The 57,671-nt window shown below is 71.6% G+C and carries 47 protein-coding genes and 3 pseudogenes; 22 read left to right on the plus strand and 28 right to left on the minus strand.

Annotated features, from left to right (window positions below; all coding sequences use genetic code 11):
* Positions 1-181 (plus strand): annotated as a pseudogene (locus J1M64_RS04265) (hypothetical protein); the annotation flags it as partial.
* A 27-nt stretch (positions 182-208) separates the two neighbouring features.
* Here the strand turns inward: J1M64_RS04265 and J1M64_RS04270 are convergent.
* The 5 genes from J1M64_RS04270 to trmB all read right to left on the minus strand — a co-directional run bounded on the left by J1M64_RS04270 (position 209) and on the right by trmB (position 6,016).
* Entirely contained in the window at positions 209-580 is a 372-nt protein-coding gene (locus tag J1M64_RS04270) for a DUF3054 domain-containing protein (protein ID WP_082923893.1), read from the minus strand.
* 5 nt (positions 581-585) lie between these two features.
* Positions 586-1,911, minus strand: a complete 1,326-nt coding sequence (locus J1M64_RS04275) for a YbhN family protein (RefSeq protein WP_096906652.1) — start codon at positions 1,909-1,911, stop codon at positions 586-588.
* 64 nt (positions 1,912-1,975) lie between these two features.
* Positions 1,976-4,525: an MMPL family transporter gene (locus J1M64_RS04280; RefSeq protein WP_163376240.1), complete on the minus strand. Its 2,550-nt coding sequence runs from the start codon at positions 4,523-4,525 to the stop codon at positions 1,976-1,978.
* 10 nt (positions 4,526-4,535) lie between these two features.
* Complete coding sequence (locus J1M64_RS04285) at positions 4,536-5,210, minus strand: NYN domain-containing protein (protein ID WP_096906650.1); 675 nt, start codon at positions 5,208-5,210, stop codon at positions 4,536-4,538.
* A gap of 47 nt (positions 5,211-5,257) precedes the next feature.
* The gene (gene trmB / locus J1M64_RS04290) at positions 5,258-6,016 is read right to left on the minus strand and encodes a tRNA (guanosine(46)-N7)-methyltransferase TrmB (protein WP_163376239.1); all 759 of its coding nucleotides are present in this window, start codon (positions 6,014-6,016) and stop codon (positions 5,258-5,260) included.
* A 147-nt stretch (positions 6,017-6,163) separates the two neighbouring features.
* Here trmB and J1M64_RS04295 point away from each other — a divergent pair, with 147 nt between their 5' ends.
* The 7 genes from J1M64_RS04295 (at position 6,164) to J1M64_RS04325 (ending at position 13,883) form a co-directional block, all read left to right on the plus strand.
* The gene (locus J1M64_RS04295; protein WP_163376238.1) at positions 6,164-6,889 is read left to right on the plus strand and encodes a hypothetical protein; all 726 of its coding nucleotides are present in this window, start codon (positions 6,164-6,166) and stop codon (positions 6,887-6,889) included.
* Positions 6,886-8,184, plus strand: coding sequence for a hypothetical protein (locus J1M64_RS04300; RefSeq protein WP_240341368.1), 1,299 nt, complete (start codon positions 6,886-6,888; stop codon positions 8,182-8,184). Before J1M64_RS04295 ends, J1M64_RS04300 begins: the two co-directional genes overlap by 4 nt.
* Complete coding sequence (locus J1M64_RS04305; RefSeq protein ID WP_069389409.1) at positions 8,181-8,594, plus strand: DUF6802 family protein; 414 nt, start codon at positions 8,181-8,183, stop codon at positions 8,592-8,594. The genes J1M64_RS04300 and J1M64_RS04305 overlap by 4 nt, the downstream gene beginning before the upstream one ends.
* Before the next feature lie 117 nt (positions 8,595-8,711).
* Positions 8,712-10,538, plus strand: coding sequence for a phosphoenolpyruvate carboxykinase (GTP) (locus J1M64_RS04310; RefSeq protein WP_096906647.1), 1,827 nt, complete (start codon positions 8,712-8,714; stop codon positions 10,536-10,538).
* 161 nt (positions 10,539-10,699) lie between these two features.
* Complete coding sequence (locus tag J1M64_RS04315) at positions 10,700-11,542, plus strand: hypothetical protein (protein ID WP_206473047.1); 843 nt, start codon at positions 10,700-10,702, stop codon at positions 11,540-11,542.
* On the plus strand, positions 11,539-13,122 hold the full coding sequence (locus tag J1M64_RS20315) for an ATP-binding protein (protein WP_206473049.1): 1,584 nt from the start codon (positions 11,539-11,541) through the stop codon (positions 13,120-13,122). Before J1M64_RS04315 ends, J1M64_RS20315 begins: the two co-directional genes overlap by 4 nt.
* A gap of 98 nt (positions 13,123-13,220) precedes the next feature.
* Positions 13,221-13,883 (plus strand): response regulator transcription factor, encoded by a 663-nt coding sequence (locus tag J1M64_RS04325; protein WP_067715955.1) that lies wholly within the window; start codon positions 13,221-13,223, stop codon positions 13,881-13,883.
* 85 nt (positions 13,884-13,968) lie between these two features.
* Here J1M64_RS04325 and J1M64_RS04330 read toward each other — a convergent pair whose 3' ends face one another.
* Both J1M64_RS04330 and J1M64_RS04335 read right to left on the minus strand, forming a co-directional pair.
* On the minus strand, positions 13,969-15,480 hold the full coding sequence (locus tag J1M64_RS04330; RefSeq protein WP_307872367.1) for an aldehyde dehydrogenase: 1,512 nt from the start codon (positions 15,478-15,480) through the stop codon (positions 13,969-13,971).
* 36 nt (positions 15,481-15,516) lie between these two features.
* Entirely contained in the window at positions 15,517-16,335 is an 819-nt protein-coding gene (locus J1M64_RS04335) for a class I SAM-dependent methyltransferase (RefSeq protein ID WP_206473051.1), read from the minus strand.
* 70 nt (positions 16,336-16,405) lie between these two features.
* On the opposite strand from J1M64_RS04335, the gene J1M64_RS04340 reads away from it, so the two are divergent.
* Positions 16,406-17,626 (plus strand): glycosyltransferase family 4 protein, encoded by a 1,221-nt coding sequence (locus tag J1M64_RS04340; RefSeq protein WP_206473053.1) that lies wholly within the window; start codon positions 16,406-16,408, stop codon positions 17,624-17,626.
* Here the strand turns inward: J1M64_RS04340 and J1M64_RS04345 are convergent.
* On the minus strand, positions 17,607-19,580 hold the full coding sequence (locus tag J1M64_RS04345; protein WP_163376234.1) for a hypothetical protein: 1,974 nt from the start codon (positions 19,578-19,580) through the stop codon (positions 17,607-17,609). The genes J1M64_RS04340 and J1M64_RS04345 overlap by 20 nt on opposite strands.
* A 105-nt stretch (positions 19,581-19,685) precedes the next feature.
* Here J1M64_RS04345 and J1M64_RS04350 point away from each other — a divergent pair, with 105 nt between their 5' ends.
* Positions 19,686-20,906 (plus strand): polysaccharide biosynthesis protein, encoded by a 1,221-nt coding sequence (locus J1M64_RS04350; RefSeq protein WP_206473055.1) that lies wholly within the window; start codon positions 19,686-19,688, stop codon positions 20,904-20,906.
* Positions 20,907-21,284: 378 nt separating this feature from the next.
* Here the strand turns inward: J1M64_RS04350 and J1M64_RS04355 are convergent, their stop codons facing one another.
* On the minus strand, positions 21,285-22,616 hold the full coding sequence (locus J1M64_RS04355; protein WP_206473057.1) for a DUF3068 domain-containing protein: 1,332 nt from the start codon (positions 22,614-22,616) through the stop codon (positions 21,285-21,287).
* A gap of 103 nt (positions 22,617-22,719) precedes the next feature.
* On the opposite strand from J1M64_RS04355, the gene J1M64_RS04360 reads away from it, so the two are divergent.
* The gene (locus J1M64_RS04360) at positions 22,720-23,982 is read left to right on the plus strand and encodes an acyltransferase (RefSeq protein WP_206473059.1); all 1,263 of its coding nucleotides are present in this window, start codon (positions 22,720-22,722) and stop codon (positions 23,980-23,982) included.
* 2,168 nt (positions 23,983-26,150) lie between these two features.
* Here J1M64_RS04360 and J1M64_RS19715 read toward each other — a convergent pair.
* Positions 26,151-28,463, minus strand: a pseudogene (locus tag J1M64_RS19715) (DUF3367 domain-containing protein); the annotation flags it as partial.
* Between the two features lie 35 nt (positions 28,464-28,498).
* Positions 28,499-28,666 carry a DUF2613 domain-containing protein gene (locus J1M64_RS04370; RefSeq protein WP_082923887.1) on the minus strand — a complete coding sequence of 56 codons (168 nt, stop codon included), beginning with the start codon at positions 28,664-28,666 and terminating at the stop codon, positions 28,499-28,501.
* A gap of 219 nt (positions 28,667-28,885) precedes the next feature.
* On the opposite strand from J1M64_RS04370, the gene J1M64_RS04375 reads away from it, so the two are divergent.
* From J1M64_RS04375 to J1M64_RS04385, 3 genes are read left to right on the plus strand one after another with little or no spacing between them, the layout of a single operon-like run.
* Entirely contained in the window at positions 28,886-29,512 is a 627-nt protein-coding gene (locus J1M64_RS04375) for a TetR/AcrR family transcriptional regulator (protein ID WP_082923886.1), read from the plus strand.
* Positions 29,509-31,386 (plus strand): long-chain-acyl-CoA synthetase, encoded by a 1,878-nt coding sequence (locus J1M64_RS04380; protein ID WP_206473060.1) that lies wholly within the window; start codon positions 29,509-29,511, stop codon positions 31,384-31,386. Before J1M64_RS04375 ends, J1M64_RS04380 begins: the two co-directional genes overlap by 4 nt.
* Positions 31,387-31,432: 46 nt before the next feature.
* Positions 31,433-32,446: an alpha/beta hydrolase gene (locus J1M64_RS04385; protein ID WP_241261075.1), complete on the plus strand. Its 1,014-nt coding sequence runs from the start codon at positions 31,433-31,435 to the stop codon at positions 32,444-32,446.
* Here the strand turns inward: J1M64_RS04385 and J1M64_RS04390 are convergent.
* Together J1M64_RS04390 and argJ are read right to left on the minus strand one after the other, a co-directional pair.
* Complete coding sequence (locus J1M64_RS04390) at positions 32,443-32,916, minus strand: nuclear transport factor 2 family protein (RefSeq protein WP_206473062.1); 474 nt, start codon at positions 32,914-32,916, stop codon at positions 32,443-32,445. The genes J1M64_RS04385 and J1M64_RS04390 overlap by 4 nt on opposite strands.
* On the minus strand, positions 32,913-34,133 hold the full coding sequence (gene argJ, locus J1M64_RS04395; RefSeq protein ID WP_206473063.1) for a bifunctional glutamate N-acetyltransferase/amino-acid acetyltransferase ArgJ: 1,221 nt from the start codon (positions 34,131-34,133) through the stop codon (positions 32,913-32,915). The genes J1M64_RS04390 and argJ overlap by 4 nt, the downstream gene beginning before the upstream one ends.
* A gap of 315 nt (positions 34,134-34,448) precedes the next feature.
* On the opposite strand from argJ, the gene J1M64_RS04400 reads away from it, so the two are divergent.
* From J1M64_RS04400 to J1M64_RS04410, 3 genes are all read left to right on the plus strand, one after another.
* Positions 34,449-34,610 carry a hypothetical protein gene (locus tag J1M64_RS04400; RefSeq protein ID WP_206473064.1) on the plus strand — a complete coding sequence of 54 codons (162 nt, stop codon included), beginning with the start codon at positions 34,449-34,451 and terminating at the stop codon, positions 34,608-34,610.
* Positions 34,611-34,977: 367 nt separating this feature from the next.
* On the plus strand, positions 34,978-35,136 hold the full coding sequence (locus J1M64_RS04405) for a hypothetical protein (protein ID WP_182616812.1): 159 nt from the start codon (positions 34,978-34,980) through the stop codon (positions 35,134-35,136).
* 171 nt (positions 35,137-35,307) lie between these two features.
* The gene (locus J1M64_RS04410) at positions 35,308-35,769 is read left to right on the plus strand and encodes an SRPBCC family protein (RefSeq protein ID WP_096906637.1); all 462 of its coding nucleotides are present in this window, start codon (positions 35,308-35,310) and stop codon (positions 35,767-35,769) included.
* Between the two features lie 22 nt (positions 35,770-35,791).
* On the opposite strand, the gene J1M64_RS04415 is transcribed toward J1M64_RS04410, so the two are convergent.
* The gene (locus J1M64_RS04415; RefSeq protein ID WP_206473072.1) at positions 35,792-36,898 is read right to left on the minus strand and encodes a nitronate monooxygenase family protein; all 1,107 of its coding nucleotides are present in this window, start codon (positions 36,896-36,898) and stop codon (positions 35,792-35,794) included.
* Positions 36,895-38,223 (minus strand): APC family permease, encoded by a 1,329-nt coding sequence (locus J1M64_RS04420; protein ID WP_307872368.1) that lies wholly within the window; start codon positions 38,221-38,223, stop codon positions 36,895-36,897. Before J1M64_RS04420 ends, J1M64_RS04415 begins: the two co-directional genes overlap by 4 nt.
* Positions 38,224-38,322: 99 nt before the next feature.
* On the opposite strand from J1M64_RS04420, the gene J1M64_RS04425 reads away from it, so the two are divergent.
* Positions 38,323-39,615 (plus strand): glycoside hydrolase family 3 N-terminal domain-containing protein, encoded by a 1,293-nt coding sequence (locus tag J1M64_RS04425; protein WP_206473075.1) that lies wholly within the window; start codon positions 38,323-38,325, stop codon positions 39,613-39,615.
* 4 nt (positions 39,616-39,619) lie between these two features.
* Here the strand turns inward: J1M64_RS04425 and J1M64_RS04430 are convergent, their stop codons facing one another.
* Genes J1M64_RS04430 through J1M64_RS04450 form a run of 5 tightly spaced genes read right to left on the minus strand, consistent with a single transcriptional unit; the run spans position 39,620 to position 43,575 of the window.
* Complete coding sequence (locus J1M64_RS04430) at positions 39,620-40,300, minus strand: DNA-3-methyladenine glycosylase I (protein ID WP_067715923.1); 681 nt, start codon at positions 40,298-40,300, stop codon at positions 39,620-39,622.
* Between the two features lie 60 nt (positions 40,301-40,360).
* On the minus strand, positions 40,361-41,056 hold the full coding sequence (locus J1M64_RS04435) for a hypothetical protein (RefSeq protein WP_067715919.1): 696 nt from the start codon (positions 41,054-41,056) through the stop codon (positions 40,361-40,363).
* Positions 41,057-41,065: 9 nt separating this feature from the next.
* Positions 41,066-41,881, minus strand: coding sequence for a trimeric intracellular cation channel family protein (locus J1M64_RS04440; RefSeq protein ID WP_067715918.1), 816 nt, complete (start codon positions 41,879-41,881; stop codon positions 41,066-41,068).
* An 8-nt stretch (positions 41,882-41,889) separates the two neighbouring features.
* Positions 41,890-42,474 carry a GtrA family protein gene (locus J1M64_RS04445; RefSeq protein WP_082923884.1) on the minus strand — a complete coding sequence of 195 codons (585 nt, stop codon included), beginning with the start codon at positions 42,472-42,474 and terminating at the stop codon, positions 41,890-41,892.
* Between the two features lie 30 nt (positions 42,475-42,504).
* The gene (locus tag J1M64_RS04450; protein ID WP_206473077.1) at positions 42,505-43,575 is read right to left on the minus strand and encodes a glutathione S-transferase family protein; all 1,071 of its coding nucleotides are present in this window, start codon (positions 43,573-43,575) and stop codon (positions 42,505-42,507) included.
* Positions 43,576-43,684: 109 nt separating this feature from the next.
* Here J1M64_RS04450 and J1M64_RS04455 point away from each other — a divergent pair, with 109 nt between their 5' ends.
* Complete coding sequence (locus tag J1M64_RS04455; protein ID WP_206473080.1) at positions 43,685-44,698, plus strand: DUF2332 domain-containing protein; 1,014 nt, start codon at positions 43,685-43,687, stop codon at positions 44,696-44,698.
* A 1-nt stretch (position 44,699) separates the two neighbouring features.
* On the opposite strand, the gene J1M64_RS04460 is transcribed toward J1M64_RS04455, so the two are convergent.
* The 7 genes and pseudogenes from J1M64_RS04460 to ectA form a co-directional block, all read right to left on the minus strand.
* The gene (locus J1M64_RS04460) at positions 44,700-45,548 is read right to left on the minus strand and encodes a PIG-L family deacetylase (RefSeq protein ID WP_206473082.1); all 849 of its coding nucleotides are present in this window, start codon (positions 45,546-45,548) and stop codon (positions 44,700-44,702) included.
* Positions 45,549-45,586: 38 nt separating this feature from the next.
* Entirely contained in the window at positions 45,587-46,528 is a 942-nt protein-coding gene (locus J1M64_RS04465; protein ID WP_206473084.1) for an NAD-dependent epimerase/dehydratase family protein, read from the minus strand.
* On the minus strand, positions 46,525-47,448 hold the full coding sequence (locus J1M64_RS04470) for a bile acid:sodium symporter family protein (RefSeq protein ID WP_206473086.1): 924 nt from the start codon (positions 47,446-47,448) through the stop codon (positions 46,525-46,527). Before J1M64_RS04470 ends, J1M64_RS04465 begins: the two co-directional genes overlap by 4 nt.
* A pseudogene (locus tag J1M64_RS04475) lies at positions 47,445-48,767 on the minus strand (flavin-containing monooxygenase). Before J1M64_RS04475 ends, J1M64_RS04470 begins: the two are co-directional and overlap by 4 nt.
* Positions 48,768-48,957: 190 nt before the next feature.
* A complete protein-coding gene (locus J1M64_RS04480) occupies positions 48,958-49,380 on the minus strand; it encodes an ectoine synthase (RefSeq protein WP_067715905.1) in 423 nt (140 codons plus the stop codon).
* Between the two features lie 51 nt (positions 49,381-49,431).
* On the minus strand, positions 49,432-50,727 hold the full coding sequence (gene ectB / locus J1M64_RS04485; protein WP_206473088.1) for a diaminobutyrate--2-oxoglutarate transaminase: 1,296 nt from the start codon (positions 50,725-50,727) through the stop codon (positions 49,432-49,434).
* Positions 50,728-50,797: 70 nt separating this feature from the next.
* Positions 50,798-51,310 (minus strand): diaminobutyrate acetyltransferase, encoded by a 513-nt coding sequence (gene ectA / locus J1M64_RS04490; protein ID WP_206473090.1) that lies wholly within the window; start codon positions 51,308-51,310, stop codon positions 50,798-50,800.
* Between the two features lie 167 nt (positions 51,311-51,477).
* On the opposite strand from ectA, the gene J1M64_RS04495 reads away from it, so the two are divergent.
* On the plus strand, positions 51,478-51,906 hold the full coding sequence (locus tag J1M64_RS04495) for a pyridoxamine 5'-phosphate oxidase family protein (RefSeq protein ID WP_067715897.1): 429 nt from the start codon (positions 51,478-51,480) through the stop codon (positions 51,904-51,906).
* A 42-nt stretch (positions 51,907-51,948) separates the two neighbouring features.
* On the opposite strand, the gene J1M64_RS04500 is transcribed toward J1M64_RS04495, so the two are convergent.
* Positions 51,949-53,835 carry an HNH endonuclease signature motif containing protein gene (locus J1M64_RS04500; RefSeq protein WP_206473092.1) on the minus strand — a complete coding sequence of 629 codons (1,887 nt, stop codon included), beginning with the start codon at positions 53,833-53,835 and terminating at the stop codon, positions 51,949-51,951.
* A gap of 335 nt (positions 53,836-54,170) precedes the next feature.
* Here J1M64_RS04500 and J1M64_RS04505 point away from each other — a divergent pair, with 335 nt between their 5' ends.
* Both J1M64_RS04505 and J1M64_RS04510 read left to right on the plus strand, forming a co-directional pair.
* A complete protein-coding gene (locus J1M64_RS04505; protein ID WP_206473094.1) occupies positions 54,171-54,374 on the plus strand; it encodes a hypothetical protein in 204 nt (67 codons plus the stop codon).
* A 280-nt stretch (positions 54,375-54,654) separates the two neighbouring features.
* Positions 54,655-57,465: an aconitate hydratase gene (locus tag J1M64_RS04510; RefSeq protein WP_206473096.1), complete on the plus strand. Its 2,811-nt coding sequence runs from the start codon at positions 54,655-54,657 to the stop codon at positions 57,463-57,465.
* Positions 57,466-57,671: the final 206 nt, after the last annotated feature.

Below are 57,671 nucleotides of genomic sequence, written 5' to 3' on the forward strand. Positions count from 1 at the left end.
CGTGTCGGACCGCGAGATCGTCGAGGCGCCCGCCGGGATCCCGCCGGAGGCACCCGTCCCGGTCGAGCCGTTCACGATCCCCGTACCGCGCGACCTGCCGGCCCCGGACGGGGTGCGCCTGCCGGAGACCATCGAGATCCCCCGCGAGGTCGTGGCCCAGCTGCCGCCCGGAATGCGCTGACCCGGAACGCGCCGGCCTCCGGCGATGTCAGCGCGGTGCGGGTTCGCGGCGCCGCACCACGGCGGCGCGGATCGCACGCCATCCGATGAGGAGGACGGCGGTGACGACGCCCGCCACCACCATGAAGCTCCAGTGCGGCACACGCCCGTCGCCGAGACCGCGGATCACCATGCCCACCACCAGCGTGGCCAGCCACAGCAGTACGCCCGACCCGACGGCGGCGGGCGCGCGGCGGGTCGCCAGCAGGATCAGCCACCCCACTGCCAGCCCGATGAGGAACGGCCACGCCGTGCCCCAGACCTGCGTCACGCCGAGCCCCTCGGAGTGCGCGCCCCGGCCGAAGGTGGAGAACACCACCACCAGCGCCGCGTCGAGCGCGATCATCACCGGCACCGCCACTCGACTCACCGTCTCTTCCCCTCCCGCCGCTCGCTCGCGCTGACCGAGCAGGACGCGTCGCCGGCCTCGTCCACGACCCCGTCCTCACGGACGCGCAGCAGCGGGATGGGACCCGAGTCGTGATGCACATGGGGGCGCCACGGTGTGCCCTTGAGCGGCCACATCGCCGAGAGCCCGGCCGGCGGGGCCGCCGCGACGGTCTGCTTCGACGCGGCGGGATACGCCGACGCGGGGGACCGAGAGGGGGACGACGAGGTGTTCTCCCCCGGGTCGTCGGCGTCGTCCGGGTCGGCGTCGGGGTCGAGGTCCACGGCACCCCGGTAGAAGAGGAAGAAGACCACCCATCCGGCCAGGGCGACCAGCACGAAGCTGACGATGCGGTAGACGAACACCGTCGCGAACGCCTGATGCGCACCGAGCCCGCCCGCGGTCAGGGTCGTGATGAGCGCGAACTCCACGGTCCCCAGCCCGCCGGGCGTGATGGGCGCGCTGGCCACGATCTTGCCGGTCACGTAAGCGATGCACAGGCCGCCGATGCTGTGCTGGGCACCGACCGCGTTGGCCGCCGCCCACAGGCAGCCGATGTCGGCGACCCAGTTGAGGAGGGAGAACGCGAAGGCCTTGGACAACTGCGTCTTGGTCAGTTCGACGGCCTCGGCCTGCTCGACGACCTTGCGCACCGCGGCGGCACCGTGGTCGGCGGGTTTGCGACGCCGCGCGTTGATCCACTCGAGGAGGGCCAGGAGCGCCCCCTCGATCCTGTCGGGGTTCCGGGCGGCCCACTGGACCACCACCACGATCCCCACCAGGCCCATGGCAGAAAGCGCCAGCAGGAACGGGTTGGACACCGTCCCCACCAGGAAGAAGCCGAGCAGCGCCAGCAGGACGATGCCGACGGTCGACAGCACGCCGGAGATGACGAGCTGCCACGAGGCGACGACGCGGGTGGCTCCCCACTGCCGGGTCTTGCGGTAGGTCAGGGTGGTGCCGAAGACCTGCCCGCCGGGGATGCTCGTGGAGAACGCGTTGGCGGAGAACACCAGGCCGACGCTGCCCCAGTAGCCCACCCTGACACCGGCGGACTGCAGGAGCAGTTTCTGCACCGAGCCGTAGCTCGACATCGACAGGTAGGAGAACACCAGCGCGGCCGCGACCCAACCCCAGTGCGGGCGGGTGACGGCCTCGAATCCCTCGGCGAAGAACGGCATCTGGCCACGGAGCCAGTAGAGGATGAAGGCCAGGACAGTCAGGGTCGCGATGGCCTTGAACCACGGATTGCCCAGGACCACCCGGATGCGACGCCGCGCCTCGGCGCCCCGCGTGCCCATCATCGATCCACCATATCCAAAGGATCCGACCCGGCCCAGGACCCACACCGCAGGGCCCTGGCGAGCGTCACGCGTCGCGCCCCTGCTGACGTTCCCGCATCAGACGGGCGATCAGGTCGGAGGCGGGGATCTTCCCGTCCTCGGTGATGTCGGGTTCCTCGTCGTACTCGGGGTCACGGACCGGCTCGAACTCCGCCTCCGGCTCGAGCTCTGACTCGGACTGCCACTCCGGCTCCGGCTCGGTTTCCGGTTCGAACTCCGCCTCCGGCTCGAGCTCCTGCTCGAACTCCGCCTCCGGCTCGAGCTCCGGCTCGGCCCCGGGCTCGCGGTCGAGCACGGCCACGGCGGTGGCGGGTCCGGCGACCTCTGTCCGTCCGGCGCCCGCGGAATCCGCGGAGACCCCGGAGTCCGCGGCGGGGACCGGCTCGGCCGCGCCGGTGGTGGCGGGTCGGCCGGTGAGCAGCTCGGGCTCGTCGTCGATCTCCGCCTCGCCGAGGCCGATCCGTTCCTGGACGCGCTTCATCCACCCGGGCGCCCACCAGTTGTCGGTGCCGAGCATCTGCATGACCGCCGGCACGAGCAGCATGCGGATCACGGTGGCGTCGATGATGAGCGCGGCGATCATGCCGAACGCGATGTACTTCATCATCACGATCTCGGAGAACGCGAACGCGCCGGTCACCACGATGAGGATGAGCGCGGCCGAGGTGATGATCCGGCCGGTGTTCGCCACTCCGCTGCGGATGGCCTCCGTCGTCCGAGCGCCCCGCGAGCGTGCTTCGACCATCCGCGAGACCAGGAACACCTCGTAGTCCGTGGACAGCCCGTAGATGATCGCCATGAGCAGCACCACGACCGGCGAGGTGAGCGGGCCGGCCGTGAACCCGAGCAACCCGGACAGGTGCCCGTCGACGAAGATCCAGGTGAGGATGCCGAGGGTGGCACCGAGGCCGAGCAGGTTCATGATCGCGGCCTTGATCGGCAGCACCAGCGACCCGAACGCGAGGAGCATGAGGAGCGTGGTGGCGAGCAGGACGTACAGCACGAACCACGGCAGACCGTCGACCAGGGCCTCGACCGAATCGCGCTCCATGGCGGGGTTGCCGCCGACGTACACCTCGGTGTCGGCGGGGATCGGGAACGACTGCAGATATTCGACGGTGTCGGCGGCGTCGTTCCGGTCGACCACGCCGGTCTGCAACACCACCACGTCGCGGCCCTGCGCGTCCTGCTCGCCCGAACGGGCGAACTGGAACGGACCGGTCAGACCCGGCGCCTCGTTGGCCGCCGAGCGGATCTGCGACAGGGTGCCGCCGTCGGAGCCGATCACCACGAGCTTGACCGGGTCGGTCCGGGTGCCGGGGAAGTTCTCGTCGTACTGCTCCTGCGCGACGCGCGTGGTGTTGTCCGGCGGGAGGTAGGTCTCGTTGATGCCACCGAACTTCACGCCGGAGAACGGGATGATGAGCGCGACCAGCACCACGACGACGGGGATGGCCACGGCCACCGGACGCTTCATGGAGAAGTCGGCGATGCGACCGAACAGGCCGTTCTCCACCTGCTCGCGCGAGCGGTGACGCTGCAGCCGCTTGATGCCCAGCATGTCGATGCGGTGACCGAGCAGCATCAGCACGGCCGGCAGGAGCGTCACCGACAGTGCGGCGGCGAGGATGACGGCGGCGATCGCGCCGTAGGCGACGGACTTGAGGAACGCCTGCGGGAAGATGAGCAGCCCGGACAGGGTCACGCCCACCATGACCGCGGAGAACACCACGGTCCGTCCGGCGGTGGCGACCGCCCGGCGCACCGCCGCGTCCGGTGGGTAGCCCTCGGCCATCTCCTCCCGGAACCGGCTCACCACGAACAGGCCGTAGTCGATCGCCAGGCCGAGGCCGATCAGCGTCACCACGTTCTGGGCAAAGGAGTTCACCGGGGTGACCAGCGACAGCAGGTGCAGCGCCCCGAGCGAACCGAGGATCGTGAGCACGCCCACCGCGACCGGCATGAACGCGGCCACGACACCGCCGAACACCACGATCAGCAGCAGGAACACCAGCGGCAGCGCGATGAGTTCGGCGCGGACCAGGTCGGCGTCCATCCCGTCCTGCAGCGCACCGGCGACCGCCTGCACACCCGCGACGTCGGTCTGGATTCCGTCGAGGGCGATCTCGTCCTCGATCACCCGGAAGTTCTCGAGGATCTCCTCGTCCTCGCCGGCGATCTGGATGGAGGCCACGACGATGCCCTCGTCCCTGTTGACCAGGGCCGGGGACTGGTTGAACACGAAGCTGGTGACGCCGGTGACCTCGTCGGGGTGCTCGGTGCGGATCGACTCGAGCGAGGCGCGGATCGGGTCCTGGAAGGCGGGATCGTCGACCGAGGTGCCCTCGGGTGCGTGGTACGACACCACGACGTCGCCGAGCGCGTCGCGTCCGTACGCCTCCTGCTCGAGCTGTTCGGCGGTCGCCCACCCGCTGTCGGGGTCCTCGAACCCGCCCTGACCGAACGGGTTGCCGAACGCGGTTCCGGCGAGGCTGATGAACGCCATGACGAGAACCGAGCACACCAGGACCAGCACGCGGCGGTGGGCGACGAACCGCCCGAGTGAGTTGAACACCGGGGAACTCCTAGCGCGAGGTGAGCAGGGCCGTGAGCGGCCGCAGCGGCTGCAGCCAGGCACCCTCGTCGGGCAGGTTCTCGAGGCTGACCCGGGGCAGCGGCTCGCGGAACACACCGGGGATGTCCTCGAGGTCGAGGAACGTGATGGTGTCGTGCTGGACGGCCCAGGTGGCGTGCTCGCGGAACCCGATCACCGTGACCGGGATGTCGTGGGCGAGGTCCTCCAGCGGTTCGCGGAACGCCTGACCGTCGGCCGACGCCACCACCACGCCCGCGAGGCGGCCGGAGCCGGCCCGCAGGTCGATGTGCTGGAGCATGTCCTCGTCGACGTCGGAGTCGTCGCTGGTCTTGGGCTTTGCGAACACGGCGAAGCCGACGTTGCGCAGCGCCTCGACCCACGGCCGGACGTTGTCCGAGGTGCCCTGGACGATGTTGGTGAAGACCGTCGCCTCGGCCTCGAGGGTGTCCTCGGTCTGCAGGGACAGGTCGGCGGTGTACCCGAGCAGCCAGCGGCCGAGCGCGTCGAAGCGCGGCCGGTAGATCGCGGTGGGGCGGCCGCCCAGGATGGACCCCAGCCCCATGTCGACGTTGGGCGCGTCCCACACCAGGAGCACCACTCCCGGGGCGTCGGGCGTGACCACGTCCGTCGTGTCGTGGTTGCGCATCTCGTCAGGTGGGGTCATCGCGTCCGCCTCGGTCGTCGTGGTTCGGGGGCTGTGGAGAAGGGGCGTCAGTTCGTACGACGCCAGAGGAATTCGTTGATCACTCGTTCCTCCTGCAGCCCCTTGCCCTCGAACTTCGTCACGGGTCTGTCAAGACTGAACGGTACGTGCCCGAGGTCGGTCGCGGGGTCCAGCCGTCTCAGCGCGGGCTCGGCGTCGCCGGTCTCGCCGATCCACTCGGCGTAGTCGGCGTGGTCCGTGGCCACGTGCAACACGCCGCCGGGCGCCAGGCGTGAGGCGATGAGCTCGAAGGTGCCGGACTGCAGCAGCCGCCGCTTGTGGTGGCGGGCCTTGGGCCAGGGGTCGGGGAAGAACACGCGGACGCCGGTCAGGCTCGCCGGCGCGATCATGTTGGTGAGCACGTCCACGCCGTCGCCGCGGATCATGCGCACGTTCTCGAGCCCCTCGCGCAGGATCATGCCCAGCAGCTGTGCCAGTCCGGGCTGGTAGACCTCCACGGCGATCACGTCGACGTCCGGCTCGGCGGCGGCCATCGCGGCGGTCGAGGTCCCGGTCCCGGACCCGATCTCCACGATCAACGGTGCGCGGCGCCCGAACATCTGCTCCGGGTCCACGGTCTCGTCGGAGACGTTGCGTCCGTAGGTGGGCCAGTGCTCCTCCCAGTTGCGCTGCTGGCCCGGCCGCAGGGTTCCGCGGCGGAACCGGTAGGCCGTCACCCGGGGGAACAGACGGGCACTGTCGTCGGGAGTGACACCGTCGTCCGGGGTCCCGTCAGCCGCCGGGGCGGGGTTCTCGCTCTGGTTCACCCGGCCATCATCCCGTAATCCGTGGTCGGGTTACGAATCCGACCGGGCGTCCCCGTCCCCGCCGCGGGGCCGCCCACCGCGCCGCGCGGGTGACCCTGCCTGGGGGAAGGTCTTGCCGCGGGCAGATCCCCGCGTCACGATTACCGCGTGCCGACCGTGACCCACGACACCGAGCCCCAGGCCCCGGTGCGACCCGAGAGCCCGGATCCCGCCGCGCGCGTCCGGCGCCTGGTCTCCTCCGCCCGGGAACGCTCCGGGCGGTCGGTCGAGCCCGCCACCGGACCGGCCGGGTCCGACCCGGGCGTGCACGGCCCGGTGGAGGAGGCACTCGCGCGCTTCGACGCGCCCGTCGACATCCGGATCCGCGGCGGCCTGGGGTCGGGGCGCCGCACCCTGGCCGCGGCGCTGCGGGCGCGTCGCGGGTGGCGGGCACAGGTCGACGACCTCGACGTGCTCGCCGCTCCCGGCGCGCCGGCCACGACGGCGCCCGATGTGGAGATCGTGTGCCTGCGCACCGCCCCCTGCCGCCACGAGGAGGCGTGGGTGCGGCGCCCGCGCCGGCACGCCCTCTTGGTGGTGGCCACGGGTGTCGGTGGCGGCGGTGACGACGGCAGCGACAGCGGCAGCGGCAGCGACGACGACGACGAGGTCCTGCCGCGGTGGGCCCGTGGGCTGCCCGCCGTGGACGCGCGGGAGCCGGGGCACCGGTCGGTCGACGGCGTCGTGTCCTTTCTCGACCGCGCCCTGGACGCCCTGGCGACGGTCCGGGTGGCCCGTCTCGAGGCGGAACTGGAACGCCTCGCTGTCCACGACGAGGTGGGCGAACTCGCGGAGGCCGCCCTCTGCGTACTCACCGGACCGGGTCCGTCGTGACCGCCGCGCCCGCTCCGTCCCGCGACTCCCCGTCTCGCGACTCCCCGCACCGCGATTCCCCGCCCCGTGACCTGACGATCGCGGTCCTGGGCGCACGGGACTCCGCCGCGCCCGCCGTCGCCGAGGCGCTGACCTCGGCCGCGGCCCCGACCGTCGATGGCGGGGCCCGGATCCGCGTGCTCGTCGACGCGGCACCCGAGGACCGGCCGGACGCCGCTGTCCTCGTCGTCGACGCCGTGTGCCCGGTACGCCCCGACGACGTCGAGGTCGCGCGCGGCGTCGCCGCCCGCCTGCCGCTGGCGGTCGCCCTGGCCGGGCGCGCCGACCAGTGCACCGCCGAGGGCCTGTCGGAGACGGTCGACGTCACCACCCGGCGCCTGGCCGAGGCGGGTGTGACGGCGCCGGTCCACGTGATCGACGACGGTCACCCCGGAGCCCCGGCCGCGCTGCTCGCCGCCGTCGCCGTCCTCGCCTCCGGCGTGCGCCGTCCGCCCACCGCGCCTCCCGCCCCCGGCGGTACACCGCCACCGGACCCGGCCGTCGCGACCGTCGACTGGCTCCTCGCGCGTCGCACCGAGGCCATCACCACCCGCTCCCAGGCACTGCGGCAGGACGTCCAGGCCCTGCGCATGCAGGTCGTCCAGGATCTCCACCGGTCGGTGCGCGACCTCGGCGGACGCGCGCGCGAGGAACTCGCTGCGGCCCCCCGCGCCCGTGTCGACGCGCTGGTCCACCAGCTCGCCGCCGATGCCGACGCCGCGGTGGCCGGCACCATCGCCCGCGCGGACCGCCGCGCCGACGCCCTCGTCGCCCGCCATCTCGGCGCCGCCGCGCCGGCGGGTCCCCGCATCCCCCCGCCCACCAGCGGGATCGCCCCGGGTCGACCGCCGCGCAACACGGGCGAGGAACTGCTCGTCATGGTCATGGGTGCCGCCGGCGGGACCGGGGTGGGGCGCATGCTGCTGTCCCCGCTCGCCGAGATCCCCGGGGTCGCGGCGGTGGTCATCCCGCTCGCCCTCCTGTGCGGTGTGGTGCTGGGGTGGATCACCGTCACCGTCCGCCGCACGCAGGCGCTGCGCACCCACACCGTCGCGGCCGTGGCCGACAGGCTCGCGGCGCTGCGGGCCGATGCCGAGCAGTCACTCGGCTCGAGGATCCTCGCCGCGGAGGCCACCATCACCGACGGCTTCGCCCACGATCCCGGCCCCCGGGTCGCCGACCTCGAACGCCGCATCCGAGCCACCCGCGCGGGACAGACCGCCCCGCCGGCCCCCACGACAGGGAGTCCCTCATGACCGATCCGCTGTTCGGTGCGGACTCCTTCGATCACCACCCGGCGCCCGACGTGTGCGGCCTCCAGGACGCCCCGCTGGCCGAACCCTCGTCGCTGGGACTGCACGTGCCCGTGGGCGAGGACGTCCTCGACCTCGGCTCCCCCGAGGCGGACCTCGACGGGGACGGCTTCATGGAGGCGGTCACCCTCGGCGACGACCGGGGACTGACCGTGTACACCGACGCCGACGGCGACGGCACCGTCGACCACGTCTCGACCGTGCGGTTCGACGGCAGCTACGACTCGTGGCGGCTGGCGAACCCCGCGGAGGGCGTGCCCTTCGGGGGATTCACGAACGAGGCTCGCGGGGACACGACCGGCGACTTCCCGTCGCCCGCTCGTTGGGAACGCATCGACCACGGCCACATCTGACCGGCGACCTGAGGAATCCCTCATGTCCGGGTGTGCAAAGGGGGCTGCGACTGAGCAGTCGACAACGCTTGACGATACTCTGTGACTAACACCATGCACCACGCGCGAGGAGCTGTGATGACCACCACCACCATTCCCGGCCTCGAGGGTCAGGCACCAACCGATCACGCGGAGTTGCTCGCGTGGATCGCCGAGGTCGCCGAGCTCACCCAGCCGGACCGGGTCGTCTTCGCCGACGGCTCCGACGCTGAGTGGGATCGCCTCACGACCGAGATGGTGGAGGCCGGGACCTTCGTCAAGCTCAACGAGGAGAAGAAGCCGAACTCCTTCCTGGCCCAGTCGGACCCGAAGGACGTCGCCCGCGTCGAGTCGCGGACCTTCATCTGCTCGGAGACCGAGGAGGGCGCCGGCCCCACCAACAACTGGCGCGACCCGGCCGAGATGCGCGAGCACATGACCGGACTGTTCCGCGGCAGCATGCGGGGCCGCACGATGTACGTCGTGCCGTACTGCATGGGCCCGCTGGAGGCGGAGGACCCCAAGCTCGGCATCGAGCTGACCGACTCGGCGTACGTGGTGGTCTCGATGAAGATCATGACCCGCATGGGCTCGGCGGCCCTGGCGAAGATCGGCACGGACGGCGAGTACGTCAAGGGCCTGCACTCCGTGGGTGCCCCGCTCGCCGAGGGCGAGCAGGACGTGCCCTGGCCGTGCAACGAGGAGAAGTACATCACCCACTTCCCCGAGACCCGCGAGATCTGGTCGTTCGGGTCCGGCTACGGCGGAAACGCCCTGCTGGGCAAGAAGTGCTTCGCGCTGCGCATCGCCTCCGCCATGGCCCGCGACGAGGGCTGGATGGCCGAGCACATGCTCATCCTCAAGCTCATCTCCCCCGCCGACGAGGTCCACTTCATCGCCGCGGCCTTCCCGTCCGCCTGCGGCAAGACCAACCTCGCGATGCTGCAGCCCACCATCGAGGGCTGGCGCGCGGAGGTCGTGGGTGACGACATCGCGTGGATGCGCTTCGGCGCCGACGGCCGGCTCTACGCCGTCAACCCGGAGTACGGCTTCTTCGGCGTCGCCCCGGGCACCAACTACTCGTCCAACCCCAACGCCATGAAGACGCTGGAGCCGGGCAACGCCATCTACACCAACGTGGCGCTGACCGACGACGGTGACGTGTGGTGGGAGGACCTCGAGGGCACCCCGGACCACCTCATCGACTGGCTGGGCAACGACTGGACCCCGGAGGGCGACGGCAAGGCCGGCAACGCCGCGCACCCCAACTCGCGCTACTGCGTCCCGATCAACCAGTGCCCGGTCACCGCGCCGGAGTTCAACTCGCCCGAGGGCGTGCCGATCTCGGCCATCCTCTTCGGCGGTCGCCGCGCCGACACGGTCCCGCTGGTCAGCGAGGCCTACTCGTGGAACCACGGCGTGTACATCGGCGCGACCCTGTCCTCCGGGCAGACCGCTGCCGCGGAGGGGCAGGTCGGCGCGGTGCGTCGCGACCCCATGGCCATGCTGCCGTTCATGGGCTACAACGTCGGCGAGTACTTCCAGCACTGGGTCGACATGGGCGCCCGGGGCGGCGACAAGATGCCCAAGATCTTCCTCGTCAACTGGTTCCGCAAGGGCGCCGACGGCCGCTTCGTGTGGCCCGGCTTCGGCGAGAACAGCCGCGTGCTCAAGTGGGTCGTGGACCGCATCGAGGGTCGCGTGGAGGGTGACGAGACCGCCGCCGGCATCACCGCCCGCGCCGCGGACATCGACATGACCGGCCTGGACACCCCGATCGAGGACGTCGAGGCCGCCCTGGCCGTCGACCCCGAGGAGTGGCGCCGCGAGCTGCCGCTCATCACCGAGTGGCTCGAGTTCTGCGGACCCAAGGTCCCGGCCGAGGTCCACGAGCAGTTCGCCGCCCTCAAGGAGCGGCTCGGCTGACACCGGCAGCTGCACGGAAAGACCCACGCGGACGGGCCACACCATTCCCCGGTGTGGCCCGTCCGCCTCTACAATCTGGGCGAAGCCCTGTACTACTGCCCTTGTTGATGTCACAGTTACTGGCTGCGCGGGCAACAGCGTTCCCGCCCGGAAGGAGGGGCATGAGAGCCAGCGTGATCGGCCTCATCGCGCTTCCCATCGTGGCGAGCGGCGTCGCAGCAGCCGCCGTGGCCGGCCTCGGGCTCCCCGCCCCGACGTCCGTTCCTGCCGGGCCGACCGCCACCGCCGGGATCACCGGCGAGTCGACGGACGCGTCCCCGGCCGTCGACGAGGAGTACGCGGGCACCGCCATCGAGGGGATCAAGCCGTTCCTCACGGTGATCGACGGCAGGTCGGCCCTGCCCGTACCGGAGCCGATCCCGTCGTTCCTCTCGCTGTTGACGGTGCCCTCCGTGCCGCTGGCACCGCTTCCCCCGCAGGTCGACGGCCGGGTTGCTCCCGCGGACACCGTCGGTCCGCGCGCCGGGCAGGGCCCGGACCGGGTCCGGGACGACCTCGTGCCCCGCGACCCCACGACGGGCCCCGGTCCCGGCTCCGGGGCGGACGACCAGCCGGTGACCTTCGAACCCCACTCCGAGGGCGGGGTCGATCGAGGCGACACGCCTGACGACCGCGGGCCGGGCGGCCGTCCCGCCGTACCGGCGCCCGATGCCGGTCGGCCTCCCGTGTCCGTTCCCGGACCGCCCGCAGCAGGTGGCCCGCTGCCCGGGCCCCCGCCCCACGCCGGAGAGACCGGCCGACCGGCCCATGCCGACGAGACCGGGCCTCCCCCACACGCGGGTCGGTCGCCCGCCGGCGGCGCTCCGGTGCTCGGCCGACCTCCCGTGGGAGACCGTGCCGCGAGCGGGCCGGTAACGACCTCGCAGGGGGCGGGCGCGACGGAGGCGAGCCCGACGGTGTCCAGCCCGAGAGCGTCCGGCGACGACCACCCGATGCCGAGGTGAACCCCTCGAAACGGACGTCGGCCCCGATCCGTTGGTGGCACTCCGCCCGGCTCCGAATCACCCTCGGCATCACGTTGATCACCGCCGCCGTGTTCGCGGCGATGATGGTGTTCACGTTCCAACTGCTGAACCTCAGCACCGAACGGGTGATGGACTCGCGGCTCAACCGGGAGGCCGCCGACTTCACGACCTTCATGACGGCCGGGATCCTGCCGTCCTTCGAGTCGGAGGACCCCACGGTCGAGCAGTTGATCCGGGCGTACCTCGCCCAGCAGTACCCGTCCTCGGAGCTGCTGTTGGTCGGGACGGCCACCGAGTCGGGCACCCAGTTCACGCTCTCCCGGTACGGGTCCGAGGAGGACCAGCTCTTCCCGCCGGCGATACGCTCACAGATCCAACGGATCGGCCTGGTCTCCACCGAGAGTTCGGGGATCCTCGACGGCTCGGTGCGGTGGCGCAAGACCACGGTCGAGAGCCCCGCCGGGCTGGCCAACATCGTCGTCGCCGTCAACGACCGGGGCACTCACCAGGAGACACGGCGCGTCGTGTTCTACATGCGCTGGGCCAGCGCCGGAGGCATGGTCGTCAGTGCGGTACTCGCGTGGTGGATCGCCGGGCGGATGCTCGTGCCGGTGCGCCGTATCCGCGAGGCCGCCGAGACCATCTCCGCCGCCGACCTGTCGAGGCGCGTCCCCTCCGACGGACCCGACGAGATCGTCTCACTCGCCGACACGGTCAACGCCATGCTCGAACGCGTCGAGGAGGCCTACCGGACCCAGCGGGAGTTCCTCGACGATGCCGGGCACGAACTGCGGACGCCCCTGACCGTCGTGCAGGGCAACCTCGACCTCATGCCCGACGACCCCGACGGGCGTGCCGAGGCCACCCGCCTCATGCAGGACGAGCTGTCGCGGATGACCCGCATCGTGGAGGACCTGCTCACCCTCGCCAGGGCCGACCGTCCCGACTTCCTCCGGACCGTCCCGACCGACGTCGCCGAACTCGTGCTGGACGTCGAGGCGAAGATCGACGTGATCGCCGACCGCGACTGGCGGGTGCTCCCCTACGCCGAGGGCGTGGCCCGACTCGACCAGCACCGCATCACGCAGGCCCTCATGCAGTTCTGCTCCAATGCCGTCCGCTTCACCGGACCCGGCGACACCATCGAGATCGGGTGCCGCATCATCGAGCCGGGGGATCCCACCGTGCCCGACGGGTTCGCGGCGGGGCCCGTCACCCCGTCGCCCAAGCGGGAGGACTACCGCCGCCGGCTCCTGTGGTGGGTCCGCGACAGCGGACCGGGGATCCCGCCCGGGGAAGAAGAGAGCATCTTCCAGCGTTTCCACACCGCTCGCGGCCAACTGCGCGACGGCCGGGGCGGCACCGGACTCGGCCTGGCCATCGTCTCCACCATCGCCAAGGCACACGGGGGACGTGCGTTCGCGTTCAACGCCATGGGCGGGGGCGCGGTGTTCTGCATCGTCGTCCCCCTCATCGCGCCGCCACCGGAGAAGCGCCCCCGCGACGACGAGGACGCCGGCGCCGGCCCGGTCGTGTCGGGGGACAGCGGTACGCGCTGATCCCGCCCACGTACCGGACGAACCCGCGGACACGGGACCGGGCAGCGTCCAACTGATGTCTTCCCGTGGGATACTCCGGGTTCGAGAAGGAGGGTTGCATGACGAATGTTCTCGTCGTGGAGGATGACGATCTCATCCGATCGGTGTTGGTGAAGGCACTCGGCGGCGCGGAGTACACCGCACTCGAGGCCGTGGACGGGGAGAGCGCCCAGGCGATCCTGTCGACGATCTCCGACATCGACCTGATGTTGCTCGATATCGGCCTGCCGGACACCGACGGGCTGACCCTCCTCCGCGAGGCCCGCGACCGCGGGTTCGCCGCACCCGTCATCATCCTCACGGCCCGCGACAGTGTGGCGAACACCGTCGAGGGGCTGGAGTCCGGCGCGAACGACTACATGGTCAAGCCCTTCCGCGTGCCCGAGTTGCTCGCCCGCATCCGTCTGCGGCTGCGCGAGCACGAGGCCACCGAGGACCCGGGCATCCTCGAGCACGCGGGCATGCGCCTGGACATCCGCACCCGCCGGGTCGAGGTGGACGGCCGGATCCAGGAGCTGACCAACCGCGAGTACTCGCTGCTCGAGATGCTGCTGCGCAACAAGGGCGAGACCATCAGTCGCGAGCAGCTGCTCGAGAGCGTGTGGGGCATGGACTTCGACCCGGGCTCCAACATCGTCAACGTCTACATCCGTTCCCTGCGTCGCAAGATCGGCGAGAACAAGGTGCAGACCGTCCGCGGCGTCGGTTACCGCGTGGAGTGACACCCGGCCGGTCGGCGCCGCGCCGACGCGTCCGATGTGTGAAGACCCCCGGCCGAGGCCGGGGGTCTTCACATCTGTCGAGGTCTCAGCCCTCGCCGGGCTCCCATCCGAACGGCATGAGCACACTCTGCAGCTCGCAGAAGGCCTCGAGCCCCTCGGGGCCGTTCTCGCGACCCAGGCCCGAGTTCTTGAACCCGCCGAAGGGCGCGCTCGGGTCGAAGGCGTACCAGTTGATGCCCATCGTGCCGGTGCGCACCCGCTGGGCCACGGCGAGCGCGGCGTCCGGGTCTGCGGAGTACACGGCCCCGGCCAGGCCGTACTCGGAGTCGTTGGCGATCTGCACTGCCTCGTCGACCGTGTCGTAGGCGATGACCTGCAGGACCGGCCCGAAGATCTCCTCCTGGGCGATGGTCATGGAGTTGTCGACGTCCCGGAAGACGGTCGGCTGCACGTAGGCGCCCTCGGCGACACCCTCGGGCAGTCCCTCGACCGTGCCGCCCCCGTAGGCGATGGTCGCGCCCTCCTCGACGCCCTTGCGGATGTAGCCCTCGACGGACGCCTTCTGCTTGTGGTTGGCCAGCGGGCCGAAGGCGGTGCCGTCGTCGGCCGGGTCACCCACGGGCATGGCCTTGACGTTCTCCACCAGCGCCTCGACGACCTCGTCGTACCTCGACCGCGGCGCGAGGATGCGGTTCTGGGACACGCACGCCTGCCCGGAGTTCATCAGGGCGGAGAAGACCATGGTGCCGGCGTTGGCGGCGATGTCGGCGTCCTCGAGCACGATGGCGGCGCTCTTGCCCCCCAGCTCCAGCGAGCAGCGCGTGAGGCTCTGGGCGGCGATCCCGGCGATGTGCTTGCCGACCCCGGTCGAGCCGGTGAACGAGATCTTGTCGACGTCCGCGTGGGAGACCAGGTGGTCGCCCACGGAGCTGGGGCCGGTCACCACGGACAGCACGCCCTCGGGCAGCCCGGCCTCACGGAACAGGTCGGCCAGCCACAGCGCGGACAGCGGTGTGGCCGACGACGGCTTGAGGATCACCGAGCTGCCGGACAGCAACGCGGGGGCCAGCTTGGCGGTGTTGAGGTAGAGCGGGACATTCCAGGCCGTGATGGCGGCGACGACGCCGACGGGGTGGCGGGTGATGACCGACGCGCCGAAGTCGCCGTGGCGCACCTCGGACCACGGGAAGGTCTCGGCCAGGCGGGCGTAGTAGCGCAGCACACCCAGGGTCGGCGTCACCTGGATCATCGCGGCGGTGCCGGGCGGGGTGCCCATCTCGTCGGAGAGGATCTGGCACACCTCGGCCTGGCGCTCCTCGAGCATGTCGGCCACGCGGGCCAGCAGGGCGCCGCGCTCGGCGGGCGGGGCGGAGCGCCACACGCCGGACTCGAACGAGTCGCGCGCCTGGCTGATCATCTCGTCCAGGTCCTCGGTGGTGGTCTCGGCGACCCGACCCACGACCGCGTTGGTGGCGGGCGAGGTCACCTCGAGGACGCCGGTGGTGATGGGATCGGTCCAGCGGGTGCCGGAGAAGAGCTTGTCATGGACGACGACCACGGGGACCTCCGAGAGGTAGAAAACAAGAACGTGTTCCACCTCACTGTAGCGAGTCCACGGCGCCCTGTGGGGCAGCTACCCGGCCCGCATCACCAGCACGAGGTTGGACACCAGGACCTCCCTGACCAGCGGCACGCGCACCATCCACCACGCCCACCGCGGGTGGTAGCGCGGGAACGCCGCGACCAGTTCGGCCGATCCGGTCTGGCGTGCCCAGTCGAGCCCCTCGGCGCAGCCCACCTCGAACAGGGACTCGCCGTAGACGTTCTTGGGCGGCCGGCCGTGGCGACGCTCGTACATCCGCCGCGCCCGCTCGCCACCGAGGTAGTGGGTGGGTCCCATCTCGTGGCCGCCGAAGGGTCCGTACCAGAGCGTGTAGGAGACGACGACGAGGCCGCCCGGTCGCGTGACCCGGCACATCTCCTCGGCCATCGTCCAGGGCTCGGGGACGTGTTCGGCCACATTGGACGAGATGCAGACGTCGACGGCGTCCGACCTGATCGGCAGCGACATGCCGCTGCCGCGGATCGAGCCCGCCTGGTCCAGGCCCGCGGCCGACATCTCGCCGACGTCCGGCTCGACCGACACGTACCGCGCCCCCTCGGCGGCGTAGGCATCCGAGAAGTAGCCCGGCCCGCCGCCGACGTCCAGCACCGTGAGCCCCGGCAGCCTGCCGGTGCCCGGCCCGGTGCCCGGCTCGGCCGCCCGGTCCCCCGAGCGCTCCCACAGGTCGGCCACCAGTTCCACCGTGTCGTGGGCCAGGCCGGAGTAGAAGACGTCCGGGTCGGACTGCTCGAGCGGGAACGAGCGCAGTAGTCCGAGCGACCGCCCGAGGGTGGCGCGGCGGGCCACCGAACGCAGTGCGGTCGAGCGGTGGAGCGGGTCGGTGATCACGGCGGTGACGATACCGGCGGCAGCGCTGACCACCCCGTCGGCGGTCCCGACGCCCGCGTACAGTGTCCGCGTGGCTCGTATCCTGCTGCTGTGCTGGCGCGACAGCACCCATCCCCAGGGCGGTGGCAGCGAACGCTACCTCGAACACGTCGCCGACGGCCTCGCCGACGCCGGGCACACCGTCATCTACCGGACCTCACGCTCGCGGGGTGCGGCCCGCTCCACCACGACCGGGTCCGGGGTGACGTTCAGCCGGGCCGGTGGGCGCTTCACGGTCTACCCGCGCGCCCTGCTGGCCATCCTGTTCGGCAGGGTCGGACTGGGGCCGCTCGGCTCGCTACGGCGGCCCGACGTCGTCGTCGACACCCAGAACGGCGTCCCCTTCTTCTCCCGCCTGGCCACCACGGCGCCCGTCGTGGTCCTGGTCCACCACATCCACCGCGAGCAGTGGCCGGTCGCCGGGTGGCTCGTCGCGCGGATCGGCTGGTGGATCGAGTCGCGACTGTCCCCGTGGGTGCACCGGCGCAGCCAGTACGTCACCGTGTCGCTGCCGTCCGCCGACGAGCTCGCCGGGCTCGGCGTGGACCCCGCGCGCATCGCCGTGGTGCGCAACGGACTCGACCCGCTCCCGGCGGACGTCGAGCCGGGCGAGCCGGCCGCGCACGAGGGCCCCGGCACTGACACCGACACCGCCGCCCCGCGGCTGGTCGTGTTGTCCCGGCTGGTGCCGCACAAGCACGTCGAGGACGCCCTCGACGTGGTCGCCACCCTGCGCGCGAGCAGGCCCGGCCTGGTGCTGGACGTCATCGGCAGCGGCTGGTGGTCCGACCGACTGCGTGAGTACGCCGCCGAGCGCGGGCTCCTCGACCCGGACGGCCCGGACACCGGCGCGGTCCGGTTCCACGGGCACGTCGACGAGTCCACCAAGCACCGCATCCTCGCCGGGGCCACACTGCACCTCATGCCCTCCCGCAAGGAGGGCTGGGGCCTGGCGGTGTCCGAGGCCGCCCAGCACGGGGTGCCCACCGTCGGCTACCACCACGCCGCGGGACTACGGGACTCGATCGACGACGGCGAGACGGGCCTCCTCGTGGACGATGTCGCGGCCATGACCCTGGCCACCGATCGCCTCCTGGCGGACCCCGACCTGCGGGGACGCATGGGTGAGGCCGCCCGCCGCAAGGCTGTGGGACTGTCCTGGCCCGCCACCGGAGCGGCGATGGCGCAGGTCCTCCGGGCGGTCACCGAGGGCCGGCGCGTGAGCGGTGTGATCAGCGGCCGGGCCGGCTGACCGGACCTCCCGCGGCGTACGCGTCCCGGCGCGCCGTGGTGGTCGCGGTGGAGACGCTGGCAACGGCCACGGCGAGGGCGAGCGTGAGCAGCCACAGCGCGTGCGCCGCCAGCACCCATCCGCGGGCCGACGCCGGAGCCGCGGGCTCGGCGGTGGCCTCCCATCGGGCATCCGCCCCACCCGGCCCGTTCGGCGCGGCCAGCTCGTGCAGGACGAGTTCGGAGCCGGTGAACCTCGTCGTCGTCGACTCCGGCGGTGTCCCGGCCAGCGTCCGCGCCGCCCGCCCGCGCGGGCCGGCGGACGTGCGCTCGTCGAGCACCCACCGCACCCCCAGTCCGGCCAGGACGCTCGGATCGTCCCCTCGCAGCAGCGCCTCGGTGGCCCGCCTCGCGCGATCACCCTCGCCCGGCACCGCGGCCGCGTCGTCGCCGGCAGCCCCGCCGACGACCAGGTCTCCGGGCACCAGCACGCGGGTGTCGAGCAGTCGGGGCGCCGGATCGAGCACCGCCGCGCCGCCCGCCCACAACGGCGTCGAGCGGAAGGACCCCGCCGGCAGGACCAGCAGGTCACCGGGCCTCCCGTCGACGATCCGCGCCACCTGCTCCCAGTCCTGGCCGTAGGTGACCGGCCGCAGCTGGTCCCACAGGGCGCGCGGGGCGTCGGGGACGGCGGCGACGGCCACCGCCGTGAGCAGCAGGCCCGCCCCGGCCGGTCGGAGTCGCCCGGCCAGCTCGCGGGCGGCGAAGGCCAGCGCCAGCACGGTCGCCGGGAGCGCCAGTGCGACGAACTTCTGGGTGTCGCGCAGCAGACCCGCGCCGGGGACCGCGGCGACGACGGTCTCCAGCGCGGCCAGGCCCGGCCCCGTCGCGGCGGCCGCCACCAGCAGCCACGTCCCGACCGCCAGCGGTACCGTCGCCCGCACCACCGGATCGCGGCGCGCCCGCCACACCCCGCGCGCCGCCACCGCCCACACGACGAGCAGCAGCACGAGCGCCACGGCCGACCACCACGTGGCCCGCGACGGCGGCACCGCCTCCGAGTTCCAGATTCCGCCCAGGGCGACCACGGACCCGAAGGTGCCGATGCCGGGCTCGGCGCGGGCGGCGAACGCGCTCACGCCCGTGCCGGCGGTCGGCGCGGTGCCGGTCCCGGCCGGGGCGAGTGCGGTCGCGAGCAGCCACGGCAGCGCGGTGACCACGGCCGTGGCGACCAACGCCAGCGCTGCACAGACGCGCCGGCCCGGCCGCGCGGCGGGACCCGCACTATCACCGGCACTGTCACCGCCACCCGCACCGCCGCTGAACAGCGACACCGCCGCGGCGACGACCGCGAGGACCCAGCCCGTCGGCGTGAGCCCCGCCGCGGCCAGCGCCGCGCACGCCGCCGCCACCCGGCGCCGACCGGGCGCGCCACCGAGGGCGCCACCGAGGGCGCCGGAGGAGGCCAACAACACCGGCATCGACATCACCGCCGCCGTCCCGGCCAGCACGGACCAGTGCCCCTGCAGCAGCCGCTCCACCACGAACGGGTTCCACACCGCCCCCACCACGGCGGGCAGGCGCAGCCAGAGCCCGGACAGCCCCGCGGCCGCGTCGCCGGGCAGGACCCGGCGCACCAGCGCCCCCGCCGCCACCGCCAACCAGATGCAGAACACGGCGGTGAGAACGCCGGTCAGCGGCCACACCGGCAACCCCACCGCCTGCAGCGCGCGGGTCGCCCACACCACCGCCACGTCCTGGGGCACCGCCCGCGCCGCCGACTCCCCCAGCCCGAGCGCGGCGTCCGACAGGGGCGGTGTCGGCGTGGCCACCCAGTCCCTGAGCAGGGGGAACCCGGGCCGCGCCACCCCCGCCAGCAGCAGGGCGGTCACCACCGCCCCCACGGCCGCGTCCACCGCAGCGTCCCTCCCGGTGGATCGCAAGGTCACGCGACGGGAACCGACAGCGGACGACATGCGCTCATTCCACCACGCCCGCGCGCGGGGCCCGCCGCCACCGCGCGGCCGCGCCGCCGGCGGCCAGCCACCGGGCCACCGCGGCGGCCCCCTACGATTCCCGGTGTGGACCATCAGGCGCGCGAGGCGGCACCGGGCTCCGCCACCAGGCGCTTCCTGACCGGCGCGGGGGCGGTGACGGCCGGGTCGATGCTGGCCAACATCGCCGCCTACCTGCTGCACCTGCCGGCCTCCCGGTGGTTGGGGCCCGAGGGCTACGGCGCCTTCGCCGCCCTGCTGTCCGCGCAGCTGCTGGTCGCCGTTCCGTCACTGGCGTTGCAGGCGGTCGTCGCCCGCGACCACGTACGCGGAGTACCGGACGAGGTCCTGCGCTCGCTCGGCCGGCGGGTCGCGCTCCTGGTCGCGGTGGTCGCCGCAGTGGCGGTCGTCCCGGTGTCGCTACTGCTGGACACCCCCGTCCTGGCCACCGCCGCCGCGCTGGCCCCCGGCCCGGTGCTCTGTCTGCTCACCACCGAACAGGGCGTGCTGCAGGGCGCCGAACGGTTCCGCGCCCTCGGTGGAGTGCTCGCCCTGGCCGGCGCCGGCAAGGTGGTGCCGGCCGTCGCGGTCCTCGCCGCGGGCGGGGGCGTGGGACTCGCGCTCGCGGCCGGGGCCGTCGGCGTGACGGTGGCCTGGCTGGTGGCGGGGTGGATCTCGACACTCGGGCCCGGGGCGTGGCGACCGCCGACCGGGACCTCCTCGACCTCACCCGGCGTCGCGGCGGTGCTCGCGGCCGGTCAGGTGCAGCTCGTGATGATGGCCCTGACCTCCGTCGACCTGCTCCTCGCACGTGCCCTGCTGTCCCCGGGGGACGCCGGCCGCTACGCGCTCGGGGCGGTCGCCGCCAAGGCCGCGTTCTGGCTACCGCAGGCCGTGGGCACGGTGCTCTACCCGAGGATGGCCGATCCGGCGGGGCACCGGGGGGCGGTCCGTTCCGCGGTGGGTGTCCTGCTGGGTATCGGCGCCGTCGTGGTGGTCGGTGCCGCGGCGGCCGCCCCGCTCGTGCCGGTGGTCGTCGGCGAGGACTACCGGCCCGTGGCCGGCCTGCTGTGGGCGTTCGCCGCCCTAGGCGTGACACTGAGCGTGCTGCAGGCGTTCCTGCTGGCGAGCATCGCCTCCGACCGGACGGTGGAGGCCGCGATCGCCTGGTGCGGTCTGGTGCTCACCGCCGTCGCGGTGTGGTTCGCGCCCCGCGACGTCGAGGGCGTCCTGGGCGCGACGCTCGTCGCGGTCGCCCTCACCACGGTCGCCGCCGGCTGGCGGGCGCTCCGCGTGCGCCCCGCCTGAAGCGAGGGCCCCGAGCGGGCCGCGCCCTCGAGCCGAGCCACGTCGCCTATCCGTTGGCGACTCACCTACCGGATCCGCTAGGTGGCGCGTGATCCGATAGGCGAAGCGGCTGGCGGAGCGGCTGGCGGAGCGGGATCGCCGAGGCCGGCTGCGGGTTCGCAGCGCCCGATCCGAGGGACAGATCGCGGGAGCCGGGCGGCTGGTGTCCCCGACGGTCGCGCGGCGGTCGCGGTCGGCTGCGCGGCGGTCGCGGGTCCGTCACCCAACGAGAAGAGCGTTCCGCACACTCCCACTCGGGTGTCGTGTGCGGAACGCTCTTGGCGATACTCCGGGTGCGGCCCCGCCCCGGTCAGGCGGGCGGCCGCGGGGTAGGACAGGTCAGGCGCGGGTCCGGGTGGTCCGTCCGCCGGTGCCGCCGCGGCTCCCGCGCAGGCCCAGCACGATGCCACCGATCAGCGACAGCAGGCCGAGGATGCCCAGCACCGCCGGGACGATACGACCGAACGTGTTGAGGGTGTCCGCGCTGTCCTGCGCCGCGGCCAGGGTGCTCTCCTGGGTCTCGTCGTTCCAGCCGGACTGGAAGCGGACGGCCGTGCGGGTCGGCTCGGCCTTCTCCTCCTCCAGGCGGGCCTTGTCGGAGAAGAAGGCGTCGGCCTCGGCCTGGTCCTCGGCGAAGAACTGGAAGATGTCCTCCTTGCCGTTGATGATCTGGCCGGTGGCCGGGTTCACGTACACCGTGCGGGTGTTGGTGTAGAAGCGTCGCATGTCGACCGGGCGCTCCGGGTCACCCTCGAGGCCCCACTGGCCGGCGGTCATGCCCTCGCGGCGGTAGCTGGCGAGGACCGACTCGACGGCGGGGTCGTAGCCGTCGGAGATCGAGGCGAAGTGGTCGCGGATCGAGGACCACATGTCGATCGGGCCGAGGTCCTGGGTGAACTCGTAGGCCTCGATCCCACCGACGGACGTCTCGCCGACGAACTCGATCGGGTTGGTGGTGAAGGTGCTGGCGTCGAAGTAGTCGTAGGCCCGCTGCTCGGTGTCGAACGGGAACTTGTACTGCAGCCCTTCGCGGACGAAACCCGTGGGGGCGGTGTCGTCGGCGCCGCCCGCGACGACCTGCAGGGTGCTGGTGGCCTCGTCGACCGGCTGCGCCGTGACGCGGTCCAGCGTGATGCGGTCGATGGTGGCGTTGATCAGGGCCTCGACCTCGTCGCCGCCCGCGATGTCCTCGCGCAGCAGCGACTGGGCGGCCTGCAGGGTGATGACGTCGGCGTCCGACGGCTCGACGGCCATCACCCGACGCTGCGAGTACAGGGGGATGTCGTTGTCGATGAAGCACGAGACGGGGAACTGCACCTCGGAGTCGTCGGCCTCGGCGCCGTCCTGGGTCTCGACCGCCTCACCCTCGGGCGCGTCGCCCTCTCCCTCGTCCCCGGCCGCGGCCTCGGCCCCGTCCTCGGGACGGCACTCGGGCCGGTCCGCGTTGAGCTCGGTGGGCGCGTTGCCCGCCAGCGCCCTGCCCACGAGGACCGCCCCCGGCGCGACCTCGGTGACGGTCGTCGAATTGATGTCCAGCGGGGTCTTCTTCTGCGCCGGCACCACGAAGAACACGAGCGCCAGTGCGATAGTGATCAAGAATGCGCCGAGCCCGACGAGGACCAGCGCGGGCACTGACGACCTCCGTCCCGCGGAACTGCTCTGTCGTGCCATCGGTTGTCCTCCTGGAGTCGCGCCCTCGGTCCGTGGTCACGCCCGGGTAACGTCCCCGGGTCGGCTGCCAGACCGGACCATCATCAGGAGAAGATTAACAGTGATGAAGAACGCATTTGGCACCCCCGACCACCGAGTCGGGACTCTGCCCTCCGCGACGGGCTTCGTGCCGGCGCTGGAGGGGCTCCGGGCGGTCGCCGCGTTCGCTGTACTCACCACCCATGTCGCGTTCCAGACCGGGGCCTCGACGGGGTCGTTCCTCAACCGCGTCTGGGGCCGCTTCGACCTGTCCGTGGCCGTGTTCTTCGCGCTCTCGGGTTTCCTGCTGTGGCGCGCGCACGCCCTGCACGCACGCCGGGGAGGCACGGGGACCGCACGGCCCGCCCGCGACTATCTGCGCTCCCGACTCGTCCGCGTCATGCCCGCGTATCTCGTCCTGGTGGCCGCGGTGTTCCTGCTCATCCCCCGGAACGCACGGAGCTCCGCCAGCACATGGACGTCCAACCTGACGCTCACCCAGGTGTACGTCCCGGATTCCCTCGTCGAGGGGCTCACGCACGCGTGGTCGCTGTCCGTGGAGATGAGCTTCTATCTGGTGCTGCCTTTGCTGTGGTGGGCGCTCGCGGGGCTGCGCGGGCGGGCGGCGCGGTGGCGCATCCCGGCGATCGCGGTCGCGGGGGTGGCGAGCCTGGGGTGGGCGCTCGTGCCGTGGTACGAGCTGGGTCTGCACGACCGGCTCAACGACCAGATCCTGCCGCCGGCGTTCGCGTCGTGGTTCGCGGCGGGGATGATCCTGGCCGAACTCGCCTGCGCCCCGCCCGGGCGAGCGGCGGCGTTGGCCCGCCACCGGCACGCCCGGTGGGGGTGGTGGGCGGTCGCGGCAGCGGCGTTCCTGGTGAGCACGGTGCCGCAGTGGTTCACCGAGGGCTTCGTGCATCCGTCGGGCCCCGAGTTCGCGCTCCGCACCGCGCTCGGCGCCGTGGTGGCGTTCTGTCTCCTGGCCCCGGCCGCGCTCGCCCCGGCCGGCCCGGGCACCGCGGACGGCGGCGGGCTGCGCTTCGCCGTTCTCGGCTCGACCGTCCTCACCACCCTGGGCCGGTGGTCGTACGGCGTGTTCCTGTGGCACGTCCTGGTCCTGCACTTCGCGTTCCAGATCGCGGCGGTGCCCATGTTCTCCGGACAGATGCTGCGGATCTGGCTGGTGACCGCGGTGGTCTCGACGGTGGTCGCGGCGGCCAGCTACGCGCTGGTCGAGGTGCCGGCCGGACGCTGGCTGGCACCCCGGCGCGCGCCGCGCGGACGGCCCGCGGACGGCCAGCTCGCGGCGAGCCCGGCGCAGACGAGCCCCGCCACCGTCGCGACCTGAGGACCCCAGCCGTCACCGGCGTAGCCCAGCGGGTCCGGCCACGGGGCGCGGGACAGCACCGCGGCGCCGGCGACGATCCCCGCCCCGGCCCCCACGACGAGCAGGTGCCGGGCCCGCCCGGCTCCGAGGTACCGACTCGCCACCAGCGCACCCACGGTCAGCCCGGCGGTCACCCCCAGCCCGACCGGCCCGGCCACCGCGAACCCGAGCGCGGCGGTCGCGGCGACCGTCAACGGTCCGCGCCCGCGCCACGGCGTGGCGCGGGCCCCCGCCCGGTCACGGCTGCCGCGGACGAGGAACAGCAGCAGGACCAGCAGCAGCGCGAGCGGCCCGGTGAGCAGCGCCGCGCGGTACGGCGCGTCGAGCGGCACGGTGAGCACGAGGGTGGCGCCGGTGGTGGTGGCGGGCAGCACCCAGCCCTGCTTCCACCCGTCGACGGTGACCGGACGCGGGTCGGCCAGGTCGGTGCCGTCGTCGGCGACGAGCCGGGCCTGCCACGCGGGCGTGACGGATTCGGGGATCACCAGGACGCGTTCGCGCGGCGCGGACGGCACGCGCAGTTCGCGCCGCGAGTCGTCCCACAGCGCGGTGGCGACGGCCCGGGCGGGGTGCGGGGCACCGCCGAGGATCGGCGCGGGGTCGCCCCCGGTGCCTCCCGTGCGGGTCCCGGTTCCCGGGTCGACGACGACGAGGCCCACCGTGTCGACGGAGAACGCCTGACCCGGGTCCACCGAGACCTCCTGCGGTCCCGCGTCCAGCCGGACGGCGGAGTCGTCGCAGAGCTCGGCCGTGACCGCGCGGCCCTCGAGCAGCGCCCGTCGGCTGGCGGTGATCCGCGTGCCGACGACCCGGTCGCCGAGGTGCAGCTTCGGCCCGTCCCGGCAGGTCAGGGTGACGGGCTCGTCGTCGGCGGCGGGCAGCGCGCCGATGCGGGCGCCGGTGGGGTCCTGTACCCACACCTCGGCGATGCCGGTGGGCAGCCGCGCGCCGGTGGGACCGCGCACGTCCCGGGTGTCGTCGACGCGGACGGTGATCCGATCGGTGTGGTCGGCGGGGACGTCGACGACGACGGAGCCGTCCTCCTCCGGGGTGAGCGTGGCCAGGTCGACGCGGGTGCGTTGGACCCCGGTGTCGACGGTGATGACCTCGGGCGCGGCGGGGGCCGCGGAGCGGGGTGCCCAGAGGCGGAGCGAGCCGACGAGCTGGCGACCGGGCAGGCTCAGGGCGAGCGACGGCGCGGGAACGTCCGGCGCGTGCCAGCTGGTGGAACGGTCGCCGTCGACGGCCGCCGACGGCCTGCCCGCGGGGTCGTCCACGAGCGACTCGCCCGTCGCGCGGACCTGCCGTGCGCGGGTGGCCGGGTCCCCGCGCAGGACGTCGTCGAGGGCGGGGCCGGGACGTGGGCGCACGAGCAGTCGCGGGATCACTGTCGTGGCGGCGGGGACGTCGAGCAGGCGGGCGAAGCGGCCCGGTTCCTCGGGGTCGATCGCCAGGCCGGGGGCGCACCTGGCGGCGCCGGTGGACTCCTCGGCCCCGGCGAGTCCCTCGACCGGGCTGCCGGCGTGGACGCAGTCCGAGCGGCCGGACAGTTCCTGGCGCAGCAGCCAGCCGGACGGCGCGCGGGAGTCCTCGGGCCGGCCGGGCAGGGCGATGGTCCGTAGCAGTGGGATGTCCTGGCCACCGGCGGTCAGTCCGATCTCGGAGACCTCGAGGTAGGTGCCGCGGCCGCCGTCGGCGAAGCCCGTGGCCGTCACCCTGACCCGCCCGGTGGGGCCGGGCGGCAGTGGCACGGAGGTCTGTTCGCCCACCGCGGGGAACACCGTCGTGGTTCCGGTGTCGGTGCGCACCTCCAGTCTGCTGACGGGCGGTCCGGCGGCGGGGTCCGGGACGGTCAGCGTCAGGACGCCGCGGTCGAGGGGCTCGGGCAGGTCGATCTCGATCCATTCACCGAACGCGGACCCGTACCCGCCGGATCGCCAGGCGGTGTCGGGATCACCGTCGACGGCGGCGGCGACGGAGTGCGCCGGCCGCACCGGTCCGGTCTGGGCCGAGTCGGCCGCCGAGGACGACACCGTGACCCGGGCGTCCCACCATCGGGCCCGCGTGAGAGCCGGGTCGTCCTCGGCGACGGTCGCCGGGTAGTCGGGGACCGTGCCGCGGCTGCGGCGGGGGTCGCCCTCGGCCCGGACGGCCGAGGAGTTGTGGTCGACCCGGCCGAAGTCGGTCTCGCGATCCGCCGGGGAGTCCGTCAAGACCGGGCCGGTGGAGTTCAGCGGCCGCGGCCGCGGGAACGGATCGGACGCCGGGTCGACGCCGGCGGCGAGCGCGTCGGCCTCGAGCAGGCGCGTGACCCGGGACGGCGAGCCGACGGTGTCCTGAGACGCCAGCAGGTCGTCCAACCGGGACAGTGATTCGGGCCCTCCGGCGACGACCTGGAGGTCGCGGAGTTCCACCGTGTACGGCGCGGTCGCCGAGCGGGGCGGTCCGGGCGGCGCCGCATCCGATCCCAGTCGTGAGTCGACCCGGTAGATCTCGATCGCCGGATAGGCCGGCCGCAGCCCGGAATCGGGCACCACGACCACCTCGTCGTCGTTCCTGGCCCCGTCGTCACCAACCCCGTCGTCACCAACCCCGTCGTCACCAACCCCGTCGTCACCGACCCGGGATCCCCCGACGGGGTCGCCGAACTCGGCGACCTTCACCAACCCGGGCGAGCCGTCGATCGCCTGGTGCACCAGCGCCGGGCGCGGCGCGGCGGCGTCCTCGGACAGGTCGTTGCGCACCACGAGGAAACCGACGCCCAGCGACGCCAGTGTGGCGGCCATCCCGGGCGCGGCGCGGCCGTCGGCCAGTCGTTGCTGCACGGCGTCGAGGGCGCGGATCGCGGGGGCCGGCTGCAACGGCACGGAGTCGCGGACCGCCCACGGCGTCCGGGCCAACGGCTGCAGGGGTTCGTCCCGGGTGACCCCCCACACCTGGCGGGCGAACGACGCGCCGGGGACCACGAGCGCACGCGTGGTGCCGGCCGGGTCGGGCTCCGCGTCCCCGCCGTCCTCGCCGTCCCCTGCATCCTCGCCGTCTTCGCCGGGCCGGTCCACCGGCGCGTTCTCCGACAGCCACCGCGCCGCGTCCGGCCAGTGGTCGGGCAGCGACTCATGCGCGCCGACCGGCGCGAGCCTGCCCAGCCACGCCGGGGCCACGGACACACCCGCGGCCAGCACGATCACCATCGCCACGGCCACCGACCGGTGGCGCTCCGGGTGCGCCAGCGCGTCCACGACGCGGACGCGGGGGGTCTCGCCCGGGGCGGCCCCGTCGCCGCCCCGCGCGAGTCCCGCGAGCAGACAGGACACCAGGTGGGCGACGCCCAGTACCAGCGGCAACCGCAGTAGCGGCTCGAACTTGTGGACGTTGCGCAGCGCGGCGCCCGGGCCGTCGAGGACGGCGCGCAGGGTCTCGGCGAGGCCGCCACCGGCGGGCCCGACCCACGGCGCCGCCATCGCCACCAGGCCGACGGCGCCGATCACCAGCAGCCGGCCCCGTGCGGGCATCCCGCGCCACAGCAACCCCACGACGCCGGCCGCGGCGAGCACCCCGGTGGCCAGGACGAACACCGGTTCGCTCGTGAGGTCCGCGCCGGCGGTCCGGTCGGTCGACACGAACGGGACCCACGTCGAGGCGCCACGCAGCACCTCGGTCACCGAGGACCACCGGGTGGTGACCTGAGCCGACTCGATGTAGTCGAGGAACGGGGGCGAGACCCGGCCGAGCAGCACCAACGGCACCGCCCACCACACGCACACCGCCGCGGACAGCGGCAGCCACCACGCGGCGAGCCGCGCCCAGGTGCGGTCCGGACGATGCAGGGCCCACCACAGCACCGCGGGCAGGCAGGCGGCCGCCGTGGCGACCGCGTTGACCGCCCCCATCAGTGCCAACGCCAGCGCGGCACCGGCCCCGCCCCGCCGCGGCGACATCGGACCCTGCAGCACCCGGATGACCGGCAGCAACACCCACGGGGCGAGGGCGACCGGCCAGATCTCCGACGAGATCGATCCCAGGTCGCCGAGCATGCGCGGCGCGAGCGCGTAGAGGATCCCGGCGACGGCCCGGGTCTGCCGGGTGCCGATGCGCAGTGCGGCGGCCACGCGGACCACGCCGACGAAGGCGACGGTCAGCACGACGGCCCACCACAGGCGTTGGGTCAGCCAGGCCGGCATCCCGACCAGGTCGAAGACCGCGAAGAACGGGCCCTGCGGGAACAGGTATCCGTACGCCTGGTTCTGCACCTGGCCGGAGAAGGACAGCCCGGTCCACAGGTGCGTGGCCTGGGCGAGGAAGCGCCCGGGGTCCACGACGAGGTCGTACTTGGTGTCCGGGACGACCAGACCCGGGGACTGCAGGCACGCCAGCAGGAGAAAAGCGAGGAACGCGACGACCGCGTCACGCGCGCCGGCGCCGAATCGGGCCCCGCGGATCACCTACGCCGGCGTGAGGGGTTGACGGCTGCGCGGGATCAGCGCGCGCCGTACTCGACCTGGCCGAGCAGGGCCTGGTCGGCCGGCGGCTGCGCGACCTCGGGGATGGAGTTCTCGGCCATGGCGGTGTTGACCCCGAAGGCGACGATGCCGCCGAGGACGATTCCGCCGACTGCGCTGGCGAGCGCTCCGGTACCGAAGCTCATCGGGTTCTCCCTGCGGTTCACGTGACAGTGTCTGACGATGTCTCACGGCGGGTGCTGTGGAGCACACCGACGCCGGAAGAGTAGCACCCGCGGCCCGCCGGATCGGTGGAGCGGCTCCCATAAGTCCTTACCGGCGGGTAAGTTGGGTGTGGCACATGACACCGCGCCACACCAGACCGCACCACACCGCACCGCAGAGCGCCCGCCGGGAGGAGACCTGTGACGACGGGGACCAAACGCATCCCACGCGCGATCCGCGAGCAACAGATGCTCGATTCCGCGATCAGCGTGTTCTCCGATCTCGGCTACCGGTCGGCCTCGATGGACACCATCGCCCGCCACGCCAGCATCTCCAAGCCGATGCTGTACCTGTACTACGGCTCCAAGGAGGAACTGTTCGCCGCGTGCGTGGTCCGGGAGTCCGGGCGGCTCATCGACCACCTCACCGACGCCGCGACCGGCAGCGCCGGGCCACGGCGGAGACTCGAGGGCGTCGTCCAGGCGTTCCTGGAGTTCGTCGACCAGCACACGGACTCGTGGAACGTCGTCTACCGTCAGGCATTCGCCGAACCCCAGTTCCGTGAGGAGGTCGAGAAGACCCGGTCGGTCCTGGTGGATCTGACCACCGACCTCCTCGCGCAGAACTCCGTCGACGAGCGCAGCCGCGAGGTGCTCGAGGTCGTCGCGACCGCCCTCGTCGGGGCGGGCGAGGCGGTCGCCGACCGCGTTGCGCACCGCTCGATCCCCACGTCGGTGGCCGCCGGGGTCGTCGTCGAGCTCGCCTGGCGTGGCCTCGCGGGCGACCCAGCGAAGTCACTCACCACCGCCACAGAGGAGAAGCCGTGACCGACACGTCCACCGCCACCGCCCGCCGGTCCGAGGCCGCCCGGACCCTCAGCCCGGCCGACCTCGCCAAGGGCCTGCCCTCCCTGGTCGCCGACCTGCCGTCCGTCCTCAACGGTCTCCGCATCGTCCGCACCTCGCGCAGCAGCCACAAGGTGTCCATCGGCCGCCGCTTCCAGAAGCTCGCGGCCGACCGGCCCGACGCCCCCTTCCTGAAGTTCCTCGGCACCGAGATCACCTACGGGGAGGCCAACCGGCGGGCCAACCGCTTCGCCGAGGTGCTCAGGGCGCGCGGGGTCCAGCGGGGCGACACCGTCGGCATCTGCATGGTCAACCGCACCGAGGTCATGCTCGCGATCCTGGGGGCGGTCAAGGTCGGCGCGTCGGTGGGCCTGCTCAACCACCACCAGCGCGGCGAGGTCCTCGACCATTCGCAGCAGATCATCGAGTCCAAGGTCGTGCTCGTCGGCGCCGAGTGCGCCGAGGCCGTCCAGTCCGTCCCCCGGGAGAACTGGGTCGGCGAGCTCGTCGCCGTCAGCTCCCCGATCGACCTGCCCTTCCGCGAGTTCCGCGCGAACCACCGCCCGGAGGAGCTGTCCGACCTGACCTGGCTGGAGGACGAGCTCGACGCACTGGGCGACGACGTGGGTGACACCAACCCGCCGGAAGCCGACGACACCGTGGGGAACGAGACCGCCTACTACGTCTTCACCTCGGGCACGACGGGCCTGCCCAAGGCCTCGACGATGTCCCATTACCGCTGGAACAAGGCGATGGCCGGGTTCGGCCTGTCGGGCGTGCGGCTGCGCAAGGACGATGTCCTGCTCTGCCCGCTGCCGATGTACCACAACAACGCCCTCACGGTGGGCCTCGGCTGCGTGCTCGCCGCGGGCGCCTGCATGGCGATCGAGGAGCACTTCTCGGCGTCGAAGTTCTGGGACCAAGCCCGCGCGGCCGGCGCGACCGCGGCCATCTACATCGGCGAGATCTGCCGGTACCTGCTCAACCAGGATCCCGGCCCGGGCGACCGCGACCACTCGGTCCGCGTCATGACCGGCAACGGCCTGCGCCCCGAGATCTGGCACGAGTTCCAGGAGCGGTTCGGGATCGCTCGGATCTGCGAGTTCTACGCGGCCAGCGAGTGCAACATCGCGTTCGTCAACGCCTTCAACGTCCCCAGGACCACCGGCTACTGCCCGATGGACTTCGCGATCGTCGACTACGACCCCGAGACGGGCGAGCCCCGCCGGGGCGACGACGGCCGGTTGACCAAGGTCGGCAAGGGCCAGACCGGCCTGCTGATCAGCGGGATCTCCGACTCGCAGCCCTTCGACGGGTACACCGACGCCGAGGCCACGGAGAAGAAGATCGTCCGCGACGCCTTCAGCGACGGCGACGCCTGGTTCGTCTCCGGCGACCTCATGCTCGACCAGGGTCTCAAGCACGCGTCCTTCGTCGACCGTCTGGGCGACACCTTCCGCTGGAAGGGCGAGAACGTGGCCACCACCGAGGTCGAGGCCGCGGTCAGCTCCCTGCCCGAGGTGGACCAGGCCGTGGTCTACGGCGTGGCCGTCCCGGACGCCGACGGCAAGGCGGGAATGGCGGCGGTGCGTCTGCACGACAAGTCCGACTTCGACGGTGCGGCGATGGCGAAGCACCTGCGCGACTCGCTGCCCTCGTACGCGGTACCCCTGTTCGTCCGGCTGTCCAAGGAGCTCGAGCAGACCTCGACCTACAAGAGCCGCAAGAACGAATTACGTGATCAGGCGTTCGACACCTCGAAGTTCGATGACCCGCTCTACGTGTTGTCCAAGGAGAACGGGTACGTCCCGTTCTACGATGGCGCGGAGAACGACGTCGTCGCCGGCACCGTCTGAGTCCCCCCGCCCGACCCGGTCCAGCCGCCGCATGCCCAGTAGTCGCATGCCCAGCCGCCGAACGTCGCGCCGCGCCCGGCCCGACCTGTCCCGCCGCTCGCTGTTGATCGGCCTCTCGGCCGGCCTGGGCGGGGCGGCGGGGTGGGCCCTGACGTCGATGATCGGAGCGGGTGACGACGACGAGGGGTCCGGTTCCGGCCAGGATGCGGACTCGGTGGGGCCGCGCCCGTACGTGCCGCCCGAGGGAGCCGTCCCGGTGACCGAGCCCCGCCGCCACTACTACGCCGATCCGGGCGACACCGACGGCCAGACGTTCGGCGACCTGTACCTACCCGACTCCGCGAACCCGGCGTTGCCGGTGGTGGTGCTGGTCCACGGCGGGGGGTGGAAGGACTCGCTCGGCCTGGCGTACATGGAGAACCATGCACGCGACCTGGCGTCCTTCGACGTGGCGGTGTGGAACGTCGAGTACCGGCGGGTGGACTCCGGCGGCGGCTGGCCCACCACCGTGGCGGACGTCTGCGATGCCGTCGACCACCTCGCCGAGGTCTCCGCGCAGCTCGACGGCCGGTTGGATCTACGCCGGGTGGTGGTGGCCGGGCACTCCTCCGGCGGTCATCTCGCGCTGTGGGTTGCGGGGCGGGCGCGGTTGCCGTCCTCGCTGCCCGGGTCCCGGCCGGTCGTGCCGGTCACCGGCTGCGTCTCCCTGGCCGGGGTGTCGGACCTGCTCATGGCCGAGCGCACCGGCGACCGGTACGTCCACAGGCTCCTCGGTGGCCGCCCGGACGAGCGCCGCCAGCGCTACGTCGACGCGTCCCCGGCCACGCATCTTCCCGCCGGGATTCCGGTGGTGTGCGTCCACGGCCGCGACGACAAGGTGGTCCTGCCCGAGCAGTCCGAGTCGTATGTCCGGGCGGCCCGCCGCGCCGGCGACCCGGCCCGGGTCTCGCTGGTCCCCGGCGGGCACGACCCGTGGGGCGACATCAGCGGCACCGTGTGGCACGACACCCGCGACACGCTGCTGGCCATGGCCCGCCGCAGCCCCAACCCGGCGGGCTAGCTCCAGCCGGTGTCCACGCGGATCCGTTCGAGCCGCCGGTAAGCGATCAGCCACTGGCCGTCCACCTTCCGGTACCGCTCGTGGTAGTGCCCCCAGCCGTGGAGCCGCCGTTCACGGCCGTCGACCGACCACCACAACCGGTCCTCCATCGCCCAGATGCCGGTGGCCGTGGGCTCACCGGTGTTCGGGTCCGGGCCCGTCAGCTCCAGCAGCGGCGTGTGCCCGTGGTGGACGCTCGTCACCGGGTTCGGACCGTCGAGGGTGTCGCGGATCGCGGCGGTGAGCGCCTCGCGCCCGCGCACCTCGGCCGCACCGCCGCTCGCCGCCCACGACTCGCTGACCACATCCTCGGTGTGGCACGGTCCGTAGGCGTCCCACTGTTTGGTGTCCATGACGTACAGGCGCCGGGCGAAGACCGCCCGGATCGCCTCGAGGTCCTCCACCGCGCTCCCGTCGTGCAGCCGGCTCATGTCGTGTAATCAGCGTTGATCGAGATGTACTCGCGGCTCAGATCGCAGCCGTAGACGGTGCAGGCCCCGTCGGCCACGCCGGCGCCGCTCTCCACACCCAGGTCGACGGCGATGGTGACCTCCTCGGCCCGCATGATCTCGGTGAGCCGCTCGAGTTCGGCCTCGCCCGGGAACGCCGGGTAGGTCTCGAGGTCGCCGAACACGATGCGGACCCGCTCGGGGTCGATGTCCGTGTCGTCGTGGCACTTGCCGATCGCCATGGCGACCCGTCCCCAGTTGGGGTCGGCGCCGTGGACGGCGGTCTTGACCAGCGGGGAATTGAGGATCGCCTTGGCCACCCGCTTGGCCTGGGCCCGGTCCCGCGCGCCCGTGACCTCGACCGTGAGGAGTTTGGTGGCGCCCTCCCCGTCGCGCGCGAGCTGGCGGGTCAGGTCGAGGCAGATCGCCTCGAACGCCTCACGCAGTTCGACCTCGCCGACAGGGTCGCCCGCGCCGCTGGCCAGCGCGATCGCAGTGTCCGAGGTCGAGGTATCCGTGTCGACGGACAGGCAGTTGAAGGTCTCGTCCACCGCGGCCCTGAACGCCGAGTCCAGCACCCCCGGCTCCACCGCGGCATCGGTGAACAGCACCGCGATCATCGTGGCCATGTCCGGCTCGACCATTCCGACGCCCTTGGCGATGCCCACGATCTCGGCGGTGCCGCCCGTCGTCGTCGTCACCTCCACCCGCGCCGTCTTGGGATGGGTGTCCGTGGTCATCATCGCGGTCGCCAGCGCGACCGCGTCGGCATCGAACCCGGCACCGGCCAGGCCGTCGAGGTGCGTGCGCAGGAGGTCCATCGGGTACCGCCGGCCGATGACGCCGGTGGAGGCGATGAGCATCTCCTCCGGAGCCGCCCCCACGGCGGCGGCCGCGTGCGCGAGCACCTCGCGCGCGTCGGCCATGCCCTGTTCGCCGGTGGCGACGTTGGCGTTCTTGGCCACGACCACCACGCCGCGCGCCCGACCGCTCGCAGCATTGGCGCGGCTGAGCACGACCGACGGTCCGGCGAAGAGGGACCGGGTGAACACTGCCGACGACGCCGGGGAGGGACCGTCGTTGACGACGACGAAGACGTCATCCCCGCGCTCACGCAGTCCCGCGGCACCCGAGTGGGCGCGAAAGCCCGGCGGGAGCGGAATCGTCTGGGCGGCGACGGTGGCGTTCGGCGGAGTCATGCCGACCATTCTCCCCCGCCGGGGTCTGCCCGCGGTATGTGACCGCCCGGGTCGGTCCGGGACGCCGGTTCCACCCCGAAGCATTTCAAGAATGTGACACCTCTAACAAGAGAAAGATGTGCGGTCCCGTGCTCTGCATAGATAAGAAAGTGTGCAGCCGGAACACCGGGCGAAAACCACCTCTCAATTAGTAATTCCGCGATCGCTGCGTAACGTCCTCCAGCGGATTCGGGATGTACATCGCGAGTCCGAAAGCAGGACTGCACCACGAGAGCGGCGCACCCTCGCGCCGCCCGCAGACGAAAGGATCATCACATGATCGAGCAGATCTTCACCGGCGTCCTCAACTTCTTCAACAGCCTGATCGGCACCGGCTCCACCGCCGCCGAGGGCTTCGTCAACACCGGCTCCGCCGCTGCCGAGGGTGTCTACGGCACCGTCACCGGCTCGCTCGGCAACGTCGTGGGCTCGCTCTGAGCTGAGTGACGCTGGACCCGCGAGGTCCTAGTCGCATTCAACGCCGACATTCTCTTTCGAGAATGTCGGCGTTGTGCATTTATCAGCCCATTCTTCTCCCGCCTTCCGGGCTTTTCCGGGAAAGCCCGGCACGCCTTTCGGCAATGAATGTGGCGCAGATCACATTAAACCGCGAGTGCCTGCCAACCAGCGAAAGTAAAGAGCATTCCCCGTGAATCGCCCGCGCGCGACACTGAACCGGGTGACTCCTGATGCAGCCGTACGTAGCGTCCGGAGGTGAGTTCCCGACAGGCCTCGTGCTCATCGAGGACTCCGCTAAACCGAGCGACGCACCAGGCGTCGCATCCCCCGACGAAAGGACCATCTCATGGGTTCCATCGAGACTTTCCTCCCCGGCCTCGCCACCGGCTCCGCCGCCGTTAACACCGGCTCGCAGGTCGTCGACGGCGGTGCCGACCTGGCCGCCAACGTCCTCGGCTTCTTCGCCGGCCTCGTCGGCACGGTCACCGACGCCCTCGGTTCCTGAGCCGACGCGCCTGACGGCGCCTCGCCCGGGCCCGGCTTCGGTCGGCCCGAGCGCAGAGTGAGACCGGCCCCCGCTACGGCGGGGGCCGGTTTCCGCATTCCCGCAACCCGTTCGGTCGCAACCCGTTCTGTCGCGGCCCGTTCCGTCCACACGCGCCGGTACCGTGGAGCCATGGAACTCGACCTGACCCGCCACGTCGCCGCCGACCCCGACACCGTGTGGGCCGTGCTCACCGACATCCCCGAGGCGCACCGCACGCTCAGTGGCGTGCTGGCGGTCGAGATCCTCACCTCCGGCCCGTACCAGCCCGGTCTGCGCTGGCGTGAGACGCGCAAGATGTTCGGCATGAAGGCGACCGAGGAGATGATGGTGCTGGCCGTCGAGCCGCCACACTCCACCACCATCGTCGCCGAGAGCGGCGGCACCGAGTACAAGACCGTCTTCACGATCACCCCGGACGCCGACGGCGGTTCGACCCTTCGGATGCGGTTCGGTGCACACACCGCTCACGCCCCCGCGGTCTCCCGGGTCGTGATGTCCGTGATGGGCCGGTTCGCCGAGAAGTCGACCCGCAGGACGATGGAGCAGGACCTGGCGGACATCGCCGCCGAGGCCGAGCGGCGGGCCGGGTGACCCGCACCCGGCCGGGCGCCGATCAGCCCCGCAGCGCCACCGCCCGGTCCCACAGGTCCGCGACGACCTCCGACGCCGGCCGATCGGCGTAGGCGTCGGCCGCCCGCCAGCGCGACCCCGCCCACAGCGGCGGCACCTCGGAGTCCCCGGCCTGCGCGGCGGCCTTGCGCATGGGCCCGGTGAGCAGGTGCAGATGCGGGTACGCCGGGGGCGCGGCCGCATCGAACTCTTCCACGAAACCGTTGACGAGCGCCCGGGCGTAGCGGCCGGTGTAGCAGCGGGTCGGCCGGGACTCTGTGAACCCGGGGTCGGCCAGCGCGCTCCTGTGCAGGTCGCTCGTGCCGGCCTCCGGGGTGCGCAGCAGGACGGTGCCCAGCTGCACACCGTCCGCCCCGGCGTCGAGCACGGCGACCACGTCCTCCGGCGTGCTGATCCCGCCGGCGGCGACGAACTGCGTCTCCGGCAGCGCCTCACGCACCGCCCGCACCAGCGCCACTGTGGTGATGCCGTCGGGCTCCTCCCCCACCGTCGTGGTGGAACGGTGGCCTCCGGCCTCGGCACTCTGCACCGACAGCCAGTCCGCCCCCGCCTCGACCGCCCGGCGTGCGTCGGCGACCCCGGCCACCGTGACGACCACGGCCGACCCCGACTCCTGCAGAGCCCGGACCATGCCGGGATCCGGGATCCCGAAGGTGAAGGAGACCACCGGGACCGGGTCGGCCACCAAGGCGGCGAGGCTGGCGTCCTGGTCGAAGTCGGTGAATTCCGGCTCCTCCGGGAGCGTGACCCCCAGCCGTCGTGCGACCGGCCCGATCGCCGCCGCGTACCCCGCCACCGCGTCCGGTCCACCCGCCGCCGACAGGGCGGCGGCGGAGTCGTCCCGGTCCACGAGGAAGACGTTCACCCCGAACGGCGCGTCCGTCAGTTCACGCACACGCGCGATCTCCGCGCGGAGGCCGGCGGCGTCGAGGTACCCCGAACCGATCATCGCGAGCCCGCCCGCCTCGCCGACCGCGGCGATGAGTTCCGGTGTCGTGGGTCCGCCCGCCATCGGCGCGCCGATCACGGGACGCCGCAGGTGGGACGGCAGAAGGCGGGGCTGGACGTGGCGGGTGTCGTCGTGGGTCATGCCCCTGACGCTACGCCGGGCGGTACCGCCCGGCGTCGGGTCACCGCATAGACCGCGCCGCCGACGACGAAGACGACGACGCCCCCGATCACCGACTGCCAGGGCAGACTCCCGGCCACCACCACGCACCCGATCGCACCCAGCACCGGCACCCAGGCCGGCAGTCCCCGGCGCCGCCGATCGAGGCGCAGTGCGGCGGTGTTCGCCACGAGGTAGTAGATCAGCACCGCGGAGGAGGAGAACCCGATCGCCTGACGGACGTCCGCGACCAGCACGATCGCGGCCACCAGCACGCCCACGCAGAGCTCGGCGACGTACGGCGTCCGCGTGGTGGGGTGCACGGCCGCGAGCGGCGCGGGCAGGTGCCGGTCGCGAGCCATCGCCATCGCCGTTCGGGACACGCCGAGCACCCCACCGAGCAACGCCCCCAGGGCCGCGATCCCGGCGGCGATTCGGACCACCGACGCGAGCACCGCGCCACCGCCTGACTCGCCACCGTCTCCTGCGCCACCGCCTGCCGCGCCGCCGACCTGAGCGGCCGCGTCGAGCACCGGCGCGGCGCTCGCGGCCACTCCCCCCACCCCGAGCACGTGCACCGTGGCGGCCAACACCGCCGCGTAGACCCCGATGACCACGGTGATCGCCACGACGACCGCGCGGGGGATCGTGCGGGCGGGCTCACGCACCTCCTCGGAGAGGGTGGCGATGCGGGCGTATCCGGCGAAGGCGAAGAAGCAGAACCCCGCGCCCCCGAGGACCCCGAGGACCCGGGCGGGCCACGCCTCACCGTCGACGGCGGGCGGTGGCGCCACCGGGCCGGCACTCGCGGGCCCCGTGACCCACGCCATCGCGACGAACACCGCCAGAACCGCCAGCACGATTCCGACCAGCACCTTCGACGCGGCGGCCGTGCGCTGCACGCCGAGCACCGACAGGATCGTCAGCGCGAGCACCGCCGCGGCCGCGACGAGGTCGGCGTGCCCGGGCCAGGTGTACAGGCCGACGGTGAGGGCCATCGCCGCGCAGGATGCGGTCTTGCCCACCACGAAACCCCATCCGGCGAGGAACCCCGGCAGCGGCCCGAGGTGTTCGCGCCCGTAGACGTACGTCCCTCCCGCCGAGGGGAACTGCGCCGCCAGCCGGGCCGACGACAACGCGTTGCACACGGCCACCACCGCGGCCACCGCGAGCGAGACCCACACCAGCGAGCCGGCGCGGGCCGCGGCGGGCGCGAACGCCACGAACACCCCGGCCCCCACCATCGCGCCGAGTCCCACGACGACGGCATCGGACAGGCCCAGTCTGCGCTCCAGAGTCGACGTCACCGTGTCACCATCACAAACCCGGGTGGACGGCAGATGAACGTGGCACCCGGCCCCCCGCTCGAATTCGGCTCACCCGCCGGTCCGGATACATTGGGGGTCGTGTCCCTCACCCGCCGGCTCCGCGTGACGGCTGCCGTCCTCATCACCGGACTGGCGATGAGCGGGTGCGCGGACGACGAACCCGTGGACCCGGCCCCCGTCAGCGCTGCGGCCACCCCGGCAGCGACAGCGGCTGGCGCTGCGCCGCCCGCGCCACCGGCGCCGCCACCTGCACCGCCGTGCGAGTCGCCCCTGGATTCACTGAGCCAGCGGGAGCGGATCGCGCAACTGTTCACCGTCGGCGTGAGTTCGATGGCAGACGCCCGGCAGGCGGTCGAGCAACACAAGATCGGGGGGATCTTCCTCGGTGGCGGCGTCGTCGGCGAGGTGGTCTCGGGCGACGCGCTCGCCCGTCTCCAGCAGGACTCTCCCCTCCCGCTGCTGGTCGCGATCGACGAGGAGGGCGGCCGCGTGTCCCGCATCGCCCCCTACGCCGGCCCGCTGCCGTCCGCCCGGGTCATGGCGGCCACCATGAGTCCGGAGCAGGTCCGGTCGGCGGCCCGCGCGCGCGGCGAGTTCCTGCGCGGGATGGGCGTGACCGTCGACTTCGCCCCCTCGGTCGACGTGTCCGCGCAACCGGACGGCGCCGTGATCGGGGACCGCTCCTTCTCCCCCGATCCGGCCCGCGTGGTGCGCTATGCCCGCGCGTTCGCGACCGGACTGCAGGACGCCGGTGTGGCCCCGGTCTTCAAGCACTTCCCCGGCCACGGCCGCTCCTCCGGCGACAGCCACAACCAGTCGGTGACCGTGCCACCCCTGGACCAGCTCGTGCCCCACGACCTGCACCCGTTCGCCGAACTCGCCGGGACCCCCGGCGCCGGCATCATGCTGGGCCACCAGCAGGTGCCCGGACTGACCGGGGTGGACCGTCCGGCCTCGCTCTCACCGGCGGCGTACCGACTCCTGCGGGAGGGCCAAGGTTACGGGGCGCAACAGTTCGACGGACCGATCTTCACCGACGACCTGTCCGGCATGCGCGCGGTCACCGACGCCTTCCCGCTGCCCCGGGCGGTCGCCGAGTCGCTCATCGCCGGCGCGGACTCCCCGCTGTGGATCACCACGGCCGGGATCGGCGAGGCCTTGGACGCCGTCGAACAGGCCCTGGCCAATGGCGCCCTGAGCAGACAGGCCCTCGACCGCTCCCTGATGCGCATGGCGGCACTGCGCGGGATCCCCGGCTGCGTGGGCGGCCCCGCCACCGGGCAGGTCGAGGGCGCCGCCGCACTGTCCGCACCGATCCCCGACCTCGCCCCCCGCGCCGGACTGCCCGCACTGCCGGGGCCACCCGGCTGACCGGTCAGCCCGCGCCCTCCGGAGTCGCCGCGCCCCCGGTCCACACGCCCGAGGATCCGCGACGGTGCGAATCCACCAGGTGGGTGTCGACCACCCCGATCGCCTCCATCAGCGCGAAGACGGTCACCGGTCCCACGAAGCTGAAACCCCGTCGTTTGAGCTCCTTCGCGAGCGCCTCCGACTCCGGCGAGCGGCTGGGTACCTCGTCCGCGGTCCGCGGCTGCGGGGTGGTCTCCGGCCGGTACGACCAGATCAGCTCCCCGAGCCCGCCCTCGGACCGCAGGGCTACCACTGCACGCGCGTTGGCGATGGCGGCGTCGATCTTCCGGCGGTTGCGCACGATCCGCTCGTCGGACATGAGCCGGGCCACGTCGTCCTCGGTGAAGGCGGCGACAGCGTCCGGGGAGAACCCCGCGAACGCCTCCCGGAAGGCCGGGCGCTTGCGCAGGATCGTCACCCAGCTGAGCCCGGACTGGAATCCCTCGAGGACCAGCCGCTCGAACAGGCCGGCCTCGTCGCGGACGGGCACGCCCCACTCGGTGTCGTAGTACTCCCGCAGCAGGGGGTCCCGCGCCGCCCAGGGAGGTCGCCTCAGTCCGTCCTCGCAGAGCACCGTGCCGGCGGCGGAGGCGTGGTTCTGGGTCTGGTTCTGGGTCTGGATCTGTGTCTGGGGCTGGGTCTGCATGGGGTCTCCCGGGTTCATCGGACCACCCGTGTGGCGGTCGCCCGCCACCCTAGGACCGCGCTACGACAGCACGCCCGTGAGCTGGACGATCCGCACCAGAGCCAGGACCAGCAGCGCCACACCCACCACGAGGGTGAGCACGCGCCCGGCCACGCGGCCGTACGACAGGAACCGGTCGATCCGGCGGGTGGCCGCGGTGATCCCGCCCGACCGGACCCGCGCCAGGGCGACGATCAACCCGGCACTGGGCAGGATCGCGATGATCGCGAAGTACAGGATCTGCAGCAGCTTGGACCACCACGGGGTCTCGGCGAAGGAGATGAGCACCATCCCCGCGGCGAACGGCGCCGACGTCCCGGACTGGATGACGCCCAGGGCGACACCCGTGGCCATGATCCCGAACTTCTGCAGGATGTTCTGCGTCAGCGGCGCCTCGACGCTCTCCTCCTTGGCCTCGGCGGGCTGCCGCAACCCCATGACCGTGATGACGAGGCCGACCACGCCGAGCGCGACCATCGCCCACAGGTTGTAGAACAGGCTGCGGACGAACTCCTGGTTGTTGCCGATCACCCACACCGAGATCAGCGAGAGCAACACGATGCCGCAGAACGCGCCGCCGGTGAACCGTGCGGCCCGCGGCGCGAACGCGACCCCGCGTCCGGCAGAGGTCAGCCACAGGCCCGCGATGACGGCGAAGGCCAGGAGGTTGAGCGAATCGATCGCCGCGAAACCCAGCAGGCTGAGGTAGTACTGCACCGGACAACCCTACCGACGTCGGCCCGGCCGGAAGTCTCGGAGGCCGTCGGGATCAGCGTCGTCGTCGCGGTCGCGGCCCTCGTTGTCGTCCCGTTCGCCGTCGTCCCGCTCGCCGTCGTCCCGCTCGCCGGCAGAGCTCCCCTCCCGGCGCGGGCGGCCGAACACCGACCGCTCGCGGCGCCGCAGCACGTCGAGGTCCCGCACGGTCCAGCTCCGCACCGGTGCCGGGACACGCCACTGTCGCCACCACGCGACCATGCGGAACGCGAACACGAGGAAGGACAACACGGTCGCGGCGATCGGCCCCCAGGTGTCGGTGGCCACGGCGAGGGCCGTCAGGGCGGCACCGGTCGCCGCCGGGATGACATACAGGTTGGAGCCGCTGAACACCGCGGGGATCTCGTTGGCGACCACGTCCCGCAGCAACCCGCCGCCCACCGCCGTGACCACCCCGAGCAGCAGCGCCGACGCGACCGGCATCCCGTGATCCAGCGCCCGCGCGGTGCCGAAGGTGCAGAACAGCCCTAGGCCCGCGGCGTCGAACGCGACGATCAGGGTCTGCACGCGGTGGATGAGCGAACCGAGCAGGTACACGACCGCCGCCGCGACCACGGGCGCGACCAGGTAGATCGGCTCCGACAGCGCGAGCGGGGTGACCCCCAGCAGGACGTCACGGATGATGCCGCCACCGAGACCGGCGAGAAGCCCCAGCACGAGGCCACCGGTGATGTCGATGTCCTTCCGCGCCGCCAGCAGGTTCCCGGACAGGGCGAAGAAGAACACACCCATCAGGTCGAACCACAGGACCAGCGGCGAGGACTCCACGGCGGGGCCTAGACCACCGCGTCGGCCGCGTCCGACGCATCCGTGGTGGAACGCGCGTGATGACGGTTGCGCACCGCCCGGAACGTCCAGAGCTTGTTGACGATGAAGTTGATCGGCATCGTGATGAGGATCGTCAGCAGCTGACTCCAGTACTCACGGGAGTTGATCCCGGCGTCCTCGTGGAACAGCGGCTCCGGTAGGTAGAACGGGCTGGTGGGGTTGGTGAACGCGAGCTTGATGAAGATACCCGCGGCCGCCGCCACCGACCCCACCACGAGGAACGGCCAGAACTCCTGCCAGGGCGGCGCCTTGTGCCCCTTGCCGAACGTCCAGTGCCGGTTGAGCAGGAAGTTGTAGACGTTCGCCACGAGGAAGGCCACGATCCACACCAGCGTGGTGAACCGGAAGTTGAACTCCGTCCCCCCGAGCGGGAAGAGGATGTCCTGGGCGTTCTGTGTCCCGCCGTTGGCCTTGTTCATCAGGACCGTGACGATCATGTTCACGACCATGCCGGAGCCACCCACGATCCCGAACATGAGGAACTGTCGGGCGCCACGACGGTAGCGGCCGGGTTCGGGGAGGGCTGGGGTCACAGGCGATGAGTGTAGGCGTTCACCGCCCTCTCAGGCCGCGCCGTGTCCTTCCGCGATGCGTTCCGCCGGGTCCTCGATGGGCCCGGGTGCGGTGCCGTCGCCGAACGGTCGACCGCCCAGTTCCTCGCGGTGGTGCGGGGTGAGCAGACCGGACAGGTCCGGCCCCTTGGGGACCACACCGGTGGGGTTCACGTCCCGGTGGACGTCGTAGTAGTGCTCCTTGATCTGCGGGAAGTCGCAGGTGTCACCGAAACCGGGGGTCTGGAACAGGTCCCGCAGGTAGCCCCACAGCGCGGGCATCTCGGAGATCTTGTTGCGGTTGGCCTTGAAGTGGCCGTGGTAGACCGCGTCGAAGCGGACCAGTGTGGTGAACAACCGGATGTCCGCGACGGTGATCGTGTCGCCGACGAGGTAACGGCGCGTGGACAGCCGCTCCTCGAGCCGGTCCAGCGATTCCCACAGCTCGTCGTACGCCTGCTCGTAGGCGTCCTGGTCCGCCGCGAATCCGCAGCGGTACACGCCGTTGTTCACGGTGGGGTAGATCCACGAGTCCAGCTCGTCGATCTCGTCCCGGTGCTCGGCCGGGTACAGGTCCGGGGCACCCTCGCGGTGGAAGGCCGTCCACTCGGAGAGGAGATCGAAGTTGAGCTTCTGATAGGCGTTGGTCACCACCGACTTCGTGGGCAGATCGACCAGCGCGGGGACCGTGATGCCGCGCGGGTAATCGGGGATCCGGTTGAAGTAGGCCTCCTGCAGGCGGTGCAGGCCGGTCTCCGGGTCGCGCTCGTCCGGGTCGAGGTCGAAGACCCAGGAGTTGACATCGTGCGTGGGGCCCGCGAGACCCATCGAGATGACGTCCTCGAGTCCCATGAGTCTGCGCACGATGATGGTGCGACTGGCCCACGGGCAGGCGCGGGCGGCCATGAGTCGATACCGGCCGGGCTCCACCGGCCACCGCATCTCGCCCACCCTGTCCCCCACCGGTTCCGACCCGGCCGGTACGTCCGCCACCACGCGATCGTTGATGTAGGTGGCGTCGCGGACGAACTCGCCGTCGGTCGAGGCGTTCCTGGCGGGCGTGAAGTCGGAATCGGCAGCCATGAGGGCCTCCAGAGGTAGGCGTGAGGTCATTGATGCATCACCAACATACCGGGTGGAATGTGGCCAGGCCAGCCCTCCTCCCCACAAGGGGTGTGCGACGCTGGGCACCATGGACTCCGCGCACGTCGACGACGTCCCCGCCCGCTACTCCGACTTCGCCGAGTTCGAGGTCCGCGGACGCACCCCGGTGTACCTCTCCTGGGCCCGGGGCATCGCGGACGACCCCGCCACCAGCGACCTCATCGCCTCTCTGCCCCGGATCAAGCGTCAGCCGGCACTGTTCTTCGCCGCCGCCCGTCACGCCGGCGCGCCCGAGACCGAGGACTACCCGGCCTTCCGCGACTTCGTCCACGATCACTGGCCGGAGATCGAGCAGGTCATCCTCACCCACTCCACGCAGACCAACGAGGCCAAGCGCTGCGCGGTGCTCCTGCCGTTCCTGTCCCTGCTGCCCGGACCGCTCTCGCTGGTGGAGATGGGCGCCTCCGCCGGCCTGTGCCTCTACCCGGACCGCTACGCCTACCGGTACACGCTCGACGGCGGCGTCACCCGCGAGCTGACGCCCGCATTCGTCGACTCTGCCGCGGCGCCCCCGGTCCTGGACTGCGACCTGCGCGACGGCGTCCCGCTGCCCCGCGCGTTGCCGGAGGTCGTCCACCGGGGCGGCGTCGACCTCTCCCCCATCGATCCCGCCGACGCCGACTCCCGCGCCTGGCTGCACAGTCTCATCTGGCCCGGACAGCAGGCCGAGCGCGGTCCCCGCCTCGACGCCGCGCTCGACATCGCGGGCGCCGACCCTCCGCAGATCATCGCGGGCGATCTGGTCGAGGAGCTGGAGGCCTCCGTCGCCGCCTGCCCCGCAGGGTCGACACCGGTGGTGTTCCACACCGCAGTGCTCGGTTACCTCGAGCCGCCGGCCCGCGCCGAGTTCGTCCGCCGGGTCGCCGAGCTGGACTGTGTGTGGATCTCGGTCGAGGGTGTGACCCTCCTGCCCGACGTCGCCGCGCAGGTCCCGGAGTCGATCCGTCGACACAAGGGCATCTTCGTCGTCGCCGTCAACGGTCGCCCCCTGGCCACGGCGCACGGTCACGGTGAATGGGTCCGCGCGCTCGACATGCCCTGAGCTAGCCGAACGGCCACCCGCGCCGCATCGGCGCGTCCGTTCCGGCCCCACCCACCTCGGGCTCGATGAGGTACTCCGTGCCGAAGGCCGCGGCGTAGATGTCCGGCGGGAAGGCCAGCATCATGCCGATGTCACTGGTCTGACTGGCGTGGCACTGCATCGCGCGGCGCTTGAGGTCGATCACGTCCGCGGGCAGGTCGACCGCCCACGTGATCTCCGACTCCGCGACACCGATCGGTTGACCGTCGTCCCCGGTGAGGATCGCCTGCCGGATCCGGTCCACGTCGAGGTCCATCCCACCGGACGCCAGCGCCTGCATGAACTCCGCCGCCTCGGGACTGTCGAGCATCGCCAGCTGGGCGTCCCGGTTGGTCGTGGCCTCGAGCAGGCGCGGGCGCCGCGCGGCCAGTTCCACCGCACGGCGGGCGATCCGGTGCACCGCGATGTGGTCGGGGTGCCCGTAGTTGCCGTGATGGTCGTACCCCACCAGGACGTCGGCGTCCTCGCGGTCGCAGATCCGCGCCACCCGCGCCGCGGCGTCGTCGACGTCGGCGCGGTGCAGGCACAGCGGGTCATCGTTCTGTTCCCACCCGGTCATCCCCGAGTCGCGGTATCCCAGCCAGTCGATCCGGGCCACGCCCAGTACCGCCGCCGCCGCCCGTGCCTCCCCTCGCCGGTACTCGACCAGGTCGCCGTCGGGTCCGAGGTGCTCGGGACGCTCGCCGTGATCGCCGTCGGTGGCGAACACCGTCACCACACGGTGCCCGTCGCGGGAGGCGAGCGCCATCATCCCCGCGGTCTGCGAGGTTTCGTCGTCGGGATGGGCGTGGAGGAACACGATGGTCGACACCCGGACATTCTGCCCTGCCGGCCGCCCCGCGCGGGGCGTCACGCCCGTGCGTCGGGATGGCCCGCGAGCCAGCGGTCGAACGCCTCGGCGCTGGTCAGCTCAGGCGTGTAGCCGAAGACCGTCCGTAGACGCGTGTTGTCCAGCACCGGGCGGTAACGCAGGAAGCCGGTCTGCTCGGGCCCGTAGCGGCTGACCCGCAGTGCGCTTCCCACGGCGAGGACCGCCTTGAGCACCGGCTCGGGGATCGCGAGGGTGCGCTTGCCGAGCCGCGCCGCGATCTGGTGGATGGTCAGCGTGCCGGTGCCGGCCACGTTGAACGTGCCGGGCGGCCCGTCACCCACCGCGCGCACGACGATCGCCACCAGATCGGTGTCCCAGATGAACACGAACGGCGAGTCCGACCCCCGCACGGCCAGCAGCCGCCGCCGGTGGAACAGGGCGGTGATCTGGTTGTCCACGGCGTCGCCCAGGATCGGGCCGATGCGCAACACGACCTGCTCGAGCTGCGGATGGTCCCGGCGGGCGTCCGCGAGCAGGTGTTCGACGAGCGCCTTGTGGTGACTGTACGCGAAGGCGCTGGTGCCGCGGACCGGGTGATCCTCGGTGATGGGCACCGGATTGTCCGCGTGGTAGCCGTAGGCCGCGCCCGACGAGGACACGACGAGCCGCCCGACCCCGTGTTCTACACAGGCGTCGAGGACGTGGCGGGAGCCGTCGACATCCACCCGGTAAGCGGCGTGGCGCCCCATCCCGTCGGGGTCGACGATCGAGGCCAGGTGCACCACCGCGTCGTGCCCCGCAACGGCGGCGGAGACGGCGGCGGCGGCGGTCACGTCGAGGCGCACGTGCCGCACCCCGGCGTCGCCCGGGCCGTCCGGCACCAGCAGGTCGCCGCTCGTGACCTCGTGCCCGGCCGCCGCGAGTCCGGCCACCACCCCTCTGCCGAGGAACCCGCTGCCGCCGGTGACCAGAACCTTCATGCCGTGACCTCCCTGTTCTCGGCGTTCGTCGTGCTGTGCCGCGCCCACACCACGGCGACGACCAACCCGGCGATGATGTCCCACACACCCCACCACGCGGCGACCAGGGCCATCCCACCGAGTCCGTCGAAGAAGCTGAACACGAACAGCAGTCCCAGCCCGGCGTTGCGGATGCCCACCTCGAACGTCATGGCCTTGCGGGCGGGGACGTCGAGCCGGAACCCACGCGCGATGCCGTACCCGAGGCCCAGGGCGAGCGCGTCGTGGAGGAACACCGCCACCGCCACCACCCCGATGTAGGCCACGAACAGCGACCAGTTGTTGGCGACCGCGATCACGATGATCCCGCCCAGCGCCACGAACGACAGGATGCCCACCACGTGGTGGGTGCGCGCGGCGACCTGCGGCAGCAGGTGCGACACGGTCAGCCCGAGCGCGAACGGCAGCGCGATGACCAGAAGCACCTCGCTGAGCATGTCCCACGGGGCCACGGAGATCTCGACGAAGTACTCGCGACCGGTGGGGTGCAGGTGGCCCCAGAACGCGAAGTTCAGCGGCAGCATGGCGATCGCCAGGACATTGCCCACCGCGGTCATCGACACCGACAGCGCCACGTCGCCACGCGCCCGGTGGGTGAGGATGTTGGAGACGTTGCCGGGCGGGCAGCACGCCACGAGGATCATGCCGAGCGCGACCGACCCCTGCACGCCGAGCAGCAGCGTCAGCAGGAACGTCAGCGCGGGCAGCAGCGCGAACTGCGCTGCCACGGCCACCGCGAACGCCCTGGGCTTGCGCAGCGCCAGCCGGAAGTCGGAGAGCCGCGTGTCCATGGCGATGCCGAACAGGATCAGCCCCAGGACGATCTTCAGCGTGGTGAGGGACCCAGAGTCGAACGCGATCCGGATGTCGTCGACGTTCACGAGCCGGCCCCCGGTGTCTGCGCGGAGTCCGAACCCGCCGCCTCCATGCGCGCGACCAGCCCGGTCACGGCGCCGCGGTAGGCGCTCTTGTTGACGTAGTAGGCCATCCGGTCCAGCCCGAGGTAGTTGTAGCCCCCCGTGAGGTCCGGGCGGGGGCCGCGCCGGGAGGAGTCGACGACGGCGAGGGCCGCACGCCCGGCCGGGAAGTCGTCACGGCGTGCCGCGAGATAGCGGGCGACGAGGTCGGCCTGTTCGTAGCGGCCCTGCCAGCCGATGCCGGAGGCCTCGAGCATGCCGAGTACGGCGAGGTCGTCGCGGGCCGACGGGAAGATGTTGAGGTGCAGGTCCGGCGCGGCGGCGCTCTCGGCCCAGTCGAGGTGGCGGCGGTCGATGAACGGGTAGTCCAGCACGTAGCCGGTGGCGAGCATGACCAGGTCGTACTCGCCGGAGGTCCCGTCGACGAAGTGCACGGTTCGCCCGTCGAACCGGTCGATGTCCGCGCGGACCCCGATGTCGCCGTGGCCCACGTGCTGCAGGATCAGACTGTTGACGACGGGGTGGGACTCGTAGATCTTGTGGTCGGGCTCGGGGAAGCCGAACCGGGTCGGATCGCCGGTGAAGGCCTTGAGTACCCGCGAGTCGATGGACTGCTTGATCCGCGGGGGCAGGGGGCGACCGCCGGACCCGAGGGTGTCGGCAGGTCGGCCGAAGAGGTACTTGGGCACGAAGTGGTAGCCGCGCCGCACGCTGATGTCGACCGACGCGGCGTGGTGGACGGCGTCGACCGCGATGTCGCAGCCGCTGTTGCCCCCGCCCACCACGAGGACCCGATTCCCGGCCAGCTCCCGCGGGTACTTGTAGCGGCTGGTGTGGCGGACCTCGCCACTGAAGTGCCCCGCGAACTCCGGGATCTTGGGCTCGGAGAGGGTGCCGTTAGCGATCACCAGCGCCGAGAACTCCCCGGCGTCAGCCTCGGGCCCGGGGCCCACCTCGTCGTCGTCGTCGGTCCCCTCGCCCCCACCCACCGCGCGCACGGTGAGTCGCCATCCGGAGTCGCGCTCGCCGCTCACCGGTTCCGCGCGGACCACCTAGGTGCCGAAGCGGAACCGGTCGCGGAGGCCGAAGTGGTCGGCGAAGTCGCGGAAGTAGGCCAGCAGCCGGCGGTGGTCCGGGTAGTCGGGGGTGTCGGCCGGCATGGGGAACTCGGCGAACTCCGTGGTGCGGGCGGAGGAGATGAGGTGGGCCGACGCGTAGACCGTGCTGCGCGGGGAGTCGATGTTCCACCGCCCGCCGACGTCTCCGGCGAGATCGAAGCCCACCCAGGCGACGCCAAGCGGTCGAGGTTGCGGGCTGCGGCCAGGCCGGAGGGCCCGGCCCCGACGATGGCGACTGGACGGGTGTCAAAGATGGGCACGGGTACAGATACTGCCCCAGATCGCGAGAATCCCCGGCCGGTTTCGTCCGCACTGGACGAAATCGACCGGGGAGGGCTCGGGAGCGACCGGGCGTCTACTTCTCGCGAACGACCGAGCCGTCGTCCTGCAGACGCAGGAGCGGGTAGATGCCGTTCTCGTCGTGGTTCTCGTCGCCGACGACCGGCGGGTTGAAGACGCAGAGCATCTGCATCTCCTCCTCCACGATGACCTGGTGCTTCTCGTTGCCGTCGAGCAGGTACATGGAGCCCGCCTCGAGCGGGTACTCCTTGTCGTTGGTCAGGTCACGCAGGGTGCCCTTGCCACGGGTCAGCCAGACGGCCTCGATGTGGTTGGCGTAGTGGAAGTCGTTGGTCGTGCCGGCGGCGATGGTGGTCTCGTGGAACGAGAACCCGACGCGGTCGTCGGCCAGGACGATGCGCTTGGACTCCCAGTTGCCGTTGTTGCCCTTGATGTGGCGGTCGGTGTCGGTGATCTCTGCGGTGGTACGAACGATCATGCGGGGCCTCCTCGGCGAGGTCGTGGGTCGAGGGTGGGTGGTCGGGCGCGCTCAGAGGTACTGCTGGGCGAGGACGTGGTCGACGGCCTCGTAGCAGATCTCGATGCCCCGATCGCGCTCGTCGTCGGTCAGGGTGAGCGGGGCGAGGAACTTGACGACCTCGTCGCTCGGGCCGGCGGTCTCGACCAGCATCCTGTTGTCGAAGCAGCGGGCCATGACCTCTCCGGCCAGCTCCGGCTTCTCGAGGAAGGCGATACCGAACGCCATGCCGCGGCCGCGGAGTTCGAGCTTGCCCTCGTACTTGTAGACCAGCGGGGAGAAGCGCTCGCGCAGGATACGGCCGTTCTCCAGCGTGCGGTTCTGCAGCTTGTCGTCGGACCAGTACTTGCGCAGCGCCACATCGGCGGTGATGAACGCCATGTTGTTACCGCGGAAGGTGCCGTTGTGCTCGCCCGGGGTCCACTCGTCGAGCTCGCGGTTGAACAGGGTGATCGCCAGCGGCAGGCCGTAGCCACCGATCGACTTGGACAGGCAGACGATGTCCGGCTTGATGCCCGCGAACTCGAACGAGAAGAACTCGCCGGTGCGACCGCAGCCCATCTGGACGTCGTCGACGATCAGCAGGATCTCGTGGCGCTTGCACAGCTCGTCGAGGGCCTTCAGCCACTCGGCGCGCGCAGCGTTGATGCCTCCCTCGCCCTGGACGCACTCGACGATCACGGCCGCCGGGCGGTTCATGCCCGAGCCGGAGTCGACGAGGACGCGCTCCATCCACTGGAAGTCCTCGGTGACGCCACCGAAGTAGTTGTCGTACGGCATCGGCGTGGCGTGGACCAGCGGGATGCCGGCACCGGCGCGCTTCATCGAGTTGCCGGTCACCGACAGCGATCCGAGAGTCATGCCGTGGAACGAGTTGGTGAAGTTGATGATGGCCTCGCGGCCGGTGACCTTGCGGGCCAGCTTGAGCGCCGACTCGACGGCGTTCGTCCCGGTCGGCCCGGGGAACATCACCTTGTAGTCCAGCCCGCGCGGCTCGAGGATCTTCGAGGAGAAGGTCTCCAGGAACGCGCGCTTGGCGACGGTGTACTTGTCGAGCGAGTGGGTCACGCCGTCGCGCTGGATGTACTCCAACAGCGCGCTCTTCATGTCGTCGTCGTTGTGGCCGTAGTTCAGTGCGCCGGCACCGCCGAAGAAGTCGAGGTACTCGTCTCCGTCGACGGTCGTGAGCGTGGTGCCCTTGGCGGTGTCGAATACCACCGGCCAGTTGCGCGAGTAGCTACGGACCTCCGACTCGCGGTCGGAGAAGATGTCCGTATTGGTGCTGGTGTCGTGCGTGGACTCGGTCATGGTCTTCAGATCACTCCATTTGTGAAGAGGCGGGCGACGGTGGCGGGCCGGGCGGCCCGCGCGCCCTCGTCTAGGAAATCGTGTACAGGTCTTCTTGCTCGTGACCTTCGCCGAGGAGTTCGGAGCCCAGGTAGTCCTCGTCGGACAGCGTCATCCCGCGGTCTCGCGCGACGGCACCGAAGGTGCGCTGGGACGCCTCGTTGTCCGGGCTGATGGTGGTGCGCAGGCGCACCACGCCGCGCTCGGCCAGCCGGTCCATGAGGCTGTGCAGCAGTCGCGCCGCCAGTCCCTTGCCGCGCTGGTCGGCGTCGACGCCGACCTGCCACACGAAGATCGTGTCCGGCTCCGAGGGGCGGATGAATCCGGTGACGAATCCGACGACCCGGCCCTCGACCTCCACCACCACGGAGCTCTCCGAGAACTCCGCCCCCCACAGCACGTATGCATAGGAGGAGTTGAGGTCGAGAACGCCGCTGTCTCGGGCGATCTCCCACATGCGGGTTCCGTCTGCCGCGGTGGGCACGCGGAACAGCGCGTCGGACGAATCAGGGTTACGGGGTACTACTCGTTCTCCTGGGTTCATAGTCGGTGTCCACCGTAGTGACGTCCCCACGTTGTTGCATCACCCTTCCCCAATTCGTTACCTGAAAACACGATGAGTGTGCAGGTGGCCGCCGGGGAGTGAGGTCGGTCACGCGGCAGTCTCCGACAACGGTTCCGGCGCCGGCCCTGCGGTGAGAGAATCAGGACATGGACGCCAACCCGATCACCGAATTCGACGAGGCGCGAAGTCTGCAGCTTCTGGGCACGGTCTCCCTGGGACGCCTGGTCACCGTCTCCGAGGGCCGTGCCGACATCTTCCCCGTCAACTACGCGCTCTCCCCGGAGGGCAAGCTCTTCTTCCGCACCGCGGAGGGCTCCAAGCTCGCCGGGATCACGGTCCATCCGGACGTCGTGTTCCAAGTCGACCACATCGACGGCGACGACGCCTGGTCGATCGTCGTCCGCGGGACGGCGCGACGGCTCGACAGCTTCGCGGAGATCAACCGCGCGGAAGAGCTCGGGCTCAAACCCTGGATCCCGACCCTGAAGTACAACTTCGTCGAGATCACGCCCGAGAAGATCTCCGGCCGCGGGTTCACCTTCGGCGAGGAGCCGGAGCGCTACACCGGCTACTGATCCACGCCTCACTGGCCCGCGCCCACCTAGCCACCTACCCACCTAGAACGGTGGTGGGTCGATGAGTTCGTCGAGGCGTTCGTGGAGTAGGGCGCGGATGCCTTTTTCGATGTCGCTGTGGTGGGGTTTGTTGCGGGCCCACCAGCGGCTGGCGCTCTCGGGGGTGGCGCTGGCGGGGGTGGCTTTCTCGGGCGTGGTGTCGGTGGCCGCGCTGGTGGTGGCGGCGGCGCCGGCGGCGTCCGTGCCTGTGCCGTTCCCGGCGGCCGTGCCGGTCCCAGGAGCGGGCGGGGCGGGGTCGTAGGTGCGGGCGCGTTCGGCCTTGCGGCGTTCGGTGTTGCGGCGTTCGGTGCGGTGGCGGGAGGCGCGGCGGGACCAGAACGTCGGCTCCGCGTCGGCCTTCTCGTCGCCGGTGGGGTCGGGGCTGCGGCGTTGCTGCCGGGTCCACGCCTCGGTTTCGGCGTGGGCCTGTTCACGCCGGTACTCGGCCAGCGGGCCGGAGGGTCGGGTGAGCATGGTCGAGCCCTCCGGGGAGCGCACCAGCAGGGTGCCGTCGGGCTGCAGTTCGTAGATCCAGTCCGAGAAGGTCTTGAACCGGTGATGCCGACGACACATCGCCGCCAGGTTGGCCTCGATGGTGTGCCCGCCCCGACGGGGGTCGGCGTGATCGAACGGCACTACATGATCCAGATCGCAGGCCTCGGCGGGGATCGCGCAGCCGGGGTGGCGGCAGGTGCCGTCCCGCAGCCGGATCCGGCGGGCCAACTGGGCACCGGGCCGGTACTTCAGGGCGGCCCGGGCGTCATCGGCGGCGCCGATGCGCGGGTCGATGGGCTCGAAGGTGGCCCCGTCGCTGGTGGCGAGCATGTCCAGCAGGGCCTGCAGGGCGGCCTGGCCGGTGCGGGCGAACTCCACCCGGGCGCCGCCAGCGTCGCGGGCGTCGTTGCCGGTGGCGATGACGGTGACCTTCGGCCGCAACGCCACCCCGGCACCAGGCGCGCCGGGCTGACCGGGCCGACCGGCGCGACCAGCGGCGCCAGCTAGGCCGGCGTCGCCGCACACCAGGGACATCAGGGCGTCGGCGCGCCGCTCGGCGATCGAGTAGTCCTCGACCTCGCCAGCGGCCGCGCGATCGCCCGCGTTGGCGGTGTCGGCGTTGGCGGTGTCGGCTTGGGTGCTGGCGGCGGCTTGGGCGTCGGCGTACTTGTGGTCTTTCACGCGCTGGTCGAGGGCCTCGGCCAGGACGGCGGCTTCCTCGGTGGCCAGGATCGCCGACACGCTCGACATGCCATCGACGCCCTTGTGCAGGCGTACCCCGCGGGTGCGGGCGGCTTCTTGTCGGCGCAGGCGGATCCCGTTCGAGTCGTAGCGGGCGATGATCGCATCGACGTTGCCGCGGATGGCTTTCTCACCCAACCGCACCCCGCCCTCGATCGCGGCGAGATACTCCTCGACGACCCGCCGCTGCACCGCCTCGAGCACATCGACGTGGACGGTGGCCATCTGCGAGGCCAGTATCTTCGCGGCCTGCAGATCCAGCCGCCCCTGCGCCATCGCGGACAGGATCTCCGGATACCGCAAGTGCAGATCGACAGCGAAAGTGATCATCCGTTCGGCCCGGCCCGTCGAGATCGCCATCGCCGACACCACGTACCCGGCCGCGACATCGATCGGATCGAGCACCGCATGACCGGGCCGACACTCACCGCTGCCCGCCCCGGACTCCTCCCGGCGTTGGCATTCGACAAATAGCTCGTAACAGGCCACGAACCGGCGCGCCGCCGCGCGATTCTCCCCCATCCACCCCTCACGCGCCGCCGCCCGAAACTCAGACAGTGCAGTGGGCGCCGTGGAGCCGGCGCCGCCACCAGACGAGGACGAGTCACCGGACGGGGACGGGCCGCCGGCCGCGCGGTCTGCGTTGCCGCCCATGTGCCCACCCCCTGAGTGTCCGGCTGCTGCCTGGTATCGAATCTGTGTTCTATGATACGCACGCACATTCGAACAGGCAAGGGTCGAATCGATACATATCGCCACCCGAGGCCCACCCCTTTCGGCTAGAGCAGAAGACACCAGCCAACAGGGTGGACTCGTCGCAACGAGGCCGCCTCACGCTGCATGATCACCCTCTGAAGGACCGACCACAACAGCCTCGGGACCCGCGACGATGCCAGCGAGACGATCTTTCGTTGCCACCGCCCCTGGCGCCGTCCGCGAGAGGCTGCTAGAGGTGGAGACACACGCCCCTGCGCCAGGAGGAGGACGAGATGATCGCCGAGGACCGTATCGACCCGGACGAGTACACGCCGGGCCCGGATTCAGTCACCGCACCCGAGGAGTACGAGCCCGAGGTGACCGTCGAGGACCCCTTCCGTGAGGCGAATCCGGCCGACGTCGCCGAACAGGCCATCGAGCTGCCCGCCGACGACGGCGACGGAGAAGCGCAGGGTGACGACGACGAGGTCGCCTGACCCCGCGCGATCAGCGAGCCTCCCCAGGCGAGGGGCCGATTGGATCCGACGACGACGAAGTCAGCGCCTGAGTTCGGATTGCCTGAGCAGGGGCAGCCGAACCGGCCCCCGCCGGCGGATACACCCCTGACCTTCTGTCCGCACGTGTCCTTTTCGAGCCGCGGCCCGGGTACACGTGACGCCTTATAACTTCCTGCCAACGGGAGTAGGGTCGGCATCAACGCCGGTGATCCTCGTCACTAGCACGGGCCGCACCGGCACCTCTACGGAAGGGCCGGTCATGAGTGTCAACAGCTTCGATTCGAGGGATTCGCTGACCGTCGGGGGCGTGGACTACGAGGTCTACAGACTCGATCAGGTCTCCACCGCGGTCCCGCTCCCCTACAGCCTCAAGGTCCTGCTGGAGAATCTCCTGCGCAACGAGGACGGCCGCGTGGTGACGGCCGAGCAGGTCGAGGCACTGCGGGAGTGGACTCCTCAGTCCCCGCCGGAGCGGGAGATCCAGTACACGCCCGCCCGGGTGCTGATGCAGGACTTCACCGGGGTGCCGTGCGTGGTCGATCTGGTCGCGATGCGCGATGCGATCACCGACCTCGGCGGCGATCCCAAAAAGATCAATCCGCTCATCCCCGGCGAGCTCGTGATCGATCACTCGATCATCGCGGACGTCTTCGGCCGCCCGGATGCGTTCGAGGTCAATGCCGAGCTGGAGTTCGGCCGCAACCAGGAGCGCTACCAGCTGCTCCGGTGGGCGCAGGAGTCGTTCGCCGACTTCGTGGTGGTCCCGCCGAACACCGGCATCTGCCACCAGGTCAACCTCGAATACCTGTCCCGGGTCGTCTTCACGCGCGAGGGGACCGACGGTATGACCCAGGCCTACCCGGACACTCTCGTCGGGACCGACTCCCACACACCGATGGTCAACGGCCTCGGCGTGCTGGGCTGGGGCGTCGGCGGCATCGAGGCGGAGGCCGCGTTGCTTGGCCAGCCGATGAGCATGCTGATCCCGCAGGTCATCGGGCTCAAGCTGACCGGCGAGTTGCGGGAGGGCACCACTGCCACCGATCTCGTCCTCACCGTGGCGGAACTGTTGCGCCAGACCGGCGTGGTGGGCAAGTTCGTGGAGTTCTTCGGCCCGGGCGTCGCCGCGGTCCCGCTGGCCAACAGGGCCACGCTGGGCAACATGAGCCCCGAATTCGGTTCGACCTGCGCCATCTTCCCCGTCGACGACGAGACTCTCGACTACCTGCGGCTGACCGGTCGGTCTGAGCAGCAGATCGAGCTGGTCGAGGTCTATGCCAAGGAGCAGGGCCTGTGGCACGACCCGGACAACCCTGCCGAGTACAGCGAGGTCATCGAGCTGGACCTGGGGACGGTGGTGCCCTCGATCGCCGGACCCAAGCGACCGCAGGACCGCATCGCGCTGGGTGATGCGCCGGCCGTGGTGCTGGGCAATCTCGACGAGGAGAAGAACCGGTCGGAGAAGGACGACGGGAGCCTGGATGACGCCTCGGCGGACTCCTTCCCCGCCAGCGATCCGGTCTCCCCCGGTTCCAGTACGGCGAAGAACGAGCCTCCCCGCCACTACTCCGAGGAGCAGCTGACCGCCAACGCCAGGCTCGGGTGGCCGAGCGATCCGGCGGAGATCATGCTCGACGGCGACGAGTCGCCGGTGATCTTCGACCACGCGGACGTGGTCATCGCGGCGATCACCTCGTGCACCAACACGTCCAACCCCTCGGTGATGATCGGTGCGGCGCTGCTGGCCAAGAAGGCCGTCGAGCGGGGTCTGAAGCCCAAGCCGTGGGTCAAGACGACGTTGGCCCCCGGGTCTCGGGTCGTCACCGACTACTACGACCGGTCCGGCCTCACCCCGTACCTGGAGGAGCTCGGGTTCGATCTGGTCGGCTACGGCTGCACGACGTGTATCGGCAACTCCGGGCCGCTGACCCCGGCGGTGAGCAAGGCGGTCAATGACAAGGACCTCAACGTCGCCGCGGTCCTGTCGGGCAACCGCAACTTCGAGGGCCGCATCCACCCCGAGGTCAAGATGAACTTCCTGGCGTCCCCGCCGCTGGTCATCGCCTATTCGCTGGCCGGGACGATGCGCAAGAACCTTCTTGAGGACCCGCTCGGAACGGGCTCTGATGGCGAGCCGGTCTACCTCCGTGATGTGTGGCCCAGCTCGGCGGAGATCAAGGAGGTCGTGGACGCCAATCTCGAGGCAGACATGTTCACCAAGGGCTACGCCGACGTCTTCGACGGGGACGACAACTGGCGCGGCATGGACGTGCCGGGGGGTGACAAGTTCGACTGGACCGAGGACTCCACCTACATCCGCCGGCCGCCGTACTTCGACGGAATGGCGGTCGACCCCGAGCCGATGCGGGACATCACCGACGCCCGCGTCCTGGCGCTGCTGGGCGATTCTGTGACCACGGACCACATCTCACCGGCCGGGGCGATCAAGCCCAGTTCGCCCGCGGGCGAGTACCTGCAGCAGCAGGGGGTCGAGCCGGCGGACTTCAATTCGTACGGGTCGAGGCGCGGCAATCACGAGGTGATGATCCGTGGCACGTTCGCCAACGTCCGGCTGCGGAATCTGTTGGCGCCCGGCACCGAGGGCGGGGTCACCACCCATTTCCCCAGCGGTGAGCAGACCAGCATCTATGACGCCTCGAACCGCTACGCCGAGGAGGGCGTGCCGTTGGTGGTGATCGCCGGGGCCGAGTACGGGTCCGGGTCGTCGCGGGACTGGGCGGCCAAGGGTACGTCCCTGCTGGGGGTACGGGCGGTGATCGCGCAGTCGTACGAGCGGATCCACCGCTCGAACCTCATCGGGATGGGCGTCCTGCCCCTGCAGTTCCCCGAGGGCGAGTCCGCCGAGAGTCTCGGCCTCAAGGGCGACGAGTTGTTCTCCATCACCGGGCTCGAGGGCCGGGACAGCGTTCCGGAGGAGGTGACGGTCCGGGCCGGCGAGGGCGACTCGGCGGTCGAGTTCACGGCGAAGGTCCGCATCGACACCCCGGCGGAGGAGGCGTACTACGAGCACGGCGGCATCCTGCCGTACATGCTCCGGCAGATGCTCTGATCCCACGCCCCACCCCACGCCCCGCGACCCAGCCCACCGTCGCGAAGAGCGTTACGCGCACGTTCTGCGAGAGGCAGGTGCGCGGAACGCTCTTCGCGTTGGGGCCGCCCCGGCACCGGAAGTCTCGACGACAACGACCACGACGACGACGAGGTAAGCACCTGCCGACGCCTCGCAGCTGCAGGGAGAGCCGAACCGGCCCACGC

This window comes from Dietzia sp. KRD202 (assembly GCF_017168155.1).
In the GTDB taxonomy this organism is placed as follows: domain Bacteria; phylum Actinomycetota; class Actinomycetes; order Mycobacteriales; family Mycobacteriaceae; genus Dietzia; species Dietzia kunjamensis.

Coding starts and splice junctions, on each gene's coding strand:
- J1M64_RS04510 (WP_206473096.1), top strand. CDS start 54,655: ATGAGTGTCAACAGCTTCGATTCGAGGGATTCGCTGACCGTCGGGGGC.
- J1M64_RS04275 (WP_096906652.1), bottom strand. CDS start 1,911: ATGATGGGCACGCGGGGCGCCGAGGCGCGGCGTCGCATCCGGGTGGTC.
- ectB (WP_206473088.1), bottom strand. CDS start 50,727: ATGACCGAGTCCACGCACGACACCAGCACCAATACGGACATCTTCTCC.
- J1M64_RS04465 (WP_206473084.1), bottom strand. CDS start 46,528: ATGAAGGTTCTGGTCACCGGCGGCAGCGGGTTCCTCGGCAGAGGGGTG.
- J1M64_RS04405 (WP_182616812.1), top strand. CDS start 34,978: ATGGGTTCCATCGAGACTTTCCTCCCCGGCCTCGCCACCGGCTCCGCC.
- J1M64_RS04450 (WP_206473077.1), bottom strand. CDS start 43,575: ATGGCTGCCGATTCCGACTTCACGCCCGCCAGGAACGCCTCGACCGAC.
- J1M64_RS04315 (WP_206473047.1), top strand. CDS start 10,700: ATGAGAGCCAGCGTGATCGGCCTCATCGCGCTTCCCATCGTGGCGAGC.
- J1M64_RS04455 (WP_206473080.1), top strand. CDS start 43,685: ATGGACTCCGCGCACGTCGACGACGTCCCCGCCCGCTACTCCGACTTC.
- J1M64_RS04360 (WP_206473059.1), top strand. CDS start 22,720: ATGAAGAACGCATTTGGCACCCCCGACCACCGAGTCGGGACTCTGCCC.
- J1M64_RS04400 (WP_206473064.1), top strand. CDS start 34,449: ATGATCGAGCAGATCTTCACCGGCGTCCTCAACTTCTTCAACAGCCTG.
- J1M64_RS04410 (WP_096906637.1), top strand. CDS start 35,308: ATGGAACTCGACCTGACCCGCCACGTCGCCGCCGACCCCGACACCGTG.
- J1M64_RS04345 (WP_163376234.1), bottom strand. CDS start 19,580: ATGTCGTCCGCTGTCGGTTCCCGTCGCGTGACCTTGCGATCCACCGGG.
- J1M64_RS04285 (WP_096906650.1), bottom strand. CDS start 5,210: ATGACCCCACCTGACGAGATGCGCAACCACGACACGACGGACGTGGTC.
- J1M64_RS04310 (WP_096906647.1), top strand. CDS start 8,712: ATGACCACCACCACCATTCCCGGCCTCGAGGGTCAGGCACCAACCGAT.
- argJ (WP_206473063.1), bottom strand. CDS start 34,133: ATGACTCCGCCGAACGCCACCGTCGCCGCCCAGACGATTCCGCTCCCG.
- J1M64_RS04325 (WP_067715955.1), top strand. CDS start 13,221: ATGACGAATGTTCTCGTCGTGGAGGATGACGATCTCATCCGATCGGTG.
- J1M64_RS04390 (WP_206473062.1), bottom strand. CDS start 32,916: ATGAGCCGGCTGCACGACGGGAGCGCGGTGGAGGACCTCGAGGCGATC.
- J1M64_RS04430 (WP_067715923.1), bottom strand. CDS start 40,300: ATGCAGACCCAGCCCCAGACACAGATCCAGACCCAGAACCAGACCCAG.
- J1M64_RS04370 (WP_082923887.1), bottom strand. CDS start 28,666: ATGAGCTTCGGTACCGGAGCGCTCGCCAGCGCAGTCGGCGGAATCGTC.
- J1M64_RS04355 (WP_206473057.1), bottom strand. CDS start 22,616: ATGGCACGACAGAGCAGTTCCGCGGGACGGAGGTCGTCAGTGCCCGCG.
- J1M64_RS04505 (WP_206473094.1), top strand. CDS start 54,171: ATGATCGCCGAGGACCGTATCGACCCGGACGAGTACACGCCGGGCCCG.
- J1M64_RS04305 (WP_069389409.1), top strand. CDS start 8,181: ATGACCGATCCGCTGTTCGGTGCGGACTCCTTCGATCACCACCCGGCG.
- J1M64_RS04415 (WP_206473072.1), bottom strand. CDS start 36,898: ATGACCCACGACGACACCCGCCACGTCCAGCCCCGCCTTCTGCCGTCC.
- J1M64_RS04500 (WP_206473092.1), bottom strand. CDS start 53,835: ATGGGCGGCAACGCAGACCGCGCGGCCGGCGGCCCGTCCCCGTCCGGT.
- J1M64_RS04385 (WP_241261075.1), top strand. CDS start 31,433: ATGCCCAGCCGCCGAACGTCGCGCCGCGCCCGGCCCGACCTGTCCCGC.
- ectA (WP_206473090.1), bottom strand. CDS start 51,310: ATGAACCCAGGAGAACGAGTAGTACCCCGTAACCCTGATTCGTCCGAC.
- J1M64_RS04495 (WP_067715897.1), top strand. CDS start 51,478: ATGGACGCCAACCCGATCACCGAATTCGACGAGGCGCGAAGTCTGCAG.
- J1M64_RS04480 (WP_067715905.1), bottom strand. CDS start 49,380: ATGATCGTTCGTACCACCGCAGAGATCACCGACACCGACCGCCACATC.